The 56,640-nt window shown below is 64.6% G+C and carries 55 protein-coding genes and 1 other RNA gene (2 of these 56 running past the window's edge); 25 read left to right on the forward strand and 31 right to left on the reverse strand.

Translation table 11 applies throughout. From position 1 onward, the window contains the following. From cobC to ACQR3T_RS19925, 4 genes are all read left to right on the forward strand, one after another. Nucleotides 1-525 carry the 3' end of an Rv2231c family pyridoxal phosphate-dependent protein CobC gene (gene cobC, locus ACQR3T_RS19910; RefSeq protein WP_428694598.1) on the forward strand. It extends 537 nt beyond the left edge of the window, so 525 of the gene's 1,062 nt are visible here — the last part of the coding sequence; its start codon lies off the left edge, out of view; it ends in the stop codon at nt 523-525. A 14-nt stretch (nt 526-539) separates the two neighbouring features. Next, complete coding sequence (locus ACQR3T_RS19915) at nt 540-1,661, forward strand: Nif3-like dinuclear metal center hexameric protein (RefSeq protein WP_428694599.1); 1,122 nt, start codon at nt 540-542, stop codon at nt 1,659-1,661. Between the two features lie 125 nt (nt 1,662-1,786). Beyond that, nucleotides 1,787-2,524 (forward strand): zinc ribbon domain-containing protein, encoded by a 738-nt coding sequence (locus ACQR3T_RS19920; protein ID WP_032379110.1) that lies wholly within the window; start codon nt 1,787-1,789, stop codon nt 2,522-2,524. A 5-nt stretch (nt 2,525-2,529) separates the two neighbouring features. Then, complete coding sequence (locus tag ACQR3T_RS19925) at nt 2,530-3,639, forward strand: bifunctional RNase H/acid phosphatase (RefSeq protein ID WP_428694720.1); 1,110 nt, start codon at nt 2,530-2,532, stop codon at nt 3,637-3,639. Here the strand turns inward: ACQR3T_RS19925 and ACQR3T_RS19930 are convergent. Continuing rightward, nucleotides 3,573-4,499 (reverse strand): helix-turn-helix domain-containing protein, encoded by a 927-nt coding sequence (locus ACQR3T_RS19930; protein WP_428694600.1) that lies wholly within the window; start codon nt 4,497-4,499, stop codon nt 3,573-3,575. The two genes, ACQR3T_RS19925 and ACQR3T_RS19930, sit on opposite strands and share 67 nt — an antisense overlap. A gap of 119 nt (nt 4,500-4,618) precedes the next feature. On the opposite strand from ACQR3T_RS19930, the gene ACQR3T_RS19935 reads away from it, so the two are divergent. Continuing rightward, nucleotides 4,619-5,194 carry an SDR family NAD(P)-dependent oxidoreductase gene (locus ACQR3T_RS19935; RefSeq protein WP_428694601.1) on the forward strand — a complete coding sequence of 192 codons (576 nt, stop codon included), beginning with the start codon at nt 4,619-4,621 and terminating at the stop codon, nt 5,192-5,194. Nucleotides 5,195-5,414: 220 nt separating this feature from the next. After that, nucleotides 5,415-5,888: a GNAT family N-acetyltransferase gene (locus tag ACQR3T_RS19940; RefSeq protein ID WP_428694602.1), complete on the forward strand. Its 474-nt coding sequence runs from the start codon at nt 5,415-5,417 to the stop codon at nt 5,886-5,888. Between the two features lie 17 nt (nt 5,889-5,905). Here the strand turns inward: ACQR3T_RS19940 and ACQR3T_RS19945 are convergent, their stop codons facing one another. Next, complete coding sequence (locus ACQR3T_RS19945) at nt 5,906-7,156, reverse strand: SLC13 family permease (RefSeq protein ID WP_428694603.1); 1,251 nt, start codon at nt 7,154-7,156, stop codon at nt 5,906-5,908. Continuing rightward, nucleotides 7,153-7,677 carry a DUF1697 domain-containing protein gene (locus ACQR3T_RS19950; RefSeq protein WP_428694604.1) on the reverse strand — a complete coding sequence of 175 codons (525 nt, stop codon included), beginning with the start codon at nt 7,675-7,677 and terminating at the stop codon, nt 7,153-7,155. The genes ACQR3T_RS19945 and ACQR3T_RS19950 overlap by 4 nt, the downstream gene beginning before the upstream one ends. 70 nt (nt 7,678-7,747) lie before the next feature. On the opposite strand from ACQR3T_RS19950, the gene ACQR3T_RS19955 reads away from it, so the two are divergent. The 5 genes from ACQR3T_RS19955 (at nt 7,748) to ACQR3T_RS19975 (ending at nt 11,866) form a co-directional block, all read left to right on the forward strand. Beyond that, a complete protein-coding gene (locus ACQR3T_RS19955) occupies nt 7,748-8,326 on the forward strand; it encodes a TetR/AcrR family transcriptional regulator (RefSeq protein WP_428694605.1) in 579 nt (192 codons plus the stop codon). Further along, on the forward strand, nt 8,323-9,726 hold the full coding sequence (locus ACQR3T_RS19960) for an MFS transporter (protein WP_428694606.1): 1,404 nt from the start codon (nt 8,323-8,325) through the stop codon (nt 9,724-9,726). The genes ACQR3T_RS19955 and ACQR3T_RS19960 overlap by 4 nt, the downstream gene beginning before the upstream one ends. 25 nt (nt 9,727-9,751) lie before the next feature. Beyond that, nucleotides 9,752-10,193: RNase P RNA component class A (gene rnpB, locus ACQR3T_RS19965), an RNA gene on the forward strand. Between the two features lie 57 nt (nt 10,194-10,250). Beyond that, nucleotides 10,251-10,433, forward strand: coding sequence for a hypothetical protein (locus tag ACQR3T_RS19970; RefSeq protein ID WP_032379104.1), 183 nt, complete (start codon nt 10,251-10,253; stop codon nt 10,431-10,433). Nucleotides 10,434-10,435: 2 nt separating this feature from the next. Then, nucleotides 10,436-11,866, forward strand: a complete 1,431-nt coding sequence (locus tag ACQR3T_RS19975) for an RNB domain-containing ribonuclease (RefSeq protein ID WP_428694607.1) — start codon at nt 10,436-10,438, stop codon at nt 11,864-11,866. Here the strand turns inward: ACQR3T_RS19975 and pip are convergent. The 4 genes from pip to ACQR3T_RS19995 all read right to left on the reverse strand — a co-directional run bounded on the left by pip (nt 11,856) and on the right by ACQR3T_RS19995 (nt 15,992). Next, nucleotides 11,856-12,812, reverse strand: coding sequence for a prolyl aminopeptidase (gene pip / locus ACQR3T_RS19980; RefSeq protein WP_428694608.1), 957 nt, complete (start codon nt 12,810-12,812; stop codon nt 11,856-11,858). The two genes, ACQR3T_RS19975 and pip, sit on opposite strands and share 11 nt — an antisense overlap. A 1-nt stretch (nt 12,813) precedes the next feature. Beyond that, nucleotides 12,814-13,260: a hypothetical protein gene (locus ACQR3T_RS19985; protein WP_428694609.1), complete on the reverse strand. Its 447-nt coding sequence runs from the start codon at nt 13,258-13,260 to the stop codon at nt 12,814-12,816. A gap of 31 nt (nt 13,261-13,291) precedes the next feature. Beyond that, nucleotides 13,292-14,143, reverse strand: a complete 852-nt coding sequence (panB, locus tag ACQR3T_RS19990; protein ID WP_032379100.1) for a 3-methyl-2-oxobutanoate hydroxymethyltransferase — start codon at nt 14,141-14,143, stop codon at nt 13,292-13,294. Between the two features lie 133 nt (nt 14,144-14,276). Continuing rightward, nucleotides 14,277-15,992: an NAD+ synthase gene (locus ACQR3T_RS19995; protein ID WP_428694610.1), complete on the reverse strand. Its 1,716-nt coding sequence runs from the start codon at nt 15,990-15,992 to the stop codon at nt 14,277-14,279. A gap of 83 nt (nt 15,993-16,075) precedes the next feature. Between ACQR3T_RS19995 and ACQR3T_RS20000 the strand changes: the two genes are divergently transcribed. From ACQR3T_RS20000 to ACQR3T_RS20010, 3 genes are all read left to right on the forward strand, one after another. Next, nucleotides 16,076-17,644, forward strand: coding sequence for an alpha/beta hydrolase (locus ACQR3T_RS20000; protein ID WP_428694611.1), 1,569 nt, complete (start codon nt 16,076-16,078; stop codon nt 17,642-17,644). Between the two features lie 102 nt (nt 17,645-17,746). Next, a complete protein-coding gene (glnA, locus tag ACQR3T_RS20005) occupies nt 17,747-19,087 on the forward strand; it encodes a type I glutamate--ammonia ligase (protein ID WP_032379097.1) in 1,341 nt (446 codons plus the stop codon). Between the two features lie 143 nt (nt 19,088-19,230). Then, complete coding sequence (locus ACQR3T_RS20010; protein ID WP_428694612.1) at nt 19,231-22,278, forward strand: bifunctional [glutamine synthetase] adenylyltransferase/[glutamine synthetase]-adenylyl-L-tyrosine phosphorylase; 3,048 nt, start codon at nt 19,231-19,233, stop codon at nt 22,276-22,278. Nucleotides 22,279-22,291: 13 nt separating this feature from the next. On the opposite strand, the gene ACQR3T_RS20015 is transcribed toward ACQR3T_RS20010, so the two are convergent. The 6 genes from ACQR3T_RS20015 to glnA (ACQR3T_RS20040) all read right to left on the reverse strand — a co-directional run bounded on the left by ACQR3T_RS20015 (nt 22,292) and on the right by glnA (ACQR3T_RS20040) (nt 28,566). Further along, nucleotides 22,292-23,275, reverse strand: a complete 984-nt coding sequence (locus tag ACQR3T_RS20015) for a glycine betaine ABC transporter substrate-binding protein (RefSeq protein WP_428694613.1) — start codon at nt 23,273-23,275, stop codon at nt 22,292-22,294. Nucleotides 23,276-23,310: 35 nt separating this feature from the next. Beyond that, nucleotides 23,311-24,294, reverse strand: coding sequence for a glycine betaine ABC transporter substrate-binding protein (locus ACQR3T_RS20020; protein WP_428694614.1), 984 nt, complete (start codon nt 24,292-24,294; stop codon nt 23,311-23,313). Further along, nucleotides 24,294-25,049, reverse strand: coding sequence for an ABC transporter permease (locus tag ACQR3T_RS20025; RefSeq protein ID WP_032379555.1), 756 nt, complete (start codon nt 25,047-25,049; stop codon nt 24,294-24,296). Before ACQR3T_RS20025 ends, ACQR3T_RS20020 begins: the two co-directional genes overlap by 1 nt. 50 nt (nt 25,050-25,099) lie before the next feature. Then, on the reverse strand, nt 25,100-26,299 hold the full coding sequence (locus ACQR3T_RS20030; RefSeq protein ID WP_428694615.1) for an ABC transporter ATP-binding protein: 1,200 nt from the start codon (nt 26,297-26,299) through the stop codon (nt 25,100-25,102). Next, the gene (locus ACQR3T_RS20035) at nt 26,292-26,942 is read right to left on the reverse strand and encodes an ABC transporter permease (RefSeq protein ID WP_032379092.1); all 651 of its coding nucleotides are present in this window, start codon (nt 26,940-26,942) and stop codon (nt 26,292-26,294) included. The genes ACQR3T_RS20030 and ACQR3T_RS20035 overlap by 8 nt, the downstream gene beginning before the upstream one ends. Before the next feature lie 187 nt (nt 26,943-27,129). After that, nucleotides 27,130-28,566 (reverse strand): type I glutamate--ammonia ligase, encoded by a 1,437-nt coding sequence (gene glnA, locus ACQR3T_RS20040; RefSeq protein ID WP_032368128.1) that lies wholly within the window; start codon nt 28,564-28,566, stop codon nt 27,130-27,132. Between the two features lie 167 nt (nt 28,567-28,733). Between glnA (ACQR3T_RS20040) and ACQR3T_RS20045 the strand changes: the two genes are divergently transcribed. Beyond that, nucleotides 28,734-29,198, forward strand: a complete 465-nt coding sequence (locus tag ACQR3T_RS20045; RefSeq protein ID WP_032379091.1) for an RDD family protein — start codon at nt 28,734-28,736, stop codon at nt 29,196-29,198. Between the two features lie 39 nt (nt 29,199-29,237). Here the strand turns inward: ACQR3T_RS20045 and ACQR3T_RS20050 are convergent, their stop codons facing one another. The 5 genes from ACQR3T_RS20050 to sucB all read right to left on the reverse strand — a co-directional run bounded on the left by ACQR3T_RS20050 (nt 29,238) and on the right by sucB (nt 34,697). Then, nucleotides 29,238-29,993 carry a DUF4191 domain-containing protein gene (locus tag ACQR3T_RS20050; protein WP_032379090.1) on the reverse strand — a complete coding sequence of 252 codons (756 nt, stop codon included), beginning with the start codon at nt 29,991-29,993 and terminating at the stop codon, nt 29,238-29,240. A 62-nt stretch (nt 29,994-30,055) separates the two neighbouring features. Then, nucleotides 30,056-31,069, reverse strand: coding sequence for a lipoyl synthase (gene lipA, locus ACQR3T_RS20055; protein ID WP_170944795.1), 1,014 nt, complete (start codon nt 31,067-31,069; stop codon nt 30,056-30,058). A 10-nt stretch (nt 31,070-31,079) separates the two neighbouring features. Then, nucleotides 31,080-31,859 (reverse strand): lipoyl(octanoyl) transferase LipB, encoded by a 780-nt coding sequence (gene lipB, locus ACQR3T_RS20060; protein WP_428694616.1) that lies wholly within the window; start codon nt 31,857-31,859, stop codon nt 31,080-31,082. 21 nt (nt 31,860-31,880) lie between these two features. Beyond that, on the reverse strand, nt 31,881-32,771 hold the full coding sequence (locus ACQR3T_RS20065; protein ID WP_032379087.1) for a TIGR01777 family oxidoreductase: 891 nt from the start codon (nt 32,769-32,771) through the stop codon (nt 31,881-31,883). 150 nt (nt 32,772-32,921) lie between these two features. Further along, nucleotides 32,922-34,697: a 2-oxoglutarate dehydrogenase, E2 component, dihydrolipoamide succinyltransferase gene (gene sucB, locus ACQR3T_RS20070; protein WP_032379086.1), complete on the reverse strand. Its 1,776-nt coding sequence runs from the start codon at nt 34,695-34,697 to the stop codon at nt 32,922-32,924. A 379-nt stretch (nt 34,698-35,076) separates the two neighbouring features. Between sucB and ACQR3T_RS20075 the strand changes: the two genes are divergently transcribed. Beyond that, complete coding sequence (locus ACQR3T_RS20075) at nt 35,077-35,418, forward strand: hypothetical protein (RefSeq protein ID WP_032379085.1); 342 nt, start codon at nt 35,077-35,079, stop codon at nt 35,416-35,418. Nucleotides 35,419-35,467: 49 nt separating this feature from the next. On the opposite strand, the gene ACQR3T_RS20080 is transcribed toward ACQR3T_RS20075, so the two are convergent. Beyond that, complete coding sequence (locus ACQR3T_RS20080) at nt 35,468-36,991, reverse strand: leucyl aminopeptidase (protein WP_428694617.1); 1,524 nt, start codon at nt 36,989-36,991, stop codon at nt 35,468-35,470. 129 nt (nt 36,992-37,120) lie between these two features. On the opposite strand from ACQR3T_RS20080, the gene gcvT reads away from it, so the two are divergent. Further along, nucleotides 37,121-38,221 carry a glycine cleavage system aminomethyltransferase GcvT gene (gene gcvT / locus ACQR3T_RS20085; protein WP_428694618.1) on the forward strand — a complete coding sequence of 367 codons (1,101 nt, stop codon included), beginning with the start codon at nt 37,121-37,123 and terminating at the stop codon, nt 38,219-38,221. A gap of 40 nt (nt 38,222-38,261) precedes the next feature. Beyond that, on the forward strand, nt 38,262-39,365 hold the full coding sequence (locus ACQR3T_RS20090; RefSeq protein ID WP_428694619.1) for a branched-chain amino acid aminotransferase: 1,104 nt from the start codon (nt 38,262-38,264) through the stop codon (nt 39,363-39,365). On the opposite strand, the gene ACQR3T_RS20095 is transcribed toward ACQR3T_RS20090, so the two are convergent. The 4 genes from ACQR3T_RS20095 to ACQR3T_RS20110 are packed head-to-tail and all read right to left on the reverse strand — an operon-like array spanning nt 39,362 to nt 42,457. Next, nucleotides 39,362-40,123 (reverse strand): adenosylcobinamide-GDP ribazoletransferase, encoded by a 762-nt coding sequence (locus ACQR3T_RS20095; RefSeq protein WP_428694620.1) that lies wholly within the window; start codon nt 40,121-40,123, stop codon nt 39,362-39,364. The two genes, ACQR3T_RS20090 and ACQR3T_RS20095, sit on opposite strands and share 4 nt — an antisense overlap. Before the next feature lie 2 nt (nt 40,124-40,125). Next, entirely contained in the window at nt 40,126-41,226 is a 1,101-nt protein-coding gene (gene cobT, locus ACQR3T_RS20100) for a nicotinate-nucleotide--dimethylbenzimidazole phosphoribosyltransferase (RefSeq protein ID WP_428694621.1), read from the reverse strand. Further along, nucleotides 41,223-41,792, reverse strand: coding sequence for a bifunctional adenosylcobinamide kinase/adenosylcobinamide-phosphate guanylyltransferase (cobU, locus tag ACQR3T_RS20105; RefSeq protein ID WP_052077712.1), 570 nt, complete (start codon nt 41,790-41,792; stop codon nt 41,223-41,225). Before cobU ends, cobT begins: the two co-directional genes overlap by 4 nt. Before the next feature lie 5 nt (nt 41,793-41,797). Further along, nucleotides 41,798-42,457: a DUF3043 domain-containing protein gene (locus tag ACQR3T_RS20110; RefSeq protein ID WP_428694622.1), complete on the reverse strand. Its 660-nt coding sequence runs from the start codon at nt 42,455-42,457 to the stop codon at nt 41,798-41,800. A 101-nt stretch (nt 42,458-42,558) separates the two neighbouring features. Between ACQR3T_RS20110 and ACQR3T_RS20115 the strand changes: the two genes are divergently transcribed. The 3 genes from ACQR3T_RS20115 (at nt 42,559) to ACQR3T_RS20125 (ending at nt 45,142) form a co-directional block, all read left to right on the forward strand. Further along, nucleotides 42,559-43,632, forward strand: coding sequence for a glycerate kinase family protein (locus ACQR3T_RS20115; RefSeq protein WP_428694623.1), 1,074 nt, complete (start codon nt 42,559-42,561; stop codon nt 43,630-43,632). 66 nt (nt 43,633-43,698) lie between these two features. Further along, the gene (locus ACQR3T_RS20120; RefSeq protein WP_032379078.1) at nt 43,699-44,064 is read left to right on the forward strand and encodes a HesB/IscA family protein; all 366 of its coding nucleotides are present in this window, start codon (nt 43,699-43,701) and stop codon (nt 44,062-44,064) included. Between the two features lie 103 nt (nt 44,065-44,167). Further along, the gene (locus tag ACQR3T_RS20125) at nt 44,168-45,142 is read left to right on the forward strand and encodes a carbohydrate kinase family protein (RefSeq protein ID WP_032379077.1); all 975 of its coding nucleotides are present in this window, start codon (nt 44,168-44,170) and stop codon (nt 45,140-45,142) included. A 91-nt stretch (nt 45,143-45,233) separates the two neighbouring features. On the opposite strand, the gene asnB is transcribed toward ACQR3T_RS20125, so the two are convergent. Continuing rightward, nucleotides 45,234-47,162 carry an asparagine synthase (glutamine-hydrolyzing) gene (gene asnB / locus ACQR3T_RS20130; protein WP_428694624.1) on the reverse strand — a complete coding sequence of 643 codons (1,929 nt, stop codon included), beginning with the start codon at nt 47,160-47,162 and terminating at the stop codon, nt 45,234-45,236. Nucleotides 47,163-47,386: 224 nt separating this feature from the next. Here asnB and ctaC point away from each other — a divergent pair, with 224 nt between their 5' ends. Then, on the forward strand, nt 47,387-48,466 hold the full coding sequence (gene ctaC, locus ACQR3T_RS20135) for an aa3-type cytochrome oxidase subunit II (RefSeq protein WP_032379552.1): 1,080 nt from the start codon (nt 47,387-47,389) through the stop codon (nt 48,464-48,466). A gap of 18 nt (nt 48,467-48,484) precedes the next feature. Continuing rightward, nucleotides 48,485-48,901: a cytochrome c oxidase subunit 4 gene (locus ACQR3T_RS20140; RefSeq protein WP_032379075.1), complete on the forward strand. Its 417-nt coding sequence runs from the start codon at nt 48,485-48,487 to the stop codon at nt 48,899-48,901. Nucleotides 48,902-49,066: 165 nt separating this feature from the next. Here ACQR3T_RS20140 and ACQR3T_RS20145 read toward each other — a convergent pair whose 3' ends face one another. From ACQR3T_RS20145 to ctaE, 5 genes are all read right to left on the reverse strand, one after another. Then, entirely contained in the window at nt 49,067-49,342 is a 276-nt protein-coding gene (locus ACQR3T_RS20145) for a helix-turn-helix domain-containing protein (RefSeq protein WP_032379074.1), read from the reverse strand. 236 nt (nt 49,343-49,578) lie between these two features. Beyond that, the gene (gene qcrB, locus ACQR3T_RS20150; RefSeq protein WP_428694625.1) at nt 49,579-51,354 is read right to left on the reverse strand and encodes a cytochrome bc1 complex cytochrome b subunit; all 1,776 of its coding nucleotides are present in this window, start codon (nt 51,352-51,354) and stop codon (nt 49,579-49,581) included. Continuing rightward, nucleotides 51,351-52,529 carry a cytochrome bc1 complex Rieske iron-sulfur subunit gene (gene qcrA / locus ACQR3T_RS20155; RefSeq protein WP_052065861.1) on the reverse strand — a complete coding sequence of 393 codons (1,179 nt, stop codon included), beginning with the start codon at nt 52,527-52,529 and terminating at the stop codon, nt 51,351-51,353. Before qcrA ends, qcrB begins: the two co-directional genes overlap by 4 nt. Continuing rightward, nucleotides 52,526-53,374: a cytochrome bc1 complex diheme cytochrome c subunit gene (gene qcrC / locus ACQR3T_RS20160; RefSeq protein WP_032379072.1), complete on the reverse strand. Its 849-nt coding sequence runs from the start codon at nt 53,372-53,374 to the stop codon at nt 52,526-52,528. The genes qcrA and qcrC overlap by 4 nt, the downstream gene beginning before the upstream one ends. An 83-nt stretch (nt 53,375-53,457) precedes the next feature. Continuing rightward, a complete protein-coding gene (ctaE, locus tag ACQR3T_RS20165; protein WP_032379071.1) occupies nt 53,458-54,069 on the reverse strand; it encodes an aa3-type cytochrome oxidase subunit III in 612 nt (203 codons plus the stop codon). A gap of 151 nt (nt 54,070-54,220) precedes the next feature. Here ctaE and ACQR3T_RS20170 point away from each other — a divergent pair, with 151 nt between their 5' ends. Further along, on the forward strand, nt 54,221-54,697 hold the full coding sequence (locus ACQR3T_RS20170) for a hypothetical protein (protein ID WP_428694626.1): 477 nt from the start codon (nt 54,221-54,223) through the stop codon (nt 54,695-54,697). Nucleotides 54,698-54,747: 50 nt separating this feature from the next. Then, nucleotides 54,748-55,809 carry an anthranilate phosphoribosyltransferase gene (gene trpD / locus ACQR3T_RS20175; RefSeq protein WP_428694627.1) on the forward strand — a complete coding sequence of 354 codons (1,062 nt, stop codon included), beginning with the start codon at nt 54,748-54,750 and terminating at the stop codon, nt 55,807-55,809. A gap of 11 nt (nt 55,810-55,820) precedes the next feature. Here the strand turns inward: trpD and ACQR3T_RS20180 are convergent, their stop codons facing one another. Next, the gene (locus ACQR3T_RS20180) at nt 55,821-56,096 is read right to left on the reverse strand and encodes an Lrp/AsnC family transcriptional regulator (RefSeq protein WP_037177439.1); all 276 of its coding nucleotides are present in this window, start codon (nt 56,094-56,096) and stop codon (nt 55,821-55,823) included. Between the two features lie 122 nt (nt 56,097-56,218). Beyond that, nucleotides 56,219-56,640, reverse strand: partial view of a DEDD exonuclease domain-containing protein gene (locus ACQR3T_RS20185; RefSeq protein WP_094610236.1) — the final stretch only. It continues 1,294 nt past the right edge of the window; 422 of the gene's 1,716 nt are visible here — the last part of the coding sequence; its start codon lies off the right edge, out of view; it ends in the stop codon at nt 56,219-56,221.

Consider the following 56,640-nt stretch of genomic DNA (forward strand, 5'->3'; position numbering starts at 1 on the left):
GTGGTCGACGAGGCCTTCGCCGACGCAGTGCTCGGTTCCGGAGAATCGGTTTCGTCGCAGCGCTCGGATGACGTGGTGGTCCTGCGTAGCCTGACGAAGACGTGGGCGTTGGCGGGGTTGCGGTGCGGATATGCGCTGGGGCACCCTGACGTTCTCGCGAGGATGCAGCGCGGCCGCGCGCACTGGCCGCTGGGGAGTCTGCAAATCGAAGCAATCCGCGCCTGCACAGAACCGTTTGCCATCGATCAGGCACGTGCCGAATCCGAACGCATCGACCGCGAACGATCTGGGATGATCGGCCGACTGAGCGCTCTCGGTCTGGACGTCACCGGCCCGGCCCGAGCGCCGTTTCTGCTGGTGCGCTTCGAGGGTGCCGATCTGGTTCGAGAACGCCTGCGCACGATGGGTATTGCGGTTCGGCGCGGCGACACGTTCCCGGGGCTCGACCGTCACTACCTGCGCGTCGCGGTACGGGACTCGCGGCAGGTCGACATACTGGTGAATGCGTTGAGCACCGTTCTGTGAGGAGAGCAACGAACATGACAGTGACACTGGCGGACGTCATCGAGGTTCTCGACAATGCCTACCCACCACGCCTGGCCGAGAGCTGGGACTCGGTGGGCCTGGTGTGTGGAGATCCCAAAGCTGTTGTGCAGCAGGTTCTGTACACAGTCGACGTCACCGATGCTGTGGTCCACGAAGCCATCGCATGGGGTGCCGATCTGATCGTGGCCCACCACCCGTTGCTACTCAAAGGCGTCGACACCGTCGCGGCCGACACCGCAAAGGGGTCGGTGATCCACCGCCTGATCAAGGCCGACTGCGCACTGTTCACCGCCCACACCAACGCCGACTCCGCCGATCCCGGCGTCTCCGACGCACTCGCGTCCGCGCTCGGAGTGATCGACACCAGGCCACTCGACCCCATTCCTGCTCCCGCGCACGACAAGTGGGTGGTCTTCGTACCGGCTTCCGACTCGGCCGCGGTGCGACAGGCCCTGTTCGACGCCGGAGCCGGACAGATCGGCGACTACAGCGAAGCCAGCTGGCAGGCGACCGGTCTCGGCCAATTCCGTCCCGGCCCGAATGCGCACCCGACACTGGGCGTTCTCGGTGAGGTGCACACGGAGGCAGAAGATCGAATCGAAGTTGTTGCCCCCAAAGCGAAACGCGCGCAGTTGCTTTCGGCTCTACGTCACACCCACCCCTACGAGGAGCCCGCGTTCGATGTCTTCGAGTCCGCGGCATTGCCGTCGTGCACCGGCTTGGGACGCATCGGTCGACTGCCGAATCCGATGACCCTCGCCGAGTTCACCGACGTCGTCCGCGAAGCGCTACCTGCCACGACGTGGGGAGTACGCGCTGCAGGAAATCCCGAGGCCACGGTCTCGGTGGTGGCGATGTGCGGGGGAGCAGGCGATTCGTTCCTGTCTGCAGTCGCGCGAACCGACGCCGACGTGTACGTCACGTCGGATCTGCGGCACCACCCTGTCGACGAACATCTGCGCGCGGGTGGGCCCGCGGTGATCGACACCGCGCACTGGGCGTCGGAGTTCCCGTGGTGTGAACAGGCGCGCACCATCGTCGACGCCGCGTTCGGTGACACCGACGGGTGGAGCAGCAGGGTCACCGATGTGCGCACCGACCCCTGGACGCTGTGATCGGTGACCATCGTGACTTGTGAACCCCTGGCGACAGGCGGTCGGAGCCGATCCGGCTCTCTCGGTTTCGAGCAGCCGGTAGGGTGATCTCTTACCAACTTCCATAGTCGCAGGAGTCATCAAGCGTGAACGTCGATCCCAAAGTCCAGGCCTCGCTGCTCGAATTGGCCGGTGTGGATACCGAACTCTCGCAGATCGCCCACCGCCGCAAAAGCCTCCCCGAGCAGCAGGAGGTGGACAAGCTCGAGACCGAGCGCACCACCCGCAAGGACGCCGCGGTCACGGTGCAGATCTCGATGGACGACCTCGATCGGGACATTCGCAAACTCGAGGGCGAGGTCGACGCGGTTCGTCAACGCGAGGCTCGCGACAAGAAGATGCTCGAGAGCGGCACCATCGCACCGAAGCAGATGACGGAGTTGCAGCACGAACTCGGCAGCCTCGAACGCCGCCAGGGCATCCTCGAGGAGGAACTGCTCGAGGTCATGGAGCAGCGTGAGGCCAGCGAGCGGGACTATGAGCACGCCGGTGCGCAGCTGACGCAGATCGAGGACGAACTCGTCGACGCCGGCCGCCGCCGCGACGACGCCGTTGCAGACCTCGACACCGCCGAGAAGCGCAGCGCCGAGCGCCGCGAGTCCCTGGCTTCGGGGTTGCCCGCGGATCTGCTTGCTGTTTACGAGAAGCAGCGAGCTCTCACCGGCCGCGGTGCGGCATTGCTGCAGGCTCGTCGCTGCGGTGCTTGCCGGATCGAGCTCGACCGCAACGAGATCGCGAGCATTGCCAACAAGCCGGCAGACGCTCTGATTCGTTGCTCGGAGTGCAACGCAATCCTGGTGCGCACCAAGGAATCCGGAATTTGAGCCAGATGTCGCGGGTTGTCGCCGAGGCCGATGGAGGATCGCGGGGGAACCCCGGGCCCGCTGGATACGGCGCAGTGGTGTTCAGCGCCGATCGCTCGCAGGTGCTCGCCGAGCGTCGGGCTTCGTTGGGGGTGGCCACCAACAACGTCGCCGAGTACAACGGCCTGATCGCCGCACTCAGTGCCGCACGTGACGTCGGGGCCCGCGAGGTTGCCGTCCGCATGGACTCCAAACTCGTCGTCGAGCAGATGTCCGGGCGCTGGAAAGTGAAGCACCCGGACATGATTCCGCTTCAGCGGAAAGCGGCCGAACTGGCTCGCGGCTTCGATTCCGTCACCTACGAGTGGATTCCGCGCGCACAGAACTCGCACGCCGATGCGCTCGCCAACGAGGCGATGGACGCAGCGGCCGAGGGTGTGGACCTGTCGGAACTGCCCGATGCGGAGCCGGCCGCGAAGAAGGCCGAGTCGCCCGGGTGGACCGGTGCGATGGGGGAGCCCACGCGCCTGCTGCTGTTGCGGCACGGGCAGACCCCCATGTCGGTCGATCGGCGATACTCCGGCCGCGGCAATCCTGACTTGACGGAACTGGGTCAACGCCAAGCAGCTTCTGCCGCAACGGTTCTCGGTTTGCGGACCGACATCGACGCCATCGTGGCCTCGCCGCTCGCGCGCGCCCAACAGACGGCCTCAGCGACGGCCGACCGCCTGGGATTGCCCGTCACCACGGTCGACGGTCTCATCGAGACCGACTTCGGCGACTGGGAAGGGCTGACGTTCACCGAGGCCATGGAACGTCACCCCGAGGTCCACAAGGCTTGGCGCGGCGACACCTCCGTGGCACCACCGAACGGGGAGAGTTTCGACGCCGTACGTGTACGCATCGAAGCGACCCGTGACCAGTTGCTCACCGAGTACGCCGGAAAGACCCTTCTGGTGGTCACCCATGTCACCCCGATCAAGATGCTGCTGCAACTTGCGCTCGACGTCGGCCCGTCGCTGCTGTATCGACTGCACCTCGATCTCGCGTCGCTGAGTATCGCCGAGTTCTACCCCGACGGCGGGGCCTCGGTGCGATTGGTGAACGACACCTCGCACCTGGCTTCGCCGGCCTGAACCGAGGCTCGGTTCCGTGCACGGGATCCGGGCGACAACAGTGACAACAGTCTGGACTCGTCTCGCGAGCCGGGTGCTGCGGTGTAGACGATCACCCGAACATCGGAGCCTGCCGGCTGGAACACGTCCCCATCGAGGACCATCGACCCCACCAGAGGATGGTCGATGTTCTTGCGTGCTCCCCGGTAGACGGCCGGCCGAGCGTGGTGCCAACGATCGGAGAATTCGTCGCTGCGCGCTCGAAGGTCATGGACGAGGTTGTCGAGCTCGGCGTCGTCGGGATGCGAAATTTGTGCCACGCGGAGGTCGCCGACCAGCGCGTCTCGATACTGTTCCCGTTGCCCGGGGTCGACCCACATGGTCGACGTGTCCTCGGTCATCTCGAACCAGACCTGGTTGCGTGAATGTCCGGACAGGTCCATCGGATTGCCCATCAGAGCGGACCATGCCGCGTTCCATCTCAGCAGCCACCAATCGGCCGCGTACACCGCCGTAGGCCAGTCCTCGGCTCGGGCCAGCAGCCGATCGACGCTGTCCGGTACCGATCGATCGACGGCCGACGACGGTGCCGCGAGTCCGGCAGCTCGATACAACACTCCGGCATCGGCGAGGTCGAGGCCCAAGGCCCGAACGAGAGCAGCGACCACCGCCGCCGACGGATTCGACGCGCGACCCTGCTCCAGCTGGACCAGGTAGTCCACCGAGATTCCGGCGAGTGTGGCGAGTTCCTCGCGGCGTAACCCCGACGATCTCCGAGGCCTGACGGCCGAGACGGAGGGGACGGGTGCGCTGCGGTCACGCCAGCCACGGAGCACCGACGAGAAACCCGCCGGCCGGCGTCCCTGCTGCTCTACGGTCATCTCACCACTGTGCCACCTCGGCCACGGGCATCTTCTCGATGACGATCTGGGTGGTACCGGCAGACCTACCGACAAGCGGCATCTTCTCGAGGGGGCCGCCGCGCCTTAGCGTCGACGTCATGAGCACAATCACGATGATCACCGGCGGCAACAAGGGAATCGGCCACGAGACGGCGCGGCGCTTACAGCGTGCCGGCCACACCGTGGTCATCGGTGCCCGCAACCGTGAGCTGGGTCGTGCTGCGGCCGCCGACCTCGGCGTCACGTTCGTCCAACTGGACGTGACCGATCAGGGCAGCGTCGACGCTGCTGCGCGCCAGGTGCGTGCGGACCATGGACGCCTCGACGTCCTGATCAACAACGCAGGAATCACCGGCGCGTTCGTTCCGCTCGAACAAGGATCGGCGGATGACGCCCGAGACGTCTTCGACACCAACGTCTTCGGCGTCATTCGAGTGACCAACGCATTCGTGCCACTGCTGAAGATCTCGAACCATCCACGAATCGTCAACATCTCCTCGGGTGTCGGATCCATTCAGGACACCATCGAGCACGACTACTTCGACTGGCAGGTGGTACCGCCGATCTACGCGGCGTCCAAGACCGCCCTCAACATGCTCACGGTGAAGTACGCGCGCGCCCTCCCGATGATGCGAGTCAATGCCGCCGACCCGGCTACACCCGCACCGATCTGAACGCAGGCAAGGGTGCACACGACGTCACGCAGGGCACCGACGAAATCGTCCGACTCGCCACGATTGCCGACGACGGACCTACCGGCACCGTGGGAAACAGTCAGGGTCTGCTCCGCTGGTGACTCATCGACCGACAGGGCACGGTGCCGCTGCTCGCCGCACACGGTTGCCGCCGCGGTAGTGCTCGTGGCGTTGCGGACATTCGCTCTATGGTCGAGGCATGGGCGATGTCGAAATCCGGTTGGCGAGGTCCGACGAAAACGAGACGATCTCGGAACTCGCACTTCGGTCGAAGGCTTACTGGGGATACTCCGAGGATTTCCTGCAGGCATGTCGTGTGGAGTTGACGTACGACTCGGCTGTATGCGGATCGGGTCGGATGTGGGTCGCCGTCGTCGGTTCGTCCGGGTCGGAAAGCTCCGTTGTCGGTTTCAGCGTGCTCGGGGGTGAAGCGCCTGCGGGTGAACTGACGGCACTCTTCGTGGACGCGAGTTCCATCGGAACCGGCTGTGGTCGAAAATTGCTCGAGCACACGATCAGTGAGGCTCGCGCGCAGGGATTCGAGCGTCTGACGCTCGACGCGGATCCCGGAGCCGAACCGTTCTATCTCCACTTCGGTGCCGTCCGCATCGGTACTGCTGTGAGTGGGTCGATCGCCGGGCGAGAACTGCCACGGCTCGAGATTGTCTTGTGACGAGGGCCCGATGAGGCCTAGAACTGCAACGCGAGCCACAACCCCGCCACTGCGCCGACGATGGTCAGTGGAGTGGTGATGACGCCCAACACGGTGAAGGTGCGCAGGTCTGCCGGCTCGTCGTTGGCCGATGCGACGCGTCGCCACAGCATGATCGCCAGCGACCCGACGTAGGTGAGGTTGGGGCCCAGGTTGACCCCGATCACCATGGCCAACAACAACGCTGGGGGAGCGTCGGCGCCGAACGCGGCCAGTAATAGCAGGGTCGCGGGCAGGTTGTTGACGATGTTCGACGCCACCGCCGCAATGGCAGCCGCGGCCAGCAGGGACGCGAAGGTGGTGTCGGACGGCAGGATTCGCGCCAGCCAGTCGCCGATCGGGCCAGTCGTCACGCCGAGAACGACGATGCCGAGAAGAAAGACGAAGCCACAGAACGGCAGATCGGCGCCGCGCAGAATGGCGCGAGGCGTGGTGTGCCGAGCTCGAAGTGCCGGGATCGCGAGCGCAATCGACCCCACCGCAGCCACCCAGAACGGTTCGATATCGAACAGTCCCGCCACCGCAAAGCCGACGAGTGTCGCACCGAGGATGAGCAGCGTGCTGCGAGGTGCGGGTACGTCGTCGGTGCTGTGTTCGGTCGGGGTTTGCGTTGGTGTCGCGGTGCGGGTCAGATCCTTGCGGAAGAAGATCAGGAACACCGCCAGTTCGATGGCGACCGCGAAGATCCACGGCAGTGCCATCAGGGCCGTGAAATGCAGGAAGGTCAGTCCGGTCGCAGCGACGGCCAGCAGGTTGGTCAGATTGGACACCGGCAGCAGAGTCGACGCCGAATTGGACAGGTGCGCAGTGGCGTAACTGTGTGGACGCGGCGACATCCCCAGGATGCGAGCAGCACCGATGATGGCCGGTGTCAGCAGAACCACGGTCGCGTCGAGGCTCAGTACGGCTGTGGTTGCCGCTGCCGCTGCGAACACGAGGGTGAGCAGTTTGCGGGGGCTGCCCTTGGATCCGCGTCGTAGCTTCGCGGCGATCCAGGTGAACACACCGAGGGCATCCGACAGATGCGCCAGGATCAGGATGAACGCCAGAAATACCACGGTGGGAGCGAGTTCGAGTACCTGCTCCCGAGCGGCGTCGAGGCTGACCAGGCCGACGAGAAGAACAACTGCTGCCGCTGGAAGCGCGGCGACGATCTCGGGGAGACCGCGCGGGCGAACGATGGCGAAGACGAGAACGGCGGCGACCAATGCCGCAGCGAGAACGGTCACGCGAGAATCTTCACGAGAGTGCGAACGTTCCGCGTGGTGGTCGTGGCCTTGTACTTCGCCTTCGCCGTGGCTTTCCCGAACGTGCTGTCGGTGGTGTTGCCCTTGCGCACCTCCCAGTAGAGCACGCTGTTCCCCTCGGCAATCCTCTCGAGCTCGGGGTCGAGTTCTTCTGCAAGAGCGGACAATTCGGTCAAATGGCTATCGTCGCTACCGAACACCACATAAGGATGCCAGCCTTCCCGTTCGGCGTCGAACGGGTAGGACTCCACTATTGCCCCCAGTGCCGGGGCGTCGAGCACGACAACCCAGGCTCGGTAGCCGAACGCCTCGGCGAGCGTGCTTTCCACCTGTGCTTTCAGGGCGGCGGCGGTCAGCGGCGACTGCAGCAGTACATTGCCGGTCGCCAGAATCGTGCGGACATTCGTGAAGCCGGCCGAGGCCACAGCAGCACGGAGATCGACCATCTTGATGTTGATGCCGCCGACGTTGATGCCGCGCAGCAGCACGACCCATTCACTCATGGACAGAACTGTAGTGAAGCGCTCGAGAAAACCATTGAAGTCAGTAGTTAGTAACCAGTAACTTGAAGGCATGGCGCAGCGAGGACGGATGACAGGCCCGGACCGACGGCAGCAAATACTGCGGATAGCGGCAGACGAATTCGCGTCGTCCGGACTGCACGGCGGTTCGACCGACAGGATCGCCCGTGAAGCAGGGATAACCCAGGCCTACATCTTTCGTATATTCGGAACCAAGAAGGCGCTGTTCTCCGAACTGGTCGTCGCGTCCTTCGATCGGTTGGCGGACGGAATGCGCGAAGCTGCGGGAACGGACACCGGGCACAAGGCGTTGGCCGCGATGGGGGAGCGCTATTACTCCATGCTCGAGGATCGAACCTCACTCCTGCTCCAGCTGCAGGGGATCGCCGCGTGTGGCGACTCCGAGGTGCGGGACGCCGTTCGAGAGGCCTTCGGCCGGATGTGGAACACCGTCGTAGAGGTCACCGGTCTCGACGCAGTGACCGTCAAAGCATTTCTGGCGTTCGGCATGCTGCTCAACAGTGGCGCAGCCATGCAGATTCATGAGGTCGACCAACCCTGGGCGAACGGAGTGGGCACTCGCATCCAGGCCGGATTGTTCGACCACATCACCAGCGATACGAACCGGTGACCGCCGACGCCGAGGTCAGCGGGGAGCGCCTGTTGGTACCCGCGCTGGTGTTCGTCGGAGTGGTAGTGGCCGCTGTCGGCAGCCTCGGTGCACCGCTGATCACCAGTGTCGCAACCACATTCGATGTCTCGCTGTCGAGTGCGCAGTGGACGTTGACGCTGGCCCTGTTGACAGGCGCCGTGACCACGCCGCTGCTCGGTCGGCTGGGTTCCGGTCCGCATCGACGTGCGGCCATCCTCGTCACGCTCGCCGTCGTGTCGGTCGGCGGAGTTCTGACTGCACTGCCGCTGTCCTTCGCTTGGTTGCTCCTCGGCCGCGCGGCCCAGGGAGTGGGTCTGGCCCTGACCTCGATGTTGATGGGGGTTGCACGAGATCATTTGTCCAGCAGTCGGTCTGGTTCCACGATCGCGCTGCTGTCGGTTGCGTCGACGGCGGGTGTCGGAGTGGGATACCCGTTGTCAGGGTTTCTGACCGACCACGGTGGGATTCGCGCCGCCTACGGATTCGGTGCCGCTCTGACGGTCATGGCGCTGGTGGTTGCTTTGAAGGCTATTCCACCCTCGTCCCAGAAGCGGGCGACTCCACTGGACGTTCCCGGTGCAGTGCTGCTCGCGTTCGCCCTGACGTTCGTCTTGATTCTCGTGAGTGAGACCGCGCTGTGGGCGAGCCACGCCTGGACGGCGGTGGTACTCGGTACAAGTGCAGTGGTCGCGACCGCTATCTGGGTACGCGTCGAACTCTCGAGCCCGGCACCGCTCGTCGATCTCCGATTGCTCCGCCGTCGAGCTGTGGTCGGTGCGAACGGCGCAATGTTCTTGGGCGGCATCGGCATGTATTTGCTGCTGGCCATCACCACGCGTTACGCGCAGACACCCTCCGCGGCCGGTTACGGCTTCGGTCTCGACGTCTTCGCCGCCGGGCTGGTTCTGGTTCCGTTCTCGGTGTTCGGGTTTCTCGCGGGCAAGCTCGTGCCTCGTGCACTGCGTCGAGTGGGGCCGGGTAGCGCACTGTCGGTCAGCGCACTCGTCGTTCTGGCGGCCCTGGTCCTGTTCGCCTCCACCCGCACCGACATCGTGCAACTCTGCGTGGTGATGGGCATCCTCGGCGTCGGAGTGGGGAGTTTCTCGGCTGCCCTGCCTGCCGTCGTTCTGTCGGTCGTCCCTCCCGAGGAGACGTCGAGTGCCATGAGTATCACCCAGGTGGTGCGCAGCGTCGGATTTGCCTTCGGTAGCGCGATCGGTGGGCTCGTGTTGGCCACGGGGACCAGTGCAGGGTCCACCTTTCCCTCGGAGGGGGCCTACACGTCGGCGGCCTGGGTGGGCGCAGCTGTCACCGCTGCCGCGGCCGTCGTGAGTGCCACTGTTCTTCGTGGCCGGGCAGTCGCCGGACATCCGACGTGAGCCGGGTAGAGTACGCAACCGCGAACGAGTTGGCCGGACGGCTGCGGCTCGGAGGACCGGCGGATCGCTTCCGTCGCGCTTCGGGCCGAGGAAAGTCCGGACTCCACAGAGCAGGGCGGTTGTTAACGGCAACCCGAGGTGACTCGCGGGACAGTGCCACAGAAAACAGACCGCCTGCGGATCGGTTCTTCGGAATCGAACTGCAGGTCAGGGTGAAACGGTGCGGTAAGAGCGCACCAGCACCCCAGGTGACTGGGGTGGCTAGGTAAACCCCGCCCGGAGCAAGGTCGAAGGCTGCACCGCGCAAGGGGTGCAGCTGCGCAGGTGCTCGAGGGCTGCTCGCCCGAGCCTGCGGGTGGACTGCTCGAGGTACCCGGCAACGGTGTGCCCAGATGGATGGTCGTCGAAGTCGAACCTGCGAAAGCAGGAACGGCAGACAGGATCCGGCTTACAGGCCGACTCGTTCGCACTCACTTTTCTCGCAGTTCTCCTGCGGCGGTGCTCCATGGGGCACACTGGAAGTCATGACCGACGACGACACCTCCTGGTACTACGACATCAGCACCAAGCAGGTTGTGCAGGGCAAGGAGACCAACGCCCTCGACCGCATGGGCCCGTATCCGGACAAGGCCACCGCAGAGCAGGCGCTGAAGATCGCAGCTGCGCGCAACAAGGCCGCCGACTCCGACGACGACTGGAACAACTGACGGTGCTGCTCACCCGGCTGAGGGCTCCGAATTTCGATTTCGAGGCCATCAGATCCGAGTTCGGTCTGTCCGATGTCTTCGACGCAGCGGTGTTGCGCGAAGCGCAGAACGCCCGAGATCTGCACGCCGACAACAGGATCGATCGCACCGACATTCCCTTCGTCACCATCGACCCGCCCGGCTCGAAGGACCTCGATCAAGCTGTCCACATCGAGAAGACGTCCAACGGATTGGTGGTGCACTACGCGATCGCCGACGTGGGTGCGCTGGTGATGCCGGGGGGAGCGCTCGACGTGGAAACCCGCCGACGCGGCCAGACGTTCTATCTGCCCGACGGATCTGTTCCGCTGCACCCACGCGAATTGTCGGAGGGCTCCGGAAGCCTGTTGGAGGGACAGACTCGCTGCGCCGCGTTGTGGACCATCGAACTCGACGACGTCGGCGAAGCGGCTGCCTGGACGGTCACCCGCGCGCTGGTGCGATCTGTCGCACGGCTGGATTACGCCGGAGTGCAAGCCGACGTCGACGCGGGAACTCCGCATCCCTCGATCGCCGCCTTGGCAGAATTCGGATCGCTACGGGCGAGCGCGGCCAGACGCCGCGGAGCCATCGACATCACGCTGCCCGAGCAGGAAGTGGTGCCCGACGGGCCGGGCTGGCGCATCGTCCTGCAACCACGCACTGCGGTGGACGGTTGGAACGCGGAGGTGTCGCTGCTGACGGGAATGTGCGCCGCCAGGATCATGCTCGACGCCGGAATCGGCATCGTTCGTACCCTTCCACCTGCCCCGGGCGAGGCCGTCGAAACCTTGAAGAGGACCGCCGCTGCTCTCGGAATCGATTGGCCCGCAGGTGCGTCCGCCGGAGCGGTGCTGGCAGACCTGCCCGCCGACGAACCGTCGACACTGGCGATGATGAGCCAGGCGACCGGCTTGCTGCGCGGAGCGGACTACCTCGCGTTCGATCGCACGACCAGCGCTGCCGCCGGTGACGCAACGGTGGAGCATTCGGGAATCGGTGCGCCCTACGCCCACGTGACGGCACCACTGCGACGGCTGTCCGATCGCTTCGCCACCGAGGTGTGCCTGGCCGTCGTAGCCGGATCGGCGGTGCCGGACTGGGCGACGCAGGCCCTACCCGAGCTACCGGCGATCATGCGTGGATCCGATTCTGCAGCATCGAAGGTCGACCGTGCATGCGTCGACCTCACCGAGGCACACGTGCTGAAAGATCGAGTGGGCGAGACATTCGATGCGGTCGTACTTCGCGGTGCCGAGGGCAAGCGAGATGCCGAGGTACTCGTGTCGGATCCCATCGTCATCGGCAAGTGCGACGGCGAACCTCCTGCGGGGGAGTCGGTGACGGTCCGGTTGACCCAGGCCGACACCGACTCGCGCAGGATCGCTTTCGGCTACGCGCCCGTCACGGCCTGAAGCGGTCGGTCGCCTCGACGAGGTGGTGCACGATGCCCGGCTCGGCCGCTGAGTGCCCTGCGTCGTCTACGATCACCAGATCCGCGCCGGGCCATGCCTTGTGCAGGGCCCACGCACTCGTTGCGGGGCACACGACGTCGTAGCGGCCCTGCACGATGACGCCCGGAATGTCGTCGAGCAGATGCGCGTCGCGCAGCAATTGATCTTCGTCGAGAAAAGCATTGTTGCGGAAGTAGTGGTTCTCGATGCCGGCGAATGCACGCGCAAATCGGGGGTCCGAATTGTCCTGCACTGCATCCGGTTTCGGTAGCAAGTAGCTGGTGGCTGCCTCCCAGGAGGACCACGCCACCGCGGCCCTCGTCGCTACCTCGGTGTCCGCGGACATCAGCTGCCGGTGATACGCCTCGACGAGATTGCCGTCGCGTTCGCTCTCCGGAATGGGCGCGAGGAACTGCTCCCACAGATCGGGGAAGATGTTGCCGGCACCGCCGCCGTAGTACCAGTCGATCTCCGACGGCCGTACGAGAAAGATTCCTCGGAGGATCAGTCCGCGCACGCGGTCGCGGTGCGACTGGGCGTACGCCAGTGACAGCGTCGAGCCCCACGAACCGCCGAACACCAACCACGTGTCGATTCCCAGATGCTCCCGGAGCTTCTCCATGTCCGAGATCAACCGATCGGTGGTGTTGACCGACAGATCGGCACCGTCGGCGATGTGCGGGGTCGACTGCCCGCAGCCCCGCTGATCGAACAACACGATCCGATAGGCCTGCGGGTCGAAGTAGCGCCGCTGCAGCGGATTGGTGGCACCGCCCGGACCACCGTGCACGAACACCACCGGCGCACCGTCGGGATTGCCCGAGGTTTCCCAGTAGATCCGTTGGCCGTCGCCGACATCGAGGTGGCCGGTCTCGGTGGGGTCGATCTCGGGGTAGAGAGAACGCATCCTAGAAGCCCACCAGACCCGACGCCAGGTCCGGAATGTCGAGCGAACGGATGGCCTCGTCTCGAACGTCCGAACACGTTTCCTTCGTGACGTCGTCGACGATCGCTCGGTTCTGCACCACCTGCAGGTTGATGACGCCACTCTGCGCCGCCCAGGTCTGCACCAGAATGTTCAACCCGCCGCGGCCGAGCGTGGGCCCCTGCACGCGCCAATTGGACAGCTGCGCTTCCAGATCGGTGCACAACTGCTGCTTCTGGGCATCGGTGATCACCGCTTCCGCGGGAGTCGTGGTGACCGTGGTGGTCGGCGCGACCGTCGTCGAGGACGACGAACCGGTGTTGGTGGTATCGGTGCTGCAGGCGCCCACGAGAGTGAGCAGCGCAGCCGCACCGGCCAGTGCGACTGCGCTTCTACCTGCGATGGACGTAGTACCCCGTCTGGTTGTCATGGCCTCGAGTGTGCCATCCGAACCGGAAAGATCAGTAGCTGTGTTCGGGTCCGGGGAACACGCCCGAGCGCACCTCGGACAGGTACGTGGTTGCCGCAGTGCGCAGTGAGTCGCCGACGTCGGCGAACTTCTTGACGAACTTCGCGGTTTTGCCGTTGGTGTATCCGGCCATGTCCTGCCACACCAGGACCTGTGCGTCGCATTCGTTGCCCGCGCCGATGCCGACCGTGGGAATCGTCAGCTTTCGGGTGACCTGACCGGCGATGTCGGCGGGAACCATCTCCATGACGACGGCGAACGCACCGGCCTCCTGAACCGCGATGGCGTCGGCCACCAGCTGCTCGGACGCGTCGCCGCGGCCCTGCACCCGGAAGCCGCCGAGGGTGTTGACACTCTGCGGGGTGAAGCCCACGTGGGCCATCACCGGAATGCCTGCAGCGGTGATGGCGGCGATCTGCCCGGCGACGCGCTCGCCGCCTTCGAGCTTGACCGCGCCTGCGAGGCCCTCCTTCATGAACCGGACTGCTGTCTCGAGAGCCTGCTGCGGTGAGGCCTCGTAGGTGCCGAAGGGCAGGTCTGCGACAACGAGAGCGTGCGGCGCTCCGCGTACCACTCCACGGACCAGCGGAAGCAGCTCGTCGACCGTGATCGGGACGGTGGTGTCGTAGCCGTAGACGACGTTCGCTGCGGAATCGCCGACGAGGAGCACCGGAACACCGGCTTCCTCGAAAATGCGCGCACTGGAGTAGTCGTACGCGGTGAGCATTCCCCAGCGCTCACCCTCTGCCTTCATCTGCAGCAGGTGATGGGTGCGGGTCTTGCGGGTCAAACCGGTGGCGGGTACGTCCTGGGAAGAGCCGCCGTACACAGCAGTTTCGGACATCTTTGTCCCTTTCTGGTCCTCGAGGCCCGCTCGGCGGGTCCCCGGGATGGGGTGTGATGACATCCAGAAGTCTGCCACCGCGCACGACCTGCCGGAGCGCTCCGGGCAGTGCAATTCGTCACACTCGATCGGGTTACGCGTAGTCCCGCCATCCGTTGGTGATCGGCATCCGGCGATCGCGCCCGAAGGCGCGCGAGGTGACCTTGCTGCCGATCGGATACTGACGCCGCTTGTACTCCGACGCATCGACCTTGCGGAGAATGTCCGCGACCACCACCGGGTCGAAGCCGGCCGCGACGATGTCGTCGAACCCCTGATCGTTGTCGACGTACCTGAACAGGATCGCGTCGAGTTCGTCGTAGTCGGGCAACGAGTCGGTGTCGAGCTGTCCCGGTCTGAGCTCGGCGGACGGCGGCTTGTCGATGCTGGAATCGGGGATCGGAGGAATGTCTCCGCGGTCGGCAGCGGACTTGTTCCGCCACCGCGCCAACTCCCACACGAGCGACTTCGGTACGTCCTTGATCGGCGCGAAGCCGCCGACCGCATCGCCGTAGATGGTCGAATAGCCAACGGCCAGTTCGGATTTGTTGCCGGTGGCCAGAACCAGATGGCCGAATGTGTTCGACAGTGCCATCAGCGTCATGCCGCGGCAGCGCGCCTGAATGTTCTCCTCGGCCAGTCCGGTCAGGTGCAGCTGGTCGACGAAGGAGTTGACCATGTCGGCAATGGGCTCGACGCTGAAGTGGATACCGGTGCGCGACGCAAGATCTTCTGCATCGGTGCGGGAGTGACCCGAGGAGTACGTCGACGGCATCGACACTGCGTGCACTGCATCGCTACCGAGGGCGTCGACGGCGATGGCCGCAACCACCGCCGAGTCGATTCCACCCGACAGTCCCAGAGTCACCGAACGAAAGCCGTTCTTGTGCACATAGTCTCGCAAGCCGGTCACCAGAGCGCCCCACACCTGTTCCTCCGCGCAGGCAACGTCGGAGAGAAACGGCTCGGCTCGCTGCCAGCCGGTGATCGCGACGTCGGGCAGCGGTACCCGATCGATGCTCCAACCGGGTACAGCTTCGGCGTTCGGACGTGGATCGGTGGGCGCGTCCACGTCGACGATCAGCAGATGTTCGACGAATTGCGGGGAGCGTCCCCACGTGGAACCGTCGGGACCGATGACGAAGCTCGCCCCGTCGAACACCAGCTCGTCCTGTCCGCCGACCACGTTCACGTAGGCGATCGGGACGCCGATCTCGTTGGCCCGGCGCGCGGCGATGGAGTGCCGTACCTCGTTCTTGCCCTGCTCGAAGGGGCTGGCGTTGAGGCAGAGCAACATGTCGACACCCGCTGCCCCGTAGGCCGCTACCGACCCGCCTGACTGCCAGATGTCCTCGCAGACAACAACGCCGAGCCTGAGCTCGTTCACCTCGACGATGCTCAAGCGCGATCCGGGAGCGAAGTAGCGGGCCTCGTCGAACACTCGGTAGGTGGGAAGGGAGTGCTTGTCGTAGCGAGTTGTCACCCGTCCGTCGACGATCACCGCGGCGCTGTTCCGCGAGCCCTCGGCATCGCGATCGAGGTAGCCCACCACCACGATGCGGTCGCCGCATCCGGCGTCATCGAGCGCAGTGGCCAATTCGGTGAGTGCTCGGGCGGATGCGGCGGCGAACGACGGCCGAAGAGCCAGATCCTCGACCGGGTATCCCGTCAGAGCCATCTCGGGAAACAGCACCACGTTGGCACCGTCGTGAGCGGCGCGGACCGTCCACTCGACGATTGCGGCGGAGTTCGCCGCGAGATCGCCGACGACGGAGTTCGTCTGGGCAAGGGCGAGTCGGAGGGCCTGCACCACGTAGACGCTAGTGCTCGGCGGCCGTCCCTGCCGGGCAGCGAGAATGGAGTGCGGTCGGAAAGACCTGGCACGATCGTGCCATGAGAACGCGCACCAGGAACACGGCCGTGGCGCTGTCCGCAGTTGCCGTGTTGCTCGCAGGCTGCTCCGGCTCCGAGCCCACCGCCGCACCGGAGTCATCCACTGGGCCCGAGGCATCGTCGCCGGCATCGGTTGCCGGTCCGGTTCCCGCGGGTCTCGAGGCGTTCTACAACCAGACTCTCCAGTGGGAGTCCTGCGATCGGTACAACACCGACGGTAGCGAGCTGGGCGACTCCGTCGAGTGCGCGATGGTCACCGTGCCGCTCGACTACGCCGATCCCGCGGGCACGACCATCGAGGTCGCCATATCCCGGACCCGGGCGGCAGGCGAGAAGATCGGATCGATCCTGATGAACCCCGGCGGTCCCGGCTCGTCGGGTTTGTATCTGGCCACGCAGGCCGACGGCACCGCCGTTGCGGACCGCTTCGATCGCGTCGGGTTCGATCCTCGCGGGATCGGGGCCTCCGAACCCGAAGTGCGCTGTCTGACGTCCGAGGAGGTCGACGAGGAACGCCGCGAGCCGGACGTCGACGTCAGCCCCGAGGGCATCGCGGCCACCGAGGCCGAGCATCGCGACTATGCGGCCCAGTGCGTCGACCGCACCGGAGCCGATGTGCTCGAGCACGTCGGCACCAGGGAAGTGGTGCGCGACATGGACGTCATCCGGGCAGTTCTGGGGGACGAGAAGCTGACCTACGTCGGCTACTCCTACGGCACCCGCATCGGCACCGCGTACGCCGAGGAATTCCCGTCGAACGTTCGGGCGATGGTGCTCGACGGTGCGCTCGACCCCGATCAGTCACCCGTCGACGAGGCAGTCGCCCAGGGCGCGGCGTTCCAGACCGCGTTCGATCAGTTCGCCGCCGACTGCGCACAGACCGACACCTGCCCGCTCGGAACCGATCCGGCTCGAGCCGTCGCACAGTTTCGATCCCTGTTCGACCCACTGATCGACCAGCCCGCCGAGACGACCGATCCACGTGGCCTCAGTTACGACGACGCGATCACCGGGGCTCAGCAGGCCCTGTACTCGCAGCAGCTGTGGCGGCTGCTGCGGGCGGGATTGAACGAACTACGCGACGGTCGAGGCGATACCTTGCTCCGTCTCGCCGACACCTACTCCGGGCGGCTGGAGGACGGTAGCTACACCAACATCGACGACGCGTTCAATGCCGTCCGATGTGTGGACGGACCGCCGACCACGGACCGAGCAGCGGCCGACGAGGCCGACGCCCGGTTCCGCGCCGCCGCGCCGTATCTGGACGACGGCCGAGCCACGGGCAACGCGCCGCTCGACCTGTGCGCGTTCTGGCCGGTGCCGAATACGAGCGACCCGCACATCGTCGATGTCGAGGGCCTGCCGACGCTGGTGGTGGTGTCGACGACCAACGATCCGGCCACTCCGTATCAGGCCGGAGTGGAACTGGCTGCGCAGCTGCGCGGCAACCTCGTTACCTACGACGGCACCCAGCACACGGTGGCGTTCTCGGGCGTGGGCTGCATCGACGATCCGCTGGTGAACTACCTCGTCGATCTGGTCCCGCCGGGTGACGGATTGCGCTGCTGACCTGCTACCTCACCAGCCGCGATGTGGGCAGAGAGTTTCACGAAGTGAGACTGAATTCACGATGTAACACAGATTTAACTCCGTTTGCTTACTCTCGCGTTCATGGATCGTCAAAAGGAATTCGTGCTCCGGACTCTCGAAGAGCGCGACATTCGTTTCGTCCGCCTCTGGTTCACCGACGTCCTCGGGTATCTGAAATCGGTGGCCATCGCCCCCGCCGAGCTCGAAGGGGCGTTCGACGAGGGGATCGGCTTCGACGGTAGCGCCATCGAAGGGTTCGCTCGAGTCTCCGAGGCCGACACCGTCGCCAAGCCCGATCCCTCGACGTTCCAGATCCTGCCGTGGTCCACCAGCAAAGGCCACCAGCACTCGGCGCGGATGTTCTGCGACATCGCCATGCCCGACGGTTCGCCGTCCTGGGCCGACTCTCGCCACGTGCTACGTCGCCAGTTGAGCAAAGCCGCAGACCTCGGATTCAGCTGCTACGTGCACCCCGAGATCGAGTTCTTTTTGCTCAAAGATGCCCCGCAGGACGGCTCACCGCCCACCCCTGCCGACAACGGCGGATACTTCGACCAGGCCGTGCACGATTCGGCCCCGAACTTCCGCAGGCACGCCATCGACGCGCTCGAGTCGATGGGCATCTCGGTCGAATTCAGCCACCACGAGGCCGCGCCGGGACAGCAGGAGATCGATCTGCGGTACGCCGACGCGCTGTCGATGGCCGACAACATCATGACCTTCCGCTACGTGGTCAAGGAAGTCGCCATCGAAGAGGGTGTGCGTGCGACGTTCATGCCCAAACCGTTCAGCGACCAGGCCGGCTCGGCGATGCACACACACATGAGCCTGTTCGAGGGCGACGCCAACGCCTTCCACAACCCGGACGACCCGATGCAGCTCTCGGAAACCGGCAAGTCTTTCATCGCCGGCATCCTCGAGCACGCCAACGAGATCAGCGCCGTGACCAACCAGTGGGTCAACTCCTACAAGCGGCTGGTGCGCGGCGGCGAGGCACCGACCGCCGCATCGTGGGGACCGGCCAACCGCTCGGCCTTGATCCGCGTGCCGATGTACACCCCGAACAAGGCGTCGTCTCGGCGCGTCGAGATTCGCAGCCCCGACTCGGCCTGCAACCCGTACCTCGCCTTCGCGGTGCTGCTCGCGGCCGGTCTTCGCGGAATCGAGAAGGGGTACACCCTGCCGCCCGAGGCCGAGGAAGACGTGTGGGCACTGACGTCCGCCGAGCGTCGCGCCATGGGATACAAGGAACTGCCGGGCAATCTCGATCAGGCGTTGAACGCGATGGAAGGGTCCGAACTGGTCGCAGAAGCACTGGGCGAGCACGTGTTCGACTTCTTCCTGCGCAACAAGCGTCGTGAGTGGGAGGAATACCGCAGCCACGTCACGCCGTACGAGCTGAAGGCCTACCTGGGTCTGTAGAGCAGCGGGGTCTTTTGACAGACCGGCGTCGTCATGGGCTACGTTCTAGTCGATCGTGAATGTAGTTCCGATGCCGGCGCGGGCACCCTCGCGTCGCATTACCGACGACGGGGTAAAACTGTGGCACGCCGAGGTGGATTCTGATGGTGCGTCCTCCGACTTCCAGATCCGTCGTTCCCGGACCGGGCCGCCTCGGTTTGGTCGAAGAAACTGCGCCGTCCGATCTGCGCACTCTCGGTTGGACCGATGAGGACAGCCTCGAGCTGCTCTGGTCGCTGTCCCGCGCGCCGAATGCCGACCTCGCGCTCCGCACCCTGGTGCGCTTGTACGAGTCGCTCGGTGCCGGTTGGTCGGAGTTCGACACGGCGCTGCGCACGGACAAGGGATTCCGCGGGCGCATCCTCGGGCTCGTCGGCGCATCGAGTGCGCTCGCCGATCACCTCGTTGCAGACGACAGCACCTGGCGTTTGCTGCTGACCAAGGAAGGTCAGGGCACTGGGGTCTCGGCGAAGATCGAACTCCCCAGCAAGGCGACACTGGTCGCGGAACTTCTCGAGGTGGTCGGGGCCGAGCCCGAGACCGGACCCCATGCCGCACCCGATCTGTACCGGGCGTCGATCACCGGACCACCCGCTGTGATCGCTCTGCGCAAGAAGTACCGCGACCAGATCATGGTGTTGGCCGCGTACGACCTCGCCGCGACTGTCGAGAACGAGCCCGTACTGCCGTACACGGTGGTCGGATCGCAGCTCTCCGACATGGCCGACGCGGCCCTCACCGCAGCATTGGCCGTCGCCGTCGCAACCGTGTGCCCCGATGCGCCGTGTCCGACGCGCTTGGCCGTCGTCGCGATGGGCAAATGTGGTGCGCGCGAACTCAATTACGTCTCCGACGTCGATGTCGTGTTCGTCGCCGAACCCGCAGACTCTCAGGCGAGCCGCATCGCGGGTGAGATGATGCGCATCGGATCCTCGGCCTTCTTCGAGGTGGATGCCGCGCTGCGACCCGAGGGCAAGCGCGGCGAACTGGTCCGCACCCTGGATTCGCATGTGGCGTACTACAAGCGGTGGGCCAAGACCTGGGAGTTCCAGGCTCTGCTCAAGGCCAGGCCGATGACCGGTGACATCGCACTGGGCAACGATTACGTCGACGCGGTCAACCCGATGGTATGGCTGGCGAGTCAGCGCGAGGACTTCGTTCCGGAAGTGCGCGCAATGCGTCGTCGCGTCGAAGAGATGGTGCCGCCGGAGCTCCGCGAACGCGAGATCAAACTCGGACGCGGCAGTCTGCGAGACGTCGAATTCGCCGTCCAGCTACTGCAATTGGTGCACGGTCGAACCGACGAGTCGCTGCGCGTGCTCGGTACGACCGACGCACTGACCGCGCTCACCGAGGGCGGGTACGTCGGCCGCGACGACGCCGCGAATCTGACGGCGTCCTACGAGTTCCTCCGGCTGATCGAGCACCGCCTGCAGATGCAGCGAATGCGGCGCACACACACCCTGCCTCCGCAGGACGACGAGGAAGCGCTGCGGTGGTTGGCCCGTTCGGCGCACATGCGACCCGACGGCAATCGCGACGCTCTCGGGGTGCTGAACGCCGAGATCAAGAGGAATGCCCAGCGCATCAGGCGTCTGCATGCCAAGCTCTTCTACCGGCCGCTGCTGGACTCGGTGGTCAAGTTCGACTCCGAGACAGTACGTCTGACACCCGACGCGGCGACGCGTCAGCTCGCGGCCCTCGGCTACGCCACCCCGCAGAACGCACTGGGTCACTTGCGGGCGCTCGTCGGCTCGGGCACTCGGCGCGGCCAGATTCAGGCCGTGCTGCTCCCGACGCTGCTGGAGTGGCTCGCCGACACCCCCGATCCGGACGCCGGTCTCCTCAACTACCGCCGACTGTCGGAATCGGCAGGGGAGCAGACGTGGTTCCTGCGCGTGTTGCGCGACGAGGGCGCAGTGGCTCAGCGGCTGATGATCGTGCTCGGATCCTCGGCCTACGTACCGGATCTGTTGATCAAGGCCCCAGAGGTCATTCGGTTGTTCGCCGACGGCCCCACCGGCCCGCGTCTACTCGATGTCGAGCCCGAAGAGACCTATCGCGCCATCCTGTCTTCCTCGGCCCGCTACGAGGATCCGGTACGGGCGATCAACGCGGCCAGGGCGCTGCGACGCCACGAACTGGCCCGAGTGGCCTCGGCAGACATCCTCGGCATGCTCGACGTGCCTGCGGTGTGCAGAGCGCTGTCGTCGGTCTGGGCCGCCGTCATCAATGCCGCTCTCGCAGCTGCCATCCGGGCCAGCGAGATCGAGCGCGGCGAACCGGCACCGGCAACGCTGGCCGTCATCGGCATGGGAAGACTCGGAGGCGGCGAGCTCGGATACGGCAGCGACGCCGACGTGCTGTTCGTGTGCGAGCCGGTCGACGGGGTCGACGAGACCGTTGCGGTCAAGTGGGCCAACACCATTGCCGACCGCATCCGTAAACTGCTCGGCGCGCCCAGCACCGACCCGCCCCTCGAAGTCGACACCGGGCTGCGTCCGGAAGGCCGCAGCGGACCGGTGGTGCGCACGCTGTCGTCCTACGCCGCGTACTACTCCCAGTGGGCCCAGGCCTGGGAAGTCCAGGCTCTGCTGCGGGCCCACCAGGTGGCCGGCGACCAGGATCTCGGCATTCGGTTCCTGCTGATGGCAGACAAGGTGCGCTATCCCGAGGGTGGGGTGTCCGCCGAAGCGGTCCGTGAGATCAGACGCATCAAGGCGCGCATCGACTCCGAGCGTCTGCCCAAGGGCGCCGACCCCTCCACCCACACCAAGCTCGGGCGCGGGGGATTGGCCGACATCGAGTGGACCGTCCAGCTGATTCAGCTCCGGTATGCGCACAAGGTTCTTTCGCTGCACAACACCTCGACCCTGCAGTCGCTGGACGCGATCGGTGCGGCCGAGCTCATGAGCGAAACCGACGTTGAGTTGCTGCGCGAGGCGTGGATCCTCGCGACGAAAGCCCGCAACGCACTGGTTCTGGTGCGCGGCAAGCCGACCGACCAGCTACCGGCACCGGGCGCAGTACTCTCCGCCGTGGCGCAGGTCGCGGGCTGGGAGAACGGCGACGCCGGTGCGTTCCTCGACAACTACCTGCGTGTCACGCGTCGGGCAAAGGCAGTGGTGGAGCGGACCTTCGGCGGCAGCTGATCACTGTCTCCCTCTAGTCACTGCCGACGGTGACGAAACCCTGCTTCACCATCCAGTCGCGCGCGACATCCGCGGGCTCGCGTCCGTCTATGTCCACCTGCCGGTTGAGCTCGGTGATCTCGTCGTTGGTCAGCGCCGCGGAGATCGGAGCGGTGACCTCGGCGATCTCCGGGTATTGCTCGGCAATGGGCGTGCGAATCACGACCGTGGCGTTGTAGCGGGGAAAGAAGCTCTTGTCATCTTGAATCACGACCAGGTTGAGACCTTTGATACGGCCGTCGGTGGTGAACACCTCACCGAATGTGCATTGCGAACCGTCGGCCGTTGCTTGATAGATGATGCCGCCCTGCAACACCTGCCGCGGAACGACGTTGGGGTCGAAGCCGTAGGCAGCGGCCATACCCGGAAACCCGTCCTGTCGTGAATTGAACTCGGTCTCCACGCAGGTCTTTGCCCCTGCCGGATCGGTAGTGGCGAGCGCGGCGTAGTCCGAAAGCGTCTTGATGCCGGTCGCGTCTGCCGTCGCCTGATTCATCGCGAGTGCGTACGTGTTGTCCATCGGTGCAGGGTTGACCCAGGTGAGTCCGTTGGCTGCGTCCTGGTCGCGCAAGGCCTCGAACTGCCCGGTGGCGTCCGGAATGGCGGTTTCGTTTCCCAGGAAGTTGATCCAGGCCGTACCCGTGTATTCGTAGGTGACGTCCACCTGGCCGGAAACCATGGCTTGGCGGGTGCTGTTGGACCCCGAAATGTTGGTGAGGTCTCGGACGTCCGCTCCGGCTGCCACCAGCCCGAATTCGAGTATGTAACCCAGGATCACCTGCTCGGTGAATTCCTTCGAGCCGACGATCAATTGTGCGCCTTCGAGACCCGGTACAGGTTGGATGCTGCCGGGTTCCACGGACAGCGGCACTGCGCTGCCCGACTGCAGACCGCAGCTCGTCGCTGCCGTCATCATGACGGCGCAGAGGGCAATAAACCCGCGTGTCTTGTGCCGCATCAGCTTCGGTCCTCACGGCTCGATGTAAGAGACGGCTAATCCGCGCCTGCGGTGACGAAACCCTCTTTGACCATCCAGTCACGTGCGACGTCGGCCGGTTCGCGGCCGTCGACGTCGACCTGTTTGTTCAGTTCGGTGATCTCGTCATTGGTCAGCTTGGCCGAAATCGGCGCAGTCACCTCGGCAATTTCCGGATACTGCTCGGCGATCGACGAGCGGATCACGACGGTGGCGTTGTACCGGGGAAAGAAGCTCTTGTCGTCCTCGACAACGACGAGATTCAGACCCTTGATTCGGCCGTCGGTGGTGAACACCTCACCGAACTTGCATTGCGAACCCTCGGCCGTCGCCTGATAGATGATTCCGGTCTGCAGAATCTGACGGGGAACGGCATTGGGGTCGAAACCGTACGTTGCCGCCAGGCCGGGAAATCCGTCCTGTCGTGAATTGAACTCGGTCTCCACGCACAACGCCGACGCGGCCGGATCGCGCGCCACGAGAGCTGCGTAGTCCGACAGAGTCTTCACTCCGGTCTGGTCGGCAGTTGCCTGGTTCATCGCCAGGGCGTACGTATTGTCCATCGGCGCGGGATTGACCCACGTCAATCCATTGGCAACATCGGCATCGCGGATCGCATCGAACTGCTCGGTGGCATCCGTGATGGGACTTTCGTTGCCGAGGTAGTTGATCCAGCCGGTCCCGGTGTACTCATAGGTGAGATCGACCTGCCCGGAGACCATGGCCTGGCGGGTGCTGTTCGACCCCGAAATGTTCGTCAGGTCGCGAACGTCTGCGCCTGCAGCCGACAACGCGAATTCGAGGATGTAGCCCAGTACGATCTGCTCGGTGAAGTCTTTGGAGCCGACGGTCAGTTCCGCGCCCTCGAGACCTGGCATCGCTTCGATGCTGCCGGGCTCCACCGACAGCGGCACGGCGCTGCCAGATTGCAAACCGCAACCTGCCAGTGCGATCGTGCTGATCGCGCACAGAGATATGAGTTGTTGTGTCGAGCGCCGCATCAGCGGAGTCCTTTCGGGCCGAGATAGGCCTCGGCGAGTGCCCCGAGCCAGTCCACGAACAACGCGAGGGCCACGGCGAGAACGCCTCCAACGACGAGGATGAGTGGCTGGTAGAGCTTGTATCCGGTATCGATCAGAACTCCGAGACCGCCCGCTCCCACGAGGAAGCTCAAAGTGGCGGTACCGACGGCGAGCACCAGCGACGTTCGTAGACCGGCCAGCATGTACGGCACGGCGAGTGGAAACTCGATACGCCAGAGGATGCCGCTACTCGACATGCCCTGTCCGCGTGCAGCATCGATGTAACTCGGGTCGACCTGCTGGAAGCCGAGCATCGTGTTTCGGAGAACGGGAAGCAGCGAGTAGAACGCGATAGGCAGTACGCCGATCCAGAAACCGGTCTTGCCGGTCGCGAGGAACAGCAACACCAACAGGCCCACCGCCGGAGCGGCCTGACCGATGTTGGCGATACCGATGAAGATCGGTGCCAACTTGCGGTAGCCGTTGCGGGTCAACAGGATTCCCAGAGGAACCGCTATAGCCAGCACGAGCGCCGTGACGACGATCGTGATCAAGACGTGCTCTTTCAACGCCTGGAACAGCGTGGCCGCGTTCAACGTCTCCGCTTGTGTAGCAGTCAGATCGCGAGTGAACGTATAGGCAAGAAGTGCGACAACCACTATCGCGATGAGGGCCGGTTGCACCAGTAGCCGAACACGTTCCGCTCGCTTGGCAGCCTGCTTCGCCGCCTGCACGCCGCTGTCGTCCCCTGCTGCATCGACGACCGAGGAATCCGCAGCGGTCGTCACGACGGACTTCCTGCAGTCACGTCTTCCGCTGAGGTGTCCTTGTCGTGGTCGTGAGCATGCTGCGAACGGATGGTCTTGATGGTGTCGATCAGTTGCTCGATGGTGATCGTGCCGGCGTATTCGCCGCGCTGACCGGTAACTGTTGCGGTCGCGTTGCCCTCGGCGAGAAGCGCTTCGAGTGCGTCCTGCAGCGTCGACTGCGTCGAGACCATTTCGCCCATCGGAACACCGACGTCGCGCAGGCTGCCTACCCCGGCGAGATGACGGCGATCGGTCCAACGAATGGGCCGCTTACGCGCATCGAGAATGATTCCCCATGCCTCCGGATCGTTTCCGAGAGCCGCGTTCATCGACTCGACCGGCTGGTCTTCGCCCATGACCGGAACATCGGCCAACTCGATGTCGCGCACTCTCATCAGTGTCAGTTGCTTGAGAGCTGCACCGGCACCGACGAATCCGGCGACCGTCTCGTCGGCTGGGTTGGCCAGCACCGCTTCGGGGGTATCGAACTGCAGGATTCGGGACTGATTGCCCAGCACGGCGATTCGATCACCGAGTTTGACGGCTTCGTCGAAGTCGTGCGTGACGAAGACGATCGTCTTGCCCAGTTCGGCCTGTAGACGCATCAATTCGTCCTGAAGCAAACCGCGAGTGATGGGGTCGACGGCACCGAAAGGCTCGTCCATCAACAGAACCGGCGGATCAGCGGCCAGAGCGCGCGCAACACCGACACGTTGCTGCTGACCTCCGGACAGCTGGCGTGGGTAGCGTTCGCGGTACAACGCTGGATCGAGACCGACGAGATCGAGCATTTCGTCCGTACGGTCCGAGATCCTCTTCTTCTTCCAGCCGATCAGCCCTGGAACCATGCCGACGTTCTCGGCAATGGTCATGTGCGGGAACAGCCCTGCTTGCTGGATGGAGTATCCGATGGTGCGGCGGAGCTCGTTCGGGTTGATCGACAATGCGTCCTTGCCACCGATGGTGATGCGGCCCGACGTCGGTTCGATCAATCGGTTGATCATTCGCATGGTCGTCGTCTTGCCGCAGCCCGACGGTCCGACCAATACGACCACTTCGCCGGCCGGGATCGTCATCGACACGTTGTCGACGGCGGCGTCCTTTTGGCCCGAGTAACTCTTGGTCACGTTCTCCAGCACGATTTCTGCGCCGGATACGGTCGTTTTCTCACTCACGGATACCCCTCGAGGTGGTCAGTTTGCCGATCACGACGTAGATCCCATCGAGGATCAACGCCAGCAGGACGATGAGGATGGTGCCGGTCAGTGCCTGTGGAACGGCGGTGGGGCTGCCGACCCGTGCGAGCCCGGAGAACAGAAGGTTGCCCAGGCCAGGGCCTTTGGCGTAAGCAGCGATGGCCAGAATGCCCATGGCCAGCTGTGTACTGACTCGCATACCGGTCAGAATCGAGGGCCACGCAAGTGGAATCTCGATGCGCCGCAACACAAGAATGCGGCTCATGCCGATTCCGCGGGCGGCATCGGTTACTGCCGGATTGACCGCATCCAGGCCGACCACCGTGTTTCGGATGATCGGGAGCAGTGAGTACAGGACCAGAGCGGTCACTGTCGGTCGAACACCGAGTCCCAAAATGGGAATCAGCAGACCCAACAGAGCAAACGACGGAATCGTGAGGACGGTGCTCGCCAGGGCCGTCGCGATAGCGGAGCCCGCCGGACTGCGATAGACGAGTACACCGATGGCGACGCCGATGACGGTAGCGATGACGACGCATTGGATGACGGCCGACACGTGTAGATAAGAGTCGATTGCCAACTGCCTTCGCCGTCCGACGATGAATTCCCACAGTGCATCCATGCAGTTGTCGTCCTCTGTTCGCCGGTAGCGGATAAATATCTTTACCCCGCGTACCACTTATCAAACGCCGACCGGTCTGAATTCAGTGCGGATTGCCGCAAAAGTTGCCGATCGGAAACCATCGAGAACGAGAAAACGCCCGGCCGAAAAGATTCGGCCGGGCGTTTTCGGTGTGAATTTTATCGACTCACACGTCGTAGTACAGCGAGAACTCGTACGGGTGCGGACGCAGGTTCACCGGAGCGATTTCCTGTTCACGCTTGAGCGAGATCCAGGTCTCGATCAGGTCGGTCGTGAACACGCCACCCTCGGTGAGGTAATCGTGATCGGCCTCGAGACGGTCGATGACCGCATTGAGCGAGGTGGGTGCCTGAGGAATGTTCTTGGCTTCCTCGGGCGGCAACTCGTAGAGGTCCTTGTCGACCGGAGCCATCGGCTCGATCTTGTTCTTGATTCCGTCCAGGCCCGCCATCATCTGAGCAGCGAAGTTCAGGTACGGGTTGCCCGAGGAGTCCGGCGCGCGGAACTCGAGGCGCTTGGCCTTCGGGTTGTTGCCGGTGATCGGGATGCGCACTGCCGCGGAGCGGTTGCGCTGGCTGTAGACCAGGTTGATGGGGGCTTCGTAGCCCGGCACCAAGCGGTGGTACGAGTTGATCGTCGGGTTGGTGAAGGCCAACAGCGACGGCGCGTGGTGCAGGATGCCGCCGATGTAGTGGCGTGCGAGATCCGACAGTCCGGCGTATCCGGCCTCGTCGTGGAAGAGGGGCTTCCCGTCCTTCCACAGCGACTGGTGCACGTGCATGCCCGAGCCGTTGTCGCCGAAGAGCGGCTTCGGCATGAAGGTTGCCGACTTGCCGTTCTGCCACGCGGTGTTCTTGACGATGTACTTGAACAGCTGCAGATCGTCGGCGGCGCGGAGCAGCGTGTTGAACTTGTAGTTGATCTCCTGCTGCCCGCCGGTGCCGACCTCGTGGTGGGCACGCTCGAGCTCGAAGCCCGCGTTCTGCAGGTTGGTGGAGATCTGGTCGCGCAGGTCCACGTAGTGGTCGTACGGAGCGACGGGGAAGTAGCCACCCTTGAATCGAACCTTGTAGCCGAGGTTCGGGCTGCCGTCTGCCTCGGTCTCGGCTCCGGTGTTCCACCAACCCGAGGACGAGTCGACCTCGTAGAACGCGCCGTTGGCCTGCGAATCGAAGCGGACGGAATCGAAGATGTAGAACTCGGCCTCGGCACCGAAGTAGGCGGTGTCGGCGATGCCGGTGCTGGCCAAGTACTCCTCGGCCTTGCGAGCGACGTTGCGCGGATCGCGGCTGTATGCCTCACGCGTGAACGGATCGTGGACGAAGAAGTCGATGTTCAGCGTCTTGGCGTTGCGGAACGGGTCGACCTGAGCGGTGGCGTAGTCCGGAAGCAAGATCATGTCGGACTCGTGGATGGACTGGAAGCCGCGGACGGACGAGCCGTCGAACGCGAGACCGTCTTCCAGGGTATCCGCCGTGAACGCCTTCGCGGCGATCGAGAAGTGCTGCTGTGCACCCGGCAGATCCGTGAATCGGATGTCGACGTATTCGATTCCTTCATCTGCGATGAACTTGATGACCTCTTGGGCCGTGGAAAACGCCACGCTTTTGCTCCTTTGTTGAGTCCGTCGAACTGACGGTATGGACTTGGTGTTGCCCGCCCGTCAAGGTCGTGTTTCGCCCGTGTTACGCGTCCTGGTTCACGAGTGGCACGAACAACAGTACGTCCGCGTGTTTTCCCGTGTGTCCGGTCGCGCCTATCCTGGAAATCATGGCACGAATGACAGGGTCCTGGTTGTCCGGACCGGCGGCCGCGAACCCACGGCAACCACAGAACTTTCGCGGCGAAGAACTGGGCCTGCCTCAGCAGGGGGTCGGCGCACTGGCAGGTGCAGGCCGCAGAATTCTGGCCCTGATTCTGGACTGGACCATGGCGACCGGCGTCGCGTCGCTGATTCTCGGCGGTTACACCACGAGTGGACTGATCTCGACGATCGTACTTGCGGTGTGGTTCGTAGTTGGACTGGTGACCGTCTCGCTGTTCTCGTTCACTCCTGGGCAGTTCGTGGTCGGTATCCAGGTCGGTCGCATCGACGCCCATGCCCGAGTCGGCTTCGTCCGGGCGCTGGTTCGTCAGCTGATTCTGCTGTTCGTCGTCCCGGCCGTCATCACCGATATGGACGGACGCGGAATGCACGATCGCGCAACGGGAACAGCCCTGCTGCGGACCCGCTGAGGGCGCGCACCAGGGCTGCTGTGGAGTGTCGATCGGGATCTAGCGGCGCTTCATGGTCCGCTGGACGCCCTTCATCTTGGCCCCGCCGGGAACGGGTCCCTTCGGCATCGCCGGGCCGCCCTTCGTGCCGAGCGCGGAGAGCCGTGACTCGATGGTGTCCATGCGCTTGCCGTCGATGTTCTTGGGCAACTTCGACAGATACTTCTGCAGACCCGACAGAGGAATCTGGTTCTCTTCGTTTCCGACGATCACGTCGTAGATGGGGGTGTCACCCACCAGGCGGGCGGTCTTCTTCTTCTCTTGTGCCAGCAGTGCTTTCACGCGCTGCGGTGCACCCTCGGCAACGAGGATGACCCCGGGCTTGCCGATCACCCGGTGCACGGCGTCGAGGTGAGTGGTGCCGGCGATCGCGTTGGTCACCCGCCACGAACCCTGCAGGTTGTCCAGGGCCCAGGCTGCAGCACCGGCCTGACCGTCGGCCTTCTTGTACACCGACTTCTGCACCCGGCGACCGAAGATGATGAAGGCGACCAACACGCCGAGCAGCAAGCCGATGGGGAGCAAGAACCACTGGAAGCCGAAGGCGAGGCCGATGAGGAAGCCGACGAGCCCGAGCCCGACCACCGCCCCGATCATCAGCGGAAGGAGAGCTTTGTCGTCCTTGCGCTGCATCTGGAACGCCTGCCACAGCTGACTGCGGCGTTCCTTCGATGCCTTCTTGCGGGCCGCTTTCGCGGCTGCTTTTACTTCCTTGCTGGGCTTCGCTGCTTTGCCAGCCTTACTGCCGTTCGCCATACCTCACAGGATACGTCCTGTGCCGACGCTCACTTGCACCGCTTCCGGATTGGGAACGAGGATCAGCGAGCGGCCAGACGTGCCATCAACGAACTGGCCTCCTGCGAGGCTTCGCCGCCATCGGTCAGATGGCTCATGCTCTCGGGCAGTTCGCGACCGTGGTGCGCCATGGCCTGCGCGTACAGGCGCCCGGCACGGTAGGACGAGCGGACCAACGGCCCGGCCAGCACACCGGCGAATCCGACCTCGGTGGCGTAGTCGGAGTGCTCGACGAACTCCTCCGGCTTGACCCATCGCTCGACGGGGTGGTGCCGGGGTGAGGGGCGCAGGTATTGGGTGATGGTGAGGATGTCGCAGCCCGCCTCGTGCAGGTCGCGAATCGCTTCCTGCACCTCTTCGGGCGTCTCGCCCATGCCGAGGATGAGGTTGGACTTGGTGACCAAGCCGTCATCGCGCGCCGCAGTGATGACGTCCATCGACCGCTGGTAGCGAAACGCCGGACGAATGCGCTTGAAGATGCGCGGCACGGTCTCGACGTTGTGGGCCAGGACCTCCGGTCGCGAGGAGAAGACCTCGGCCAGCTGATCGGGTTTGGCGTTGAAATCGGGGATGAGCAGCTCGACACCGGTGTTCGGGTTCAGCTTCTTGATGAAGCGCACCGTCTCGGCGTACAGCCATGCTCCGCCGTCCTCGAGATCGTCACGGGCGACGCCGGTGATCGTGGAGTAGCGCAGACCCATGGCCTGCACGGACTCCGCCACACGGCGCGGCTCGTCTCGATCGAGGTCGTCCGGCTTGCCGGTGTCGATCTGGCAGAAATCGCAACGGCGGGTGCATTGCTCACCGCCGATGAGGAAGGTCGCTTCGCGATCTTCCCAGCATTCGTAGATATTCGGGCAGCCGGCTTCCTCGCACACCGTGTGCAGACCCTCACGCTTCACAAGACCTTTGAGCTCGGTGTATTCCGGGCCCATCTTGGCTTTGGTCTTGATCCAGTTGGGTTTGCGTTCGATGGGGGTCTCCGCGTTTCGGATCTCGAGGCGGAGCAGCTTGCGTCCTTCTGGGGCCACAGTCACAGATTCGATGCTACGCGCCGAACCGAACGGTGGTGAACTGCGGGTTGATCGACGCGCCGACTGTCGCCGGATGCTCGATGTCATGGTCCTGCACCGGCATCGAACCGTCGAGGGCAGCCAGTATCGCAGCGGTGACGGCCGCGAGGACGTCGTCGGTCGTCACGTCACGTCCCAGTTCGAGCGACAGTGATGTGACGCCCGCATCGGCGATGCCGCACGGCACGATCGCATCGAACCCGGTCATGGCCGCATTGCAGTTGAGCGAGAAGCCGTGCAGTGTCACCCCGCGCTGGACGCGGACCCCAATTGCGGCGATCTTGCGCTCGGGAAGCCAGACGCTGTCGCGCATTTCGGCTGCAAGCCACACCCCTGAGCGGCCGTCGACGCGTCCGCACACGATGCCGTATCCGGATACGACGGAGATCAGCGCTTCTTCGATACGGCGCACGTACTTGACGACGTCGATGGGCTGCGCGAGCTTCACGATGGGATATCCGACCAACTGGCCAGGACCGTGCCAGGTGATCTTGCCGCCGCGGTCCACCTCGACGACGGGAGTGCCGTCCCGGGGCATGTCTTCCTCGGCGGTGCGTCGGCCCGCGGTGTAGACGGAGGGATGCTCGAGCAGCAACAGTGTGTCGGAGCCGACGCCGTCGGCCCGGGCACCCGCAAGATCGCGCTGCAGAGCCCACGCCTCGGTGTAATCGACGGTGCCCAACTGGCGCACCACGACAGGCTCGGTGCTCGCGCGTGCCGATGCTCGGACCGACGAAGAGTTCGCGTCACTCATGATTCGGAACGGTACGCCGCGTCAGCTGCCCACAGCTACTCGCAGTGCCTCTCCCACGGTGTTGTGCTCGAACGAGTACCCCGCGTCCTCCAGAGCCTTCGGAATGGCGCGCGGACCGGTGAGAATGGCTTCCTCGGCGAATTCGCCGATCACGGCCTTGAGGGCGAAGCCGGGGACGACCCACGGGGCTGGGCGGTGCACCGCTCGGGACATCGCACTGTTGAACTGCGCGTTCGTCACCGGGGTCGGACCCACCATGTTGACCGGTCCACGCAAGGAATCGCTCTCGATGCCGTGGACGATGGCACCGATCTCGTCCTCCAGAGAAATCCACGGGAAGTACTGACGTCCACTGCCGAGCCGCCCGCCGAGGGCGAACAAATAGAGCGGACGAAGCTTGCCCAGCATTCCGCCGCGCTGCGACAGCACGACGCCGCTGCGCAGCATGATCGTGCGTACGCCCGCATCGGACGCCGCAGACGTGGCGTTCTCCCAATCGCGACACACCTCGGCCAGAAAACCCTCACCGACGGGAGCGGTCTCGTCGACCACTCGATCGCCCGTGTCGCCGTAGAAGTTGACGCCGCTGGCGTTGATCAATGTCGGTACTCCCGCATCGGCGGCAGCTCCAGCGAGCACCTCGGTGGGAGCGATTCGACTGTCGCGCACCAATTGCTTGTAAGCACCGGACCATCTCTTGTCGCCGATTCCGACACCACACAGGTTGACGATCGCGTCGGCACCGTCGAGGGTGGCCGCGTCGATGCTCCCGCGCGACGGGTCCCACTGCGACTCGTCCGGGCCCGCCGGTGAACGCCGTACGAGGCGGGTGACGTCGTGGCTCCGGCCTCGCAGTGCTGCGACCAGAGCTGTGCCGATCAATCCCGATGAACCTGCAATGACTACGCGCATATGAACGAAAGCCTCCTTGACGCAGTCCGGGGCATCATTCGCGAACGAATGATGCCCCGGATGCTCGGTTCGTGCCCCACTTGTCGAGACTCCGATGCGAATGTGTCGCGCTCCTACGAGAATACGTGAGGCGCGAAACTCGCCGGTTGTCTACAGGCCGAGATCGGCCTCGAACGACGCTACTTCGAGACGCTGCTTGATCGTCGTCAGGAAGCGCCCTGCGTCGGCTCCGTCCACCAACCGGTGGTCGTAGGTGAGCGGCAGGTAGCACATCGAGCGAACACCGATCGACTCGTTGCCCGAGTCGTCCTTGACGACCACGGGACGCTTGACGATCGCACCCGTACCCAGCATGGCCGCCTGCGGCGGAACCAGGATCGGGGTGTCGAACAGCGCACCCTGGCTGCCGATGTTGGTGATCGTGAACGTGCCACCGGACAGCTCGTCCGGCTTCAGCCCACCCGAACGTGCGCGGGTCGCGATGTCGTTGATCGCCCGAGCCAACCCGGCCAGCGACAGGTCACCGGCGTTGTGGATGACGGGGGAGAGCAGACCCTGCTCGGTGTCCACGGCAATGCCGAGGTGGACATCGGCGTGGTAGGTGATCTCCTTGGCGTCCTCGTTGATGCTCGCGTTGACGTTGGGATGCGCCTTGAGAGCCTCCACGACGGCCTTCGCGAAGAACGGCAGGTACGTCAGGTTGACGCCCTCGTTCTCGGCGAACTTCGCCTTCGCCTTCGTTCGCAGACCGGCGATCTTGGTGACATCCACCTCGAAGGTCTGCGTGAGCTGCGCAGAGGTCTGCAGCGACTCGCGCGTCTTCTTCGCGGTGATCTGACGGATCCGGTTGATCTTCTGCGTGGTGCCACGCAGATGTGCGAGCTCCGGGCGAACACCGGCAGTAGCCGGCGCAGCAGCCTTGGCGGCAGCGGCGGGCGCAGCCTCGGCGGCCGGAGCTGCCGGAGCCTTCTTGGCCTCGGCAGCCGCGAGCACGTCCTGCTTGCGGATGCGTCCACCGACACCGGTGCCCTTGACCGTGGAGAGATCGACGTCGTTGTCCGACGCCAGCTTCCGGACGAGCGGTGTGACGTACGGGCTGGAATCACCCGACGGTGCCGACTCCTTGGCGGGCGCGGCCTTGGGAGCCTCCTGCTTCGGCTCGGGCTTGGGCTCGGCCTTCGGGGCTTCCTGCTTGGGAGCCTCCTTCTTCGGCTCTTCCTTCTTCGGCTCTTCGGCCTTCGGGGCCTCGGGCTCCGGGGTGGCCTCGGGCTCGGGAGCCTTCTCGGCGGGCGATCCGGATCCGATGACGGCGAGCTGGCCACCGACGGCAACCGTGTCGTCTTCCTCGGCGGAGATTTCGAGCAGCGTTCCGGCGACCGGAGACGGGATCTCGGTATCGACCTTGTCGGTGGAGACCTCGAGCAGCGGCTCGTCGACTGCAACCTCGTCGCCGACGGCCTTGAGCCATCGGGTCACGGTGCCCTCGGTGACGGACTCACCCAACTCGGGCATCGTCACGGGCGTACCGGATCCTGACGAGTCGGACGACGCACTCGCTGCGGGTGCCTCCTCCTCTGCCTGTGGCTCGGGCTCGGCTGCGGGAGTGGGCTCCTCGGCAGCTTCCTCGGGTGCCGATTCCTCGGCGGGGGCAGCGTCCTCGGCCGGTGCGTCGGACGAGGGGGCCTCGCCTGCGTCACCGATCTGGGCGAGCTCGCCACCGATCTCGACGGTGTCGTCTTCCTGAGCGACGATCTTGGTGAGAACACCGGCAGCAGGCGACGGGATCTCGGTATCGACCTTGTCCGTGGAGACTTCGAGCAATGGCTCGTCGACTTCGACGGTGTCGCCTTCTTGTTTGAGCCACCTCGTGACAGTTCCCTCGGTGACACTCTCACCGAGAGCTGGCATCTGGACGGAGAAGGCCATGTCTGTTGACTCCTCGACAGTTGTATGCGGGTGATGTAGTTCTTACGACTTGTGGTCGCAGACCATTGTGCTGGCGGAACAGGGTTCATGGACGAGAGTTGGGTGATTCGATTCGACGGAGGCACCGGTGCGATCGACACTCACCGAGCATGTTCGGCTCGATCCAGCGCCCACGTCGACACTCCCTCTCGGCAACTCACTTACTCACTTCACGAGCCTTGGTTCACTATCAAGAGAGCTGAACCCTCTACAGTCATCCTTCCATTGTTGTCGCCTCGCCGTTCCCCTAGGGCGCACAACACGCCTGGCAAACTGGCGGGTAACAACATTTCCGGCATCCGTGCCGGCGATCCATAGGCCGTACGAAAAGGATGTTCTCGTGGGATTGTTCGATCGACTCAAACGAAGCGGCGGGGCCGCAAAACGTGGCCCCGAAGGGTCGGTCGCCCAGTACCTGGCCGATTGGACCGCCGCGCGAATCGGTGTCGAGGCCTACGTCGAGCCCAAGACGACGGTGACCCCGCTGACCGTCGTACTGGTCGCGAACGACGGCGAATGGACCCGGCGGCCGCTGGATGAAAAATATGCACGAAAGATCGGACCCGACCTGAAGATCCCGGTGTACGACGTCCGCAAGACCGGGTATCCCCAACGAATGCGCGACCACGACGCGCGCCAGAAGATCATCAAGAAGCGCGAACAGCAGCAGCGCGACGTGTGATCGACGTCCGTGCGCGAGGACGTTGCTCCCCGCGCACGGACGGTCCGAATCAGCCGTTCTCGACTATGTCTTCGAGAACCGCGAACATGGTCCGCACGGGAACTCCGGTGCCGCCCTTGCCGGTGTAGCCGAAGGGGCCTCCGGTGTTGTAGGCCGGGCCCGCGACATCGATGTGAGCCCATTCGACGCCGTCGGCCACGAATTCCTTCAGGAACAGAGCTGCTGCCAGCATTCCTCCGGCCCGGCCGTTGGTGACGTTCGCCAGATCGGCCACCTTGGAGTCGAGTTCGCGTCGAATCTCCCTCGGAAGCGGCATGGCCCAGCCGTTCTCGCCGATGGCCTGGGAGATTTCGGCAACCCGGTCGCGGAAGTTGTCGGTACCCATCACGCCCGGCGTTCTGTTGCCGAGCGCTACGACCTGAGCCCCGGTGAGCGTTGCGGTGTCGATGAGGTAATCCGGATCGTCCTCGCAGGCACGCACTATCGCGTCGGCCAGCACCAGTCGACCTTCGGCGTCGGTGTTGATGACCTCGACGGTGATGCCGCCGTACTGGGTCAGTACATCGCCCGGACGCTGCGCAGTGCCCGACGGCATGTTCTCGGCCATCGGCACCGTCGCGATCACATCGAGTGGCAGGCCGACCTTCGCGGCGAGGATCACCGTCGCGATGACCGCAGCCGCGCCGCCCATGTCCGAGGTCATGTTCTCCATGCCCGCAGCGGGTTTGATGGAGATGCCGCCGGTGTCGAAGGTGATTCCCTTGCCCACCAGGGCAACCTTCTTCGCACCCCGCTTACCGCCCGAGTGCGTCAGGCGAACCAGTCGCGGCAGGCGTGAAGAACCCTTGCCGACGCCGTGAATACCGCCGTAGCCGTCCTTCTCCAGTGTCTTGTCGTCGAGGATCTCGACCTTCAGTCCCGCTGCCGTACCCAGAGCCTTGGCCTGCTCCGCGAACTCCTCGGGGTAGAGGTGGCTCGGCGGGGTGTTGACGAAATCGCGTGCCACGGCGACGGATTCGGCAATGGCGAGCGATCGTGCCAGCTCGGTCTTGGCGTCCTTGGAGCGGGTGTCGGGCACGAGCAACTCGACGCGGGCGAGTGGAAGACCATCGGCCTTCGGTGCCGACAAGGCCGACTTGAACTCGGTGAACTGGTACGCGCCGAGAAAGAAGCCTTCAGCGGCCGCTCCGAGATCGAGTGCGGACAACGTCGTCGCGACCGTATCGACACCCTTGAGCGAGCGTGCGGCCGTACCGGCCGACTGACGGATGCGTTCGCTGTCGATGTCGGCAGCGTTGCCGAGGCCCACTGCCAGGACGCTGGAGACGGGCAGTCCGGACGGAGCCGGGATCCGAACGAGCTCATCGGCTTTGCCGGTGGCACCGACGGATTCGAAGGCGTCGAGGAGTTCGGAAGCAACGGCGTCGTCCGAAATGTCATCGGTGATGGCGAGCTCGAGGCCGTCGTCACTGGTACTCAGCGCGACGACGAGAACGTCGACTTTCTTGCCGAGCTTGCCCGCGAGGACCAGGTCGGGTCCGAGAGTGCGGGATAGCGTCGAAGGTGAAGGCACGTGGCTGCTCCTGTAGGGGTTGACGTGTAGGTACCTCGATCCTAATGACGATCGATGGCGCAGCGGACCGAGGGACGAACTCGGTCCGCAGGGCCCGCACGAGCCGTGATGTGAGCTAGCGTGACCGCCATGACCGACACCGACCTGATCGAGGGACCGCTGCACGCCGTACACACCGAATTGGGTGCGACATTCGCGCCTTTCGGCGGTTGGACCATGCCGGTGTCATACGCCGGAGTGGTCGTCGAGCACACCGCGGTGCGGGAAACCGTAGGTCTGTTCGACGTCGGCCACCTGGGCAAAGCGTCGGTTACCGGACCCGGCGCTGCCGCCTTCGTGAACTCTGTTCTGACCAACGATCTCGGCCGCATCGAGCCGGGTAAAGCGCAGTACACCCTGTGCTGCACGGAATCCGGCGGCGTGGTCGACGACCTGATCGCCTACTACGTCTCCGATGACGACGTATTCCTGGTGCCGAACGCAGCCAACACGGCCGATGTCGTTGCCGCGATGGCAGCGCAGGCACCCGATGGCGTGTCGGTGGTGAACCAGCACCGCGAGTTCGGAGTGTTGGCCGTGCAGGGGCCGAAAGCGGCCGAGGTGCTGCAGGAACTGGGTCTGCCGACCGATATGGACTACATGGCGTTCGAGGACGCGACTTGGAATTCGGTGGCAGTGCGGGTGTGCCGAACCGGTTACACCGGCGAGCACGGCTACGAACTGGTTCCACCGGCGGACGATGCGGAACCGCTCTTCCGCGCACTGCTGGCCGCCGTGCGGTCACGTGGGGGACAGGTGTGCGGGCTCGGAGCACGCGACACTCTGCGCACCGAGATGGGATACCCGCTGCACGGACACGAACTGGCACTGGACATTTCGCCCCTGCAGGCTCGGTGCGGTTGGGCGATCGGCTGGAAGAAGGACGCGTTCTGGGGCAAGGAGGCACTGACCGCGGAGAAGGCCGACGGGCCGACGCGAACGCTGCGCGGACTGAAGGCTCTCGACCGCGGCGTACTCCGCCCCGGTCTCACCGTGCGGGCGTCGGGTCAGGACATCGGGACGACGACCTCCGGAACGTTCTCACCCTCGCTCAAGGTGGGTATCGCCCTGGCTTTGCTCGACGCCGAGGCGGCTCCGGCTGTCGGTTCGGAGGTCGAGGTCGACGTTCGTGGGCGTGCGTTGCGCTGCGAAGTGGTCGCGCCACCGTTTGTCGCTGCCAAGACCAGGTGACCGCGCGAGAGCGGGGGACCTCCACGATAGGATCTCGGGCATGACAGGTGTTTCCGAATTCACGTACGTGCAGCATCCCTCGCCCGCTACACCGGCGGAGCGCTACGCCGTGCTTGCCGCACCAGGATTCGGAAAGCACTTCACAGACCACATGGTGTACATCGACTACACCCGAGACCGTGGCTGGCACGACGCGACGATCGCTCCGTACGGCCCGATCGAGCTCGACCCGGCGGCGATGGTGCTGCATTACGGACAGGCCATCTTCGAGGGCCTCAAGATCTACCGTCAGCCGAACGGTGACCTCTCGACGTTCCGGGTGGAGTCCAACGCCGAGCGGTTCCGGTCCTCGGCTCGCCGGCTCGCGATGCCGGAACTCTCGGACGAGCTCTTCGTCGGATCGATCGAGAAGCTGCTCGAACTCGACCACGAGTGGGTGCCCGCGGCCGGCGGTGAGGACGCGTTGTACGTCCGGCCGTACATGTTCTCCACCGAAGCCGGGCTGGGCGTGCGCCCCGCCGACTCCTACCGGTACATGCTGATCGCCTCGCCTGCGGGCGCGTACTTCCCCAGGGGAGTCAAGCCGGTGAGCGTCTGGCTGTCCACCGAATACGTCCGGGCGGCACCGGGCGGTACCGGAGCCGCGAAGTTCGCAGGCAACTATGCCGCGTCACTCCTCGCCCAGGCGCAGGCCAGCGACGAGGGATGCGATCAGGTGGTCTGGCTCGACGCCACCGAGCGCCGCTACGTCGAGGAGATGGGCGGGATGAACCTGTTCTTCGTCTTCGGCTCGGGCTCCGATGCGCGACTGGTGACGCCATCGCTGTCCGGATCACTTCTCCCCGGCATCACGCGTGACTCGCTGCTGGCGCTGGCGACGGACGCCGGCATCCCCGTCGAAGAACGCCGAATCTCCACCGAGGAGTGGCGCAAGGGTGCCGACTCGGGCGAGATCACCGAGGTGTTCGCCTGTGGCACCGCAGCCGTCATCACCCCGGTGGGCAGCGTCAAGTCCACTGAGGGAGCATTCGAGATCGCAGGCGGCGAGCCCGGCGAGATCACCCTTGCACTGCGAGACACGCTCACCGGCATTCAGCGCGGCACGTTCGCCGATACGCACGGATGGATGACCACACTCCGCTAGCTCCCGACGAGGATGCCGATCGCGGCCAGGGCGGTGGTGGTCTCGATTCCGGCTCCGAGTACGTCGCCGGAGAGACCGCCGAAGCGTCGGACGCAGTGCCGAGTCAGAATCACGGCAAGGGCGAGCACGACGACGACCACCAGTGGTCCGTGCCACGAGCGGTCGGGCCTGATGTATACGGACATGGCCGTTGCCACGCCTGTCCACACCGCCACGAGTGCGGTCGACTGAGTGCCTGCCACCAGCGCGCCGAATCCGGTCGGTGCCGCCGCGTCGATCCCTCGGCGGCACGCGAGCACCACCGACACACGTCCGATCACCGAGACGAACACGATGGCCCACCACATGTGCAACTGAGCGAGCTGGCCCACGCTTGCAGCCTGTATCCCCAACACCAGAGCAAGCGCTGCCACTCCGAACGGGCCTGTGCTGCCGGACTTCATGACTTCTCTCGCGCGCTCGGGCGGGCCGTAGCAACCGAGTCCGTCTGCGGTGTCGGCCAGGCCGTCCAGGTGCATCCCCCTGGTCAGCAATGCAGCAGCCGCGACGCCGATCAGTCCGCTGAGCAGCGGCGACAGTCCTGTGGTGATCGACACCCACACCAGCGCCGCGCAGGTGCCGCCGAGAGCGAGACCGACGATCGGAGCACGAGCTATCGCCCGTCCGGCCGCGTGTCGATCGACGTTCTCGGGGCCGCGTACGGGCAGTACGGTCAGCCAGGAGAACGCGAGCAACAGTCCATCGGCGCGCCCGCGCACCGTCAGTGGTCTTCGGTAGTGCTGTGGACTTCGCTGTCACCGGTGCTGACACCGGAGTCGGCGAAAGTCGCCATCGAGTTCAACGTGCCGACGCCCGCACGAACCAGAGGCAGTGCCGCGAGGGCACCGGACCCTTCACCCAGTCTCATGGCCAGCTCGACGATCGGTTCGAGACGCAGATGACGCAACGCAAGTGTGTGAGCGGGCTCGGCCGAGCGGTGCCCGGCAACCCACCAGTCCCGTGCCCCGGCCGCGCCGTCCTCTGCCACCAACGCGGCCGCGGTCACCACGAGGCCGTCGAGAATCACCGGGGTGCGACGATGCGCGGCCTGTGCGAGAAACCCGGCCAGCGCCGCGAAGTCGGCACCGCCCGCTACCCGGAGCAGATCGGTCGGGTTCTTGGCGACCGGTCGCGCTCGACGCATGGCATCCCGGATTGCGGCGGTCTTCCTGATCCACCCCGCGTCGTCGATTCCGGTGCCTCGGCCCACGGCCGCAACGGGTTCGGTGTCGGTGAGGATTGCGGTCAATACTGTTGCGGGAGTTGTGTTTCCGATACCCAGATCGCCCGCGATGAGCAGATCCGCCCCACCGTCGACCTCCTCGTCTGCGATGGCTGCTCCCGCGGCGAGCGCTGCTCGAACCTCGGCTTCGCTCAGTGCATCCTCGCGGTCGATCGATCCGCTGGAACGTCGTATCTTGAACGCCGACACCGACAAATCGGTCTCGGCGTCCACCGCGATATCGACTACCCGCACCGTGGCGCCGGCGATGTCAGCGAGCACATTGACCGCCGCCCCGCCGCCGCGAATGTTCTCGACCATCTGAGCTGTCACCTCCGGCGGGTACGCAGAGACTCCATGCGCTGCGATCCCGTGATCGCCGGCGAAGACGACGACGCGCACCCGATCGAGCGAGCGTGGCGGGCAGCTGTCCTGGCACGCCGCGATCCATTCACCGAGCGTCTCCAGGCGCCCGAGGCTGCCGGCGGGCTTGGTGAGTTCACGTTGGCGATCCTCGGCGGCCGAGCGAGCCGAATCGGACGGAGCGGTCACCGGACGAAACGGCGACGACGCCGAGTCTTCTGCCGAAAGAGTTGTCACACTTCGCCTTTCGCGGTGATGAAGTCTGCCGGTGGTTCCTTGAGGGTCATCGCGAGTCCCGCGACGACCAGCAGAACCCTGTCACACACTGCAGCGAGTCGAGAGTTCAGCAGTCCGAGCTCGTCTCGGAAGAGGCGTCCGGAATGCGATTCGGGAACCACGGACAGGCCTACCTCGGGACTGACCAGCACAAGGGTGGAGGTGCAGTCCGCAACCGCCCCGACGAGATCGTCGACGGCCGGCGTGATCGTGCCGCGCGGTCGCTCCCACGCCCGAGCGTCGTCGAGCATCCCCGTCAGCCATGTTCCGAGGTCGTCGACCAAGGTAGTGCCGTCCCAGGGCTCCGAAATCGATGAAGCCAGCGCGGTCACCGTCTCGACGGTGGACCAATGCTGCGGTCTCGACGCCCGATGGAGGTCGATGCGACGCTGCCAATCCTCGTCGGTGTGGTCGCGCCTACCGGTAGCGAGGTAGCGAACCGGTTCGGTGACGGCACACGACTCGGCGTGCGCGGACTTACCGGATCGGGCACCACCGAGCACGAGGGTTCGAGTCGGTTCACCCACCGACGTCAGACAGCCGCGCCGGCGCTGACTCGCGGCTTGGGTGCGCGCATCTTGCGAATCTGGGACGCGCGGACGAAGGCGTACCACCCGATCTTGAAGCCGCCGTCCGTGGTCTCGGGGAATCGGACTCGGATCTTGTTGTTGATCATCTTGCCGAGGTAGATGCCCTCGCCGACCATGAACAGCATCATCACGAACATGCCGAGAGTGACGTACTGCTGCACCGCAGGCTGCAGGAACAGCGCGAAGATCAGGATCAGTGCGAGCGGCATGAACAACCCGACGAGATTGCGCCGCGCATCGACGATGTCGCGAACGTACGCGCGAACCGGACCCTTGTCGCGGGGGAGTAGGTACTTGTCGTCACCGGCCAGCATGCGCGCACGGCGCTCGGCTGCCGCGGCGCGGCGCTCGTTGGACGCGGCCTTGCGGTCTTCCTTGCTGCCCTTGTTCGCCTTGCGGCGCTCGCGAGCTTCTTTGCTCGTCAGGGGAGCCGGAGCGACCGGACCACGCCGACGGGACTCGGCGTCACGGCGCTTGGGTGTCGGCCGGCCCTTGCCGAGGGACACCGGAGATGCGGCCTCGTTCCCGGACGCAGTCGACTCGGATTCGTTCGAGTTCTGTTCGTCCGAATTGTCGGAGTTTCCATGGCGTAGCAGCTTCACGCATCCAGAGTATGGGATGACGTATCGATCTCGAACACCGGCCAGGTCAGCTCGCAGATCAGCAGATGCCGTTCGCATGGTGCGGCCCTAGACTTTCCACGATGCGAGTGATGATTGCGCCGGATTCCTTCGGAGACACCCTGACCGCCGCGGACGCGGCCCATGCAATCGCGAAGGGATGGGCGTCGGTTCGACAGCAGGACGAACTGGAGCTGGCCCCCCAATCCGACGGCGGTCCCGGATTCGTCGAGGTGCTGGCCTCGCGAATCGGCACTGTGCAGGTCGCCGACGTCGACGGACCGCTCGGCACCCCGGTTCGGGCACGCTGGCTGCTCGACGGCACCGCGGCATACATCGAATCAGCGCAGGCGTGCGGTCTGCATCTGCTCGACGGTCCGCCGAGCCCCCTGTCCGCACTGAAAGCCAGCAGTTACGGCGTCGGGCAACTGATCGATGCAGCGATCGGCAGCGGGGCTCGAACGATCTTCGTCGGGCTCGGCGGCAGCAGTTGCACCGACGGCGGCCGTGCACTGATTCGCGCGTTGGGTGGACTTGGATCTGCGGTCGCTCGATTGGCGGGAATCGACCTCGTTGCCGCGTCGGACGTGGAGAATCCGTTGTTGGGCGAGTGGGGTGCGGCTCGGGTGTTCGGCCCGCAGAAGGGTGCCGACGCCGATACGGTCGAAAGACTGGAGGAGCTGAACACCGACTGGGCCGCCGTTCTGTCCGCAGCGGGTCACGACGTGGCGAACCGGCCGGGTGCAGGAGCCGCGGGCGGCCTCGGTGCCGCCCTGTTCGCACTCGGCGGCACACAGCAGCCGGGGGCCGTGGTGGTGGCCGAGCGAACCGGGCAGCAGGAACTGCTCGAGACCGTCGATCTGGTGTTGACCGGTGAGGGAAAGTTCGATTCACAATCGCTGCGCGGCAAGCTGGTGACCAGAATCGCGGCCGCCGGTGGCGCGACCGGGGTGGAGACGATCGTGCTCGCGGGACAGGTCACGTTGACCGAGGACGACCTGGCCTCGGCCGGTATCGAGGCCGCACATTCGATCAGCGAGTTCGCAGGATCGGTGGAGTTGGCGATGTCCGATGCGGCGAACCAGCTCGAACTGCTCGCCGCACGTATCGCCGGCGAGGTTGCAGACTCTGCCGTGAATCCGAGGCGGCGAGCGTGAGGAATAGAGGCACCGAGAGTACGGTTGAGTAGTTCACGGGTCTTGTACGACTGATAGGGAGAGCCCATGACCGTTTCAAGCGAGACCACAACAACCGAAACCACGGCGCACAAGGTCACCATGACCGAGACCGCGTCGGCCAAGGCCAAGGCGTTGCTGGATCAAGAAGGCCGCGACGACCTCGCGCTGCGCATCGCGGTGCAGCCGGGTGGTTGTGCAGGATTGCGTTACCAGCTCTTCTTCGACGATCGAAGCCTCGACGGCGACCTCGCGGTCGACTTCAACGGCGTCACCCTCGCAGTGGACCGGATGAGCGCCCCCTACGTGGAGGGTGCATCCATCGATTTCGTGGACACGATCGAGAAGCAGGGCTTCACGATCGACAACCCGAACGCCACGGGTTCGTGCGCGTGCGGCGACTCGTTCAACTGAGCTGACCCGTTTTCGACTGTGACCGATACACGCATGCGTGTATCGGTCACAGTTGTGTCTGCCTGTCAGCAAACCAGCACCTCCATTCGAAAGGCTCTCCTTCGTGACTCTCGCGGTATCCGGCTCGATAGCGACCGACCATCTGATGCGATTCTCCGGACGGTTCGCCGAGCAGATCGTCGCCGACCAGATCTCGAACATCTCGTTGAGCTTTCTGGTCGACGACCTGGTCATCCGCAAAGGAGGAGTAGGCGGCAACATCGCCTACGCGCTCGGAGTCCTCGGCGGCTCGCCGCTGCTCGTGGGAGCTGTGGGACCGGACTTCGCCGAATACCGCAGCTGGCTCGAAGAACACGGCGTCGACTGCAGTGGCGTGAGCATCTCCGCCACCGCTCACACGGCGCGTTTCGTCTGCACCACGGACCAGGACATGGCGCAGATCGCATCGTTCTACCCCGGGGCCATGAGTGAGGCTCGCGATATTTCCATCGAAGCGCTGGCGACCCAGCACGACCTGGATCTGGTTCTGATCGGTGCCAACGACCCCGATGCGATGACAGCGCACACCGCCCAGTGCCGCGCTGCGGGCATCCCGTTCGCGGCCGACCCGTCTCAGCAGCTCGCTCGCCTCGATGCTGCACAGGCAATGGAGATGATCGACGGCGCCGCGTACCTGTTCACCAACGAGTACGAATGGGCTCTGCTCAAGCAGAAGACCGGCATGTCCGACGAAGACATCGCCTCGAAGGTGGATCTGCGTGTCACCACATTGGGCAAGCGCGGCGTGGACATCGTCACCAAGGACGGTGCGCATACCCACATCGGTGTCGTACCGGAAACCAGCAAGGTCGACCCGACCGGCGTCGGCGACGGCTTCCGCGCAGGTTTCCTCACCGCGCATCTGGCGGGCGCAAGCATCGAACGGGCAGCGCAACTCGGCTCGCTCGTCGCCGTTCTGGTGCTCGAAACCACCGGAACGCAGGAGTGGAGCCTGAACCGCGACGACGCGATCAAGCGTCTGAGCGCGGCCTACGGCACCGAGGCAGGCGAGGAGATCGGCGCGCTGTTGCCGGCCTGAGATCGGCCTCCCTCAGCGGGATCAATGCGGCTTTGTTGCAATCTGAGCGACTGGAATCCACATTGATCCCAGAGGGAGACGGGTGTACCGGTCAGATATTGACCGGGTATTCCGGTTCGGCGATCTGCGGCACGATGCGCTTCTCGACGAAGATGCCGTGCCACACCATGAAGATCAGCAGCGTCCACAGACGTCGGCTGTGATCGGATTTTCCGGCGCGATGGTCCTCGAGCGTGGCGACGATCGCTGGCTTGTTCAGCAGGTGATCGGTCTGCGAATCGGCGATCTGCTGGTGCGCCCAGTCGAAGAGTTCCGTGCCGCGCAGCCAATGGCGCAGTGGCACAGGGAATCCCAGCTTGGCGCGATGCAGTACGTGACCGGGAACGATTCCCTCGAGCGCCTGGCGCAGAGCGTACTTCGTGGTGTTCTTGGTGATCTTCTGCTCGAGCGGGAGCTTCTCGGCGACCTTGTAGACCTCGGAGTCCAGGAACGGGACTCGCAGCTCGAGCGAGTTCGCCATGGTGATCTTGTCGGCCTTGACCAGAATGTCGCCGCGAAGCCAGGTGAACAGGTCCAGGTGCTGCATGCGAGCCACCGGATCCCAGCCCTGCGACTGCGCATAGATCGGCGCAGTGACGTCCTGGTGGGTCCATTCCGGTCGGAATTCGCGCAGTACGGACCGCAGTTGTGCGTCGTTGAAGCTACGAGCGTTTCCGTAGTACCGCTCTTCGAGAGTCATCGATCCGCGGTTCAGCAGGCTTTTTCCGCGGGTACCTTCCGGAATCCGCTCGCTCAACGACCCCGCAGCGCGTCTGAGGAATGCCGGAAGAGACTCGAACGGCTTCAGTGACAGCGGCTCGCGATAGATGGTGTACCCGCCGAACAACTCGTCCGCGCCCTCGCCGGAGAGCACGACCTTCACGTGCTTGCGCGCCTCCTTGGCGACGAAGTACAGCGGTACGAGGGCCGGATCCGCCACCGGGTCGTCCAGGTACCAGACGATCTCGGGGATGGATGCTGCGAACTCCTCCGGCCCGACGACCTTGACGATGTGGCGAGCACCGATAGCAGCCGCCGACTCCGCGGCGACGTCGACCTCGGAGTACCCATCACGCTCGAAACCGGTGGTGAAGGTGATCAGATCAGGATTGTGGCGGATTGCCAGCGCCGCGATGGCCGTCGAATCGATACCGCCCGACAGGAAGGACCCGACTGTCACATCGGCGCGCATGTGCTTGGCGACCGAATCTTCGAGCGCCTCGGCGATCTCCTGGTAACGAGCCTTCTCGCTGCCGGGCGCGAAAGGTCGGACCGGAAACTTCGGCGTGAAGTATCGGGTGACCTTCGGCGCGGTACCGGGGGAGAGGGTGGCGTAGCAGCCGGATTCGAGCCGACGGATCCCCGCGTGGAGGGTCTCGGGCTCGGGGACGTACTGCAGCACGGTGTAGTGCTCGATGGCGCGCTGATCGAGATCGTCGTCGACCCCGACCAGGTCCATCAACTCGAGCACGCTCTTCTTCTCGCTGCCGAATGCGGTGCCTCCCGGGCCGGTGGCCAGGAACAACGGCTTGATGCCGAAGGGATCGCGTGCGATGAACATGTGGCGGGTCTCGGTGTCCCAGACCGCGAACGCGAACATGCCCCGCAGTCGCTGCACTGCGGCAGGACCCCAGTAGTGGAATGCGGCGACAATTGATTCGCTGTCGCCCTGTGTGGCGAACTCCGCTCCATGATCGCGCGCCAACTCCGCGCGCAACTCGAGGTAGTTGTAGATTTCGCCGTTGAAGACGAGCGCGTACCGGTTCGGGGACTCGGGCGGACCCCATCGCATCGGCTGATGCGAGTGTTCGATGTCGATGAACGACAACCGGTTGAAGCCGTAGACGACGTCGTCGTCGTGCCAGGTGCCGCCGGGCTCGTCCGGGCCCCGGTGTCGCATGCAGTGGGTTGCCGAGCTCACCAGCTCGACTCCGGCGGCGGTCGTTCCGTGAGACGTGAGTACTCCGAGCAGTCCACACACAGCGTCTGCTACCTCTTCTCGCAGTTGGGGACAATGCAGCGGTCCGAGTCTCCGCGAGTGGCGTCAGCGGGACGGCAGATCAGGAACCGAGTATGCCGCAGACACGCACGAGCGTAGGTAACGACCCAAGGATGGCTATCCGTCGGCTTTGGTCTACGCTGCGTAGTACTCGGGCATCTCCATGTGGAAGCCCTTATTCTTCAGTGGTGGGCAATCAGGAAGGCGTGAACGTGGCGCATAGTCGGATCCTTCGGCGAGCGGGGCTGACAGCATTTCTCGGTGTAGCCGCGTTGATGCTGTCGGGCTGTTCCATCAGCAGCGACAACGTACTCAATTTCGGTTTCGCCTCTGGCGTCACTCCTCAGGGGCGACGCATCGGCGACCTGTGGACCTGGTCGGTCATTGCCGCCTTGGTCATGGGCATCGTCGTGTGGGTCCTGATCTTCTGGGTGGTGCTCTTCCACCGTAAGAAGAAGAGCTCACCGGAGTTCCCCCGCCAGACGGCGTACAACGTTCCGCTGGAGCTGTTCTACACGGCCGTGCCGTTCGTGATCATTGCCGTCCTGTTCTACTTCACCGTCGTGGTGCAGAACTACGTCGACGAGAAGCAGGCCGACCCCGACGTGCAGGTCGACGTCACTGCGTACCAGTGGAACTGGAAGTTCGGCTACCGGACTATCGACCTCAAGGACGGTGCCGCCAAGTACGAGGGCACCGACGAAGAGCAGCAGGCCGCGGCGGAAGCCGCCGCTACTCCCGGCGAAGGTGCCGAGGGAAGCGAGGACGGCGAGTTCGTTCCAGGAGCGATCCATGGAGCGATCCCGCAGGACCTGTCCTACCTGCACTACAACAAGATCGAAACGGTCGGATCCAGCGACGAGATCCCGGTACTGGTTCTCCCGACCGGTAAGCGCATCGAGTTCGTGCTCGCGTCCTCGGACGTCATCCACGGCTTCTGGGTGCCGGAGTTCCTGTTCAAGCGCGACGTTCTTCCCAACCCCGAGGAGAACCACTCCGACAACGTGTTCCAGATCAGCGAGATCGAACGCGAAGGATCGTTCGTCGGTCGGTGCACCGAAATGTGTGGCACCTTCCACTCGATGATGAACTTCGAGGTTCGCGCGGTGTCACCGGACAAGTTCGAGCAGTACATCGAGCTGCGCAAGCCGGTGTCCGAGGGCGGCGAAGCGCTCACCAACGCGCAGGCGCTCGACGCCATCGGTGAGAGCCCACTCGCAACCAGTACCTCGCCGTTCGAGACCGATCGCACCGTCCGTACCGCCACTGTCGCCGAAGGCAACTGACCAAGGAAGCATGCTGATATGAAAATCGAAGCCAAGATCTTCGAGATCCTCACTGTCTTCTTCCTCCTGGTCGGCATCGTGTACGCGTTGTTCACGGGCCTGAGCCGCACCGGAGTGGAATGGGCCGGCGTCACCGCGATCTTCCTGTCGGTAGGTCTGACGTTGATCGTCGGTACGTACTTCCGGTTCGTCGCCCGACGCCTCGACACCCGCCCCGAAGACTTCGACGATGCCGAGGTCAGCGACGGCGCAGGCGATCTGGGCTTCTTCAGCCCCGGCAGCTTCTGGCCGATCGTGCTCGCCGGCGCTGCGTCCATCACGGCTCTCGGATTCGCTTTCTTCCAGCCGTGGCTCATCGCTGTGGGCGTCGTCTGCGTCATCGCAGCGGCCGCTGGTTTGGTGTTCGAGTACCACGTCGGAGCCGAGCGCCACTGATTGCCTTCGTCAGAAAAGGGCCCCGATCGTTCGCGAGAACGATCGGGGCCCTTTTTTGTACCCGTGTGAGTTCAAGAGCCTCCGCGACGGCACGTGTAGCGATGACGGCCCAAATAAGGTGCGCGACGAGGGGTGGGGGGCGACCAGGAGTGGGCGTCCGCGACGTCAGGAGGCGTCGGCCTCGGAGTGTCTCGCTATCGAGTCCGAGGTCGAGTCCGCCAAGGCGTCCAACGAGATGCTCAGCGCCTCGCACAGGGCCGCGACGGTGAAGAATGCTGGAGTCGGTATGCGTCCGGTCTCGATCTTTCTGAGCGTCTCGACCGAGATGCCGGCAGCGTCGGCGACATCGGTCATGGTGCGGCTGCCTCGGTAACGACGCAGTGTTGCGCCGAGCCTGGCACCGCGAGCGAGTTCGCCGGGGGTGAGGGGGATTCGGACCATGTGCCGATAGTAATACCGGTGAGGCCGATCTGTTGCGACCCAGTGGTGCACTCGCACTGAGACGGTCCGCCGACTGTTCGAGCTCGGCGTGTGGGGACGCCGGAGGCCGGGGGAGGGGAGAGGCACGAAGGTCCCTGTCCGTCGTGTGTGGACGCTTCGTCTTGTCCAAGTGCAGTGGACGCAAAGAAGGGCGGCACCGTTGCCGGTGCCGCCCTTCTATCGTGCTGTGTCAGATATCAGTGATCGCTGTCGCTGTCCTGACGACCCGACGTGATCGCCGCGTCTTCGTGCCCGTTGCCATTCGCGTGGCCGTTGCCGTTGCCGTTCGAGTGGCCGTTGCCGTTGGAATGGCCGTTGCCGTTCGAGTGGCCGTTCGAGTGGCCGTTCGAGCCGTTGCCGAGAATTCCCGCCTGGTAGTTGCGAAGCATCGCGAGCTGCTCGTGTTCGCCCTTGTGCATTGCATCTTCGAGTGCCTTGCTCTGAGCAACTGGGTCCGGGGTGAACAACGATCCGGAGCCGGGCTTACCGGCCGAGCCGAGCTTGTTCATCTTCTTGGGTACCGGTGCGCCCTGGTAGTCGAGAGGAACCGGATGTCCGTGATCGTCGACCGGTCCCAGCGGCTGGTGGATTTCCACGTACTGGCCGTGCGGGAGGCGCTTGATGATTCCGGTTTCGATTCCGTGCTCGAGTACCGCCCGGTCGCTGCGCTGCAGACCGATGCAGAACCGGTAGGCAACGAAGTAGGCGATCGGAGGCAGAATTAGTACGCCGATTCGACCGATCCAGGTCATGGCGTTGAGCGAGATGTCGAACTTGTACGCGATCAGGTCGTTGACGCAGGAGAGCGTCAGGACGACGTAGAACGCGATGGACATCGCGCCGATGGCCGTACGGACCGGCACATCGCGGGGACGCTGCAGCAGGTTGTGGTGTGCAGTGTCGCCGGTGAGGCGCTTCTCGATCCACGGGTAGGCGATCATGACCGTGAATACCAGACCCATGATCACTGCCACCCAGAACACGGCCGGGATGGTGTAGCGACCGGCGATGTAGATGTCCCATGCGGGCCAGAGTCGAGCCAGGCCGTCGGTCCACATCATGTAGAAGTCGGGCTGCGAACCTGCCGAGACCTGCGACGGGTTGTACGGACCCAGATTCCAGATCGGGTTGACCTGAAGCAGACCACCCATTGCTGCGAGGACACCGAACGTCACGGCGAAGAATGCGCCGGACTTGACCGCGAAGACCGGGAGAATACGAACGCCGACGACGTTCTTCTCGGTACGTCCCGGTCCGGGGAACTGCGTGTGCTTCTGATACCAGACCAGGGCGAGGTGAGCTGCGATCAACGCCAGGATGATTGCCGGCAGCAGCAGGACGTGAGCCACGTACAGGCGAGGAATGATGATGGTGCCCGGGAAGTCGCCGTCGAAGATCAGCCAGTGCATCCACGTTCCGACGATCGGGATACTCATCGTGATGCCGGAGAAGGCGGCGCGAAGTCCGGTGCCCGAGAGCAGGTCGTCGGGGAGGGAGTATCCGAAGAAGCCCTCGAACATCGCCAGGATCAGAAGCAGGCAGCCGATGACCCAGTTGGCCTCGCGGGGGCGACGGAACGCACCCGTGAAGAAGATGCGGGCCATGTGCACGATGATCGACGCGGCGAACATCAGTGCAGCCCAGTGGTGGATCTGGCGCATGAACAGACCACCGCGGACCTCGAACGAGATGTCGAGGGCAGTGGCGTACGCACGAGACATCGTCACACCGTTGAGCGGGGTGTACGCGCCCTGGTACACGACCTCGCTGAGCGACGGATCGAAGAACAGGGTGAGGAAGACGCCGGAGATCAGCAGGATCACGAAGCTGTAGAGCGCGATCTCACCGAGCAGGAACGACCAGTGGGTGGGGAACACCTTGTTGATCTGACGGCGCAGTCCCGGTGCCAAGTGGTAACGACTGTCTACGTCGTCGGCCTGCTTGGCTGCGAGAGTTTGCAGTGAAGGACTCATGAATCACGCTCCGGTCGACGTTCCCAGAAGGCGGGACCCAGTGCTTCGTGGAAATCGGCTTGTGCCACTAGGTATCCCTCCTCGTTGACTGTGATGGGAAGCTGGGGCAGCGCGCGCGCGGCCGGTCCGAAGATCGGCTTGGCGTACTCGAGCGCGTTGAACTGCGACTGATGGCAAGGGCAGAGAATGCGGTTTGTCTGCTGCTCGAACAACGATGTCGGGCAACCCAAGTGCGTGCAGATCTTGGAGTAGGCGTAGTAGTCGCCGTAGTTGTAGCTTTCCTGGCCCTTGCGCTTGACGACCGTGCTGGCATCGTCGGGACGCAGGCGGATGAGCATGACGGCGTTGCGAATTCCGCGCAGAGACACGAGGAGTTCGTGCTCGCTCTCGCGGTCCGATTCGCGGAACGGGAAGACAGTCTCCATGGCACCAGCGTCCAAGTCCTCGGGCCGAACGAGAACGACATCTTCCGGTCGCCCGGTGTCTCGTCGGAGGTAGATGGTCTCTCCATCGTAGCGAGGAGTCCAGCCGGATACCCACAACGGAGAATCTTCGCCCTTGGCCCAAGGGTTCTTGATCAGGCCGCCGAGCGGGAGCAGTGCCATGATGCCGAGTGCGCCACCGCCGAAGAACAGGGAACGCTTGATCACCTTGCGGCGACCGATGGTCGACGTGTCGAGAGAGTCGCCCAGTTCGGCCACCAACGTCTTGCGGTCCGTCTCCGACGAACTTCCGTCGTGGCGATCCTGAATGGAGACCTCTTCGGGAATGAACTTCTTGGTGAACTGCACCGCACCGACGCCGACGGCGAGGATTGCCAGACCCATCGTGCCGCCGATCAACGGCGTGTACAGCGAGTAGAGGTGGTAGTTCTCGTCGCCGATTCCGGCGTACTGCCAGGGCCAGAACAGGTAGACACCGATGAACGCGACAGCCGAGAGACCGGCGATGGCGAACCAGATCGCCACACTGCGCTCGGCGCGCTTCTCCGCCCGGGTGCCCTCGACGGCCCAGCGGTTTCTGCGGAAAGCGACGTCGACGCCATCGAGGTTGGTACCGAGCTCGACCAGCTGGTCGCGGCTCAGTGAAGCCAGTTCCTCGTCGGTGTACTTCTTGTCGGCATCCACACCACTGGTGTTTGCCGCGTCCTTGCGGCCGGAATCGCCGTCGCTCATGACCTAGCTCCGATCCACAGTGTTGCGCCGACGACTGCGGCGATTCCGACAACCCAGAGTGCAACCATCTCGGTACCGGGACCGAAGCCCGCGAGACCCCAACCGCCCGCGGCCTTGGTTTCTTGAGCTGACTTGACGTACGCGATGATGTCCGACTTCTCCTCGATCGTCAGCTGACGGTCGGAGAACTTGGGCATGTTCTGGGGACCGGTGACCATCGCGGTGTAGATCTCCTGCTCGTTCGCAGGACCGAGGTCGGGCGCGAACTTGCCTGAGGACAGGGCACCGCCCTGGCCGGTGAAGTTGTGGCAGGACGCACAGTTCAACCGGAACAGCTCACTGCCACGTGCGATGTCGTCGCCGCGCAGAGATTCCTGGGCAACCTCGCCGTTGTCGTCGAGGATGACCGTGGGTCCGCCGCCGTTGGCCTGAATGTAGGCACCGAGGGCGTCGATCTGCTTGTCGTCGAACTTCGGCGGCTTGCGGAGTGCCTGCGCCTCGTTACGCGCGGCAGGCATACGGCCACTGGACACCTGGAAGTAGACAGCCGCTTCGCCGACGCCGATGAGGCTCGGTCCGCGATCCTGAACGCCCTGCAGGTTGGCACCGTGGCACGTCACGCACGACGTGTCGTAGAGCTGCTTACCTTCGCGAATGAGCGCAGCCGAGTCGGTGTCGGCGGTAGCGACCTGCGGAGTCGGTGTGAGGGCCGAAGCGAGGAAACCCGCGCTCAGAAGGCCCATCATCAGAACGAGAGCACCTGTGATGCGTCGGCGCGTCTTACGCTGCCGTCGCGTTTTGGCGGCGGCCTTGTCGACGGATGCTGCTGGGGGAGATGTACTCATCTTCTATCCCTTGTCGTGTCGGGACGGACCGAACGTCGGGGGCTGAATCCGTTCGTTCGTTATCTTTGGCGTGCTGACTGTCACTAGCGGATGAAGTAGATAGTCGCGAAGAGGGCAATCCAGACGATGTCGACGAAGTGCCAGTAATACGAGACGACGATGGCGGCGGTGGCCTGCGCGGGAGTGAACTTGCTGACCAGAGTTCTGGTGATCAGGAAGACGAACGCGATGAGTCCGCCGATCACGTGCAGTCCGTGGAAGCCGGTCGTGATGTAGAAGACCGATCCGTACACGCTGCTCGACAACGTCGTGCCCTCGTGCACCAGGTGGTAGTACTCGTACGCCTGGCCGGACACGAAGAACGCGCCCATGGCCAGCGTGATGATGTACCACCGTCGAAGGCCGAAGACGTCTCCGCGCTCAGCGGCGAACACGCCCAGCTGGCACGTGAACGACGACGCGATCAGCACGGCCGTCACCGGTACGGCCAGAGTGAGGTTCAACTCGGTCGGTTCCGGCGGCCAATTTCCGTTCGCCTGGGCTCGCGCGACGAAGTACATCGCAAACAGCCCGGCGAAGAACATGAGTTCACTCGACAGCCACACGATCGTGCCGACGCTGACCATATTGGGACGGTTCAGCGAGTGCACGCGTTGGGTGATTGCCGATCCTTGAGTCCCTACAGCGCTCGTCACAGAAAGAAGTATGACCCGTCGTAGTACGGAAGGCATATCCGGGTCCGCTCTGGGCGCGTCGCAACACAACGAATCCAGGAGCGTCCTTGTTCCCACGCTGGTCAGGAGGGCTGTACGGGCCGGTAGGGTCCAGTCGTGCAAGGCTGGCCTCATGGCAAAGAGCACCGAAGGTGGGTGGTTTCGGCGGCTGTTCTCACGGTCGACCGCAGAACGTCTGGACCCCACGCGCGAGGATCTGGTGATAGTGGCGAGTTGCTTCGACGACGCACAGGCGTGTTCGGCTGTGCTCGACGACGCAGCCCGAACTTCGCCGGTATGGACGGAGGCGTCGGATGTGTTGCTTCGGCATCATCTGCTGCTGCCTGCACACGAAGTAGAGGATGCGGCCGCGGTCGCGGCCCAGGACGATTACGAAGTGGGGCCCGCGGCCGAATTCTCGGACAGTGAGGGATACCGCCCGCACGTGGACGACGGCGTTCCACTGGTTCTGCAGCGCGTGCAGGTGCTCGACGCGCTGCATTGTTCGCAGGAGCGATCTCGGATGGCGGGCCTCGCCCAACGCCGGGGTGGCGCTGTGCTCGGGTGGGATGCTCTGCAGCCGGCACAGGCCGACCAAGCGTCTGGCTAAGCTTCCACCGCACCAAGGCCGCGGCCACGGATCGACGAACGGAACCAGCCATGAACGCACCGACCGCAGACGAGCAGCCACGAACCTGGCGTCGAATTCTCGGCGCGTTGACGACTCGTACCGACCTTTCCAGCGCAGACACCGGCTGGGCGATGGACGAGATCATGGCCGACAACGCGACGGCGGCACAGATCGCAGCGTTCGGAGTGGCCCTCAGGATGAAGGGGCCGACTCCGGCGGAGGTGAGCGGTCTCGCCGAATCCATGCTTTCGCACGCGGTGTTGGTGGACACCGATACCGACGCCGTCGACGTCGTCGGAACCGGTGGTGACGGAGCCGACACCGTCAATATCTCCACCATGGCCGCCATCGTCGTAGCGGCCAGTGGCATCCGGGTGGTCAAGCACGGCAACCGCGCGGCGTCGTCCAAGAGCGGCACGACCGACGTACTCGAAGCGCTGGGCGTCCGGGTGACTCTGGGAGCCGACGCGGTCGCGGCGAGCGTCGAGCAGGTGGGAATCGGGTTCTGCTTCGCGCCGATGCACCACCCCGCGCTGCGCTTCGCCGCGGCACCGCGCAAGGAGATAGGCATCCCGACGGTCTTCAACGTCCTGGGGCCTCTCACCAATCCGGGCCGCCCGCGCGCAGGTCTGATCGGCTGCGCCTTCGAAAGTTTGGCTCCCGTCATGGCCGACGTGTTCGCCGGCCGTGGCAGCTCGGTGCTCGTCGTGCGCGGCGACGACGGACTGGACGAGATCACCCTTTCCACCACGACAACGGTGCACGTGGTGTCCGGCGGCTCGGTGACCATCGAGACGATCGATCCACTCGACTACGGAATCGACCGGGCACCCATCGAGGCCCTCAGAGGCGGCGATGCGGAGTTCAATGCCGCAGTGGCGCATCGCGTGTTCGCCGGCGAACACGGACCGATCCGTGATGCCGTGCTGCTCAACGCCGCCGCGGCCATTGCCGCGCATCAGGGCGTCTCCGGGAACCTACACGAGCGCATCGAAGCCGGATTGGCAACTGCTGCAACGGTTGTCGACAACGGTTCCGCGTCTCGGCTACTCGCCGACTGGGCTCGCTGCACCACTGCATTGGCCGACTGACGACCTGCGCCCTACTCGCCGATCGAGAACCCTGCATCGACGTCGGCGCTCGAATACGACTGGAACGCAATGTGAGTCGTGGTGCTCCGAACGCCACGCACACGATTGATGTGTTTGGTGACGACGTCGGCGATCGAGGCATGGTCGCGCACTTTGACGATGGCGATCAGATCGACATCCCCAGCGCACGAATAGACCTCCGTCACACCATCGACATCGGCAACGGCCTGCGCCGCCTCCGGAATCAAATCGGCCTCGGCGTCGATCAAGACGATGGCATTGATCATCTCTGCTCCTCATGCATCTCGAGCCCGATGTACGACGAGCTCCCACCCAACCCTAGTTCCACCGGTCTCTCCGCGGGCTCCACTTCTGCACTACCGGTCGTTCCGCGGGCTCCACTCCTGCACTACCGGTCGTTCCGCGGGCTCCACTCCTGCCGCGCGGCTTCTCTCGCCGTTCGGCACCAGTCCTCCCACGAACCCGCAGCGCGAGCCGGGCTGCAGTAACCGCTGCTGGTGCGCACGATGCGAACCCCATCGGTGCGTAGCCAGGATGCGATGAGGCCGACCTCTTCCGGCGGCGCACCCCGAAGCGGCGTCGGATCGGGCATCACTGTCTCGGCGGACGCGGTGATGGCATCGACGACGGGCATCGGGTGCACTCCGCGGGGAGCGACCGCAGCACCGGCCAGACGGCCGAATCGCACCACGATCAACTCCCATCCTCCGTCCGCGGTCCGCCGCGCGGCCACGAGTTCCGCGATGGCGGCCACGGCCGCCGACCGATGCATCCGGCGTAGCGCCTCCACGGTGATCGCGATCCGGTCGC

Origin of the sequence: Rhodococcus sp. IEGM1428, assembly GCF_050321865.1 — a bacterium.
Taxonomy (GTDB): domain Bacteria; phylum Actinomycetota; class Actinomycetes; order Mycobacteriales; family Mycobacteriaceae; genus Rhodococcoides.

What these genes read in the sequence shown, in the direction of transcription:
- qcrC (WP_032379072.1), bottom strand. Translation starts at nt 53,374, where the DNA reads ATGAGTACATCTCCCCCAGCAGCATCCGTCGACAAGGCCGCCGCCAAA.
- ACQR3T_RS20050 (WP_032379090.1), bottom strand. Translation starts at nt 29,993, where the DNA reads ATGGCGAACGGCAGTAAGGCTGGCAAAGCAGCGAAGCCCAGCAAGGAA.
- ACQR3T_RS19925 (WP_428694720.1), top strand. Translation starts at nt 2,530, where the DNA reads ATGTCGCGGGTTGTCGCCGAGGCCGATGGAGGATCGCGGGGGAACCCC.
- ACQR3T_RS20010 (WP_428694612.1), top strand. Translation starts at nt 19,231, where the DNA reads ATGGTGCGTCCTCCGACTTCCAGATCCGTCGTTCCCGGACCGGGCCGC.
- ACQR3T_RS20115 (WP_428694623.1), top strand. Translation starts at nt 42,559, where the DNA reads ATGCGAGTGATGATTGCGCCGGATTCCTTCGGAGACACCCTGACCGCC.
- ACQR3T_RS20170 (WP_428694626.1), top strand. Translation starts at nt 54,221, where the DNA reads ATGGCAAAGAGCACCGAAGGTGGGTGGTTTCGGCGGCTGTTCTCACGG.
- panB (WP_032379100.1), bottom strand. Translation starts at nt 14,143, where the DNA reads ATGTCCGAAACTGCTGTGTACGGCGGCTCTTCCCAGGACGTACCCGCC.
- glnA (WP_032379097.1), top strand. Translation starts at nt 17,747, where the DNA reads ATGGATCGTCAAAAGGAATTCGTGCTCCGGACTCTCGAAGAGCGCGAC.
- pip (WP_428694608.1), bottom strand. Translation starts at nt 12,812, where the DNA reads ATGCGTTCTCTCTACCCCGAGATCGACCCCACCGAGACCGGCCACCTC.
- ACQR3T_RS19930 (WP_428694600.1), bottom strand. Translation starts at nt 4,499, where the DNA reads ATGACCGTAGAGCAGCAGGGACGCCGGCCGGCGGGTTTCTCGTCGGTG.
- lipB (WP_428694616.1), bottom strand. Translation starts at nt 31,859, where the DNA reads ATGAGTGACGCGAACTCTTCGTCGGTCCGAGCATCGGCACGCGCGAGC.
- qcrB (WP_428694625.1), bottom strand. Translation starts at nt 51,354, where the DNA reads ATGAGTCCTTCACTGCAAACTCTCGCAGCCAAGCAGGCCGACGACGTA.
- ACQR3T_RS20015 (WP_428694613.1), bottom strand. Translation starts at nt 23,275, where the DNA reads ATGCGGCACAAGACACGCGGGTTTATTGCCCTCTGCGCCGTCATGATG.
- ACQR3T_RS20090 (WP_428694619.1), top strand. Translation starts at nt 38,262, where the DNA reads ATGACAGGTGTTTCCGAATTCACGTACGTGCAGCATCCCTCGCCCGCT.
- ACQR3T_RS20145 (WP_032379074.1), bottom strand. Translation starts at nt 49,342, where the DNA reads ATGGTCCGAATCCCCCTCACCCCCGGCGAACTCGCTCGCGGTGCCAGG.
- ACQR3T_RS19950 (WP_428694604.1), bottom strand. Translation starts at nt 7,677, where the DNA reads ATGAGTGAATGGGTCGTGCTGCTGCGCGGCATCAACGTCGGCGGCATC.
- ACQR3T_RS20020 (WP_428694614.1), bottom strand. Translation starts at nt 24,294, where the DNA reads ATGCGGCGCTCGACACAACAACTCATATCTCTGTGCGCGATCAGCACG.
- ACQR3T_RS20140 (WP_032379075.1), top strand. Translation starts at nt 48,485, where the DNA reads ATGAAAATCGAAGCCAAGATCTTCGAGATCCTCACTGTCTTCTTCCTC.
- ACQR3T_RS19935 (WP_428694601.1), top strand. Translation starts at nt 4,619, where the DNA reads ATGAGCACAATCACGATGATCACCGGCGGCAACAAGGGAATCGGCCAC.
- ACQR3T_RS20120 (WP_032379078.1), top strand. Translation starts at nt 43,699, where the DNA reads ATGACCGTTTCAAGCGAGACCACAACAACCGAAACCACGGCGCACAAG.
- sucB (WP_032379086.1), bottom strand. Translation starts at nt 34,697, where the DNA reads ATGGCCTTCTCCGTCCAGATGCCAGCTCTCGGTGAGAGTGTCACCGAG.
- ACQR3T_RS19970 (WP_032379104.1), top strand. Translation starts at nt 10,251, where the DNA reads ATGACCGACGACGACACCTCCTGGTACTACGACATCAGCACCAAGCAG.
- ACQR3T_RS19955 (WP_428694605.1), top strand. Translation starts at nt 7,748, where the DNA reads ATGGCGCAGCGAGGACGGATGACAGGCCCGGACCGACGGCAGCAAATA.
- ACQR3T_RS20045 (WP_032379091.1), top strand. Translation starts at nt 28,734, where the DNA reads ATGGCACGAATGACAGGGTCCTGGTTGTCCGGACCGGCGGCCGCGAAC.
- ACQR3T_RS19940 (WP_428694602.1), top strand. Translation starts at nt 5,415, where the DNA reads ATGGGCGATGTCGAAATCCGGTTGGCGAGGTCCGACGAAAACGAGACG.
- ACQR3T_RS20035 (WP_032379092.1), bottom strand. Translation starts at nt 26,942, where the DNA reads ATGGATGCACTGTGGGAATTCATCGTCGGACGGCGAAGGCAGTTGGCA.
- ACQR3T_RS19985 (WP_428694609.1), bottom strand. Translation starts at nt 13,260, where the DNA reads ATGACAACCAGACGGGGTACTACGTCCATCGCAGGTAGAAGCGCAGTC.
- ACQR3T_RS19915 (WP_428694599.1), top strand. Translation starts at nt 540, where the DNA reads ATGACAGTGACACTGGCGGACGTCATCGAGGTTCTCGACAATGCCTAC.
- ACQR3T_RS20065 (WP_032379087.1), bottom strand. Translation starts at nt 32,771, where the DNA reads ATGCGCGTAGTCATTGCAGGTTCATCGGGATTGATCGGCACAGCTCTG.
- gcvT (WP_428694618.1), top strand. Translation starts at nt 37,121, where the DNA reads ATGACCGACACCGACCTGATCGAGGGACCGCTGCACGCCGTACACACC.
- qcrA (WP_052065861.1), bottom strand. Translation starts at nt 52,529, where the DNA reads ATGAGCGACGGCGATTCCGGCCGCAAGGACGCGGCAAACACCAGTGGT.
- ACQR3T_RS20000 (WP_428694611.1), top strand. Translation starts at nt 16,076, where the DNA reads ATGAGAACGCGCACCAGGAACACGGCCGTGGCGCTGTCCGCAGTTGCC.
- trpD (WP_428694627.1), top strand. Translation starts at nt 54,748, where the DNA reads ATGAACGCACCGACCGCAGACGAGCAGCCACGAACCTGGCGTCGAATT.
- ACQR3T_RS20180 (WP_037177439.1), bottom strand. Translation starts at nt 56,096, where the DNA reads ATGATCAATGCCATCGTCTTGATCGACGCCGAGGCCGATTTGATTCCG.